Source organism: Streptomyces sp. NPDC055955 (genome assembly GCF_042270245.1).
Taxonomy (GTDB): Bacteria; Actinomycetota; Actinomycetes; order Streptomycetales; family Streptomycetaceae; genus Streptomyces.
On sequence record NZ_JBHJYS010000012.1, the window covers coordinates 170,895 to 227,668 of the forward strand.

Sequence of the window (56,774 nt, forward strand, 5' to 3'; positions counted from 1 at the left end):
GCGACTTCTCCAAGGAGCTGTGCGGCGGCACGCACGTGCACAACACCGCCCAGCTGGGGCTGGTGAAGCTGCTCGGCGAGTCGTCCATCGGCTCGGGCGTGCGCCGTATCGAGGCCCTGGTCGGCGTCGACGCGTACAACTTCCTCGCCCGCGAGCACACGGTCGTCGCCCAGCTCCAGGAGCTGGTCAAGGGCCGCCCCGAGGAGCTGCCGGAGAAGGTCTCGGCGATGCTCGGCAAGCTGAAGGACGCCGAGAAGGAGATCGAGAAGTTCCGCGCGGAGAAGGTCCTCCAGGCCGCCGCCGGTCTTGCCGCGGGCGCCACCGACGTGCGCGGGGTCGCGCTGGTCACCGGTCAGGTCCCGGACGGCACCGGCGCCGACGACCTGCGCAAGCTGGTCCTCGACGTGCGCGGCCGCATCCAGGGCGGACGCGCCGCCGTGGTGGCCCTGTTCACGACGGTCAACGGCAAGCCCCTGACGGTCATCGCCACGAACGAGGCCGCTCGTGAGCGCGGTCTGAAGGCCGGTGACCTGGTCCGCACGGCCGCCAAGACCCTCGGTGGCGGCGGTGGCGGCAAGCCGGACGTCGCCCAGGGCGGCGGCCAGAACCCGGCCGCCATCGGCGACGCCGTGGCCTCCGTCGAGCGACTCGTCGCGGAAACCGCCTGATGCGACGCGGCCGACGGCTCGCGATCGACGTCGGGGACGCCCGGATCGGGGTCGCCTCGTGCGACCCCGACGGGATCCTCGCCACCCCGGTGGAGACCGTGCCGGGACGCGATGTCCCGGCCGCCCACCGGCGGTTGCGGCAACTCGTGGAGGAGTACGAGCCGATCGAGGTCGTCGTCGGACTCCCTCGCTCCCTCAAGGGGGGCGAGGGGCCGGCCGCGGTCAAGGTCCGCGCGTTCGCCCAGGAGCTGGCCGACGGGATCGCTCCCGTCGGTGTGCGGCTCGTGGACGAGAGGATGACCACAGTGACGGCAAGTCAGGGGCTGCGCGCCTCGGGCGTGAAGTCCAAAAAGGGCCGGTCTGTCATCGATCAGGCGGCCGCGGTCATCATTCTCCAGCAGGCCCTGGAGTCCGAACGGGCGTCAGGTAAAGCTCCGGGCGAGGGCGTCGAAGTGGGCATCTGATCGCGATACGGTAACGTTCCGCGCGACCGGCGGCGTTCGAACAGCTGCCGCACAGCATCAAGAGGCGGAACGGTTGCCCTGCCACCCGGACGCGGCCGCCGCCTCGCGGCTTGTAGGGGATCGATGACTGAGTATGGCCGGGGCCCTGGCTCCGAACCGTGGCACCCCGAGGACCCGCTGTACGGGGACCAGGGGTGGGGGCAGCAGGCCGCCGACGGCCAGTCTGCCTACGGCGGCCAGGGGCAGTACCACCCTCAGCAGCCGCAGCATCCTCAGTCCCACCAGCAGCCGCAGCAGTACGGCGGCGAGTGGGGCACCGGTCAGCACGACCAGTACGGCCGGCAGCAGTACGGCGGCGGTCAGCAGTACGGCGGTCAGCCGCAGGGTGGCGGCTGGGACACCGGCCAGCACGGCCATGTCCCGTACAACGCCGATCCGGTGGACCCGTACGGCGGCCAGCAGCAGCCTGTCGCGTACGGCGGTGAGCAGCCGGATCTCTACGGCACCCCCGACGCGTACCCGCCGCCGGAGCCGCCCGGCCGGCGCGGGGCCGCCGCGGAGCCGGAGACGGACTGGGACCCGGGCCCCGACCAGGGCGAGCACGCGTTCTTCGCCGGTGGCGGCGATGACGACGGCGACGACTACGACGACCCGCGCGACCGGGGCAGCCGCCGCGGCCGCGGCGGCAAGAAGCCGAAGAAGCGGCGCAGCGGATGCGCCTGCCTGGTTCTCACCGTGATCTTCGTGGGCGGCGTCGGCGGTGTCGGCTATTTCGGGTATCAGTTCTATCAGAACCGTTTCGGATCGGCGCCGGATTACGCGGGGTCCGGAAATGGCGAATCCGTTTCCGTGGACATTCCCAAGGGCGCGGGCGGCTATGTCATCGGCCAGCGTCTGAAGGAAGCGGGCGTCATCAAGAGCGTGGACGCCTTCGTCTCGGCGCAGGAGCAGAATCCGCGGGGCAAGTCCATTCAGGACGGCGGATATACGCTCGAGAAGGAAATGTCGGCCGCGAGCGCGGTCGAGATGATGCTCAGCCCGAGCAGCCGGAACAACCTGATCATCGCCGAGGGGCGCCGCAACGTCTGGGTCTACGCGCAGATCGACAAGCGGCTCGGCGTCCCCAAGGGGACCACGCAAGAGATCGCGAAGAAGGACTACAAGAAGCTCGGACTGCCCTCCTGGGCCATGAACGAGCCGAATGTGAAGGACCCGCTGGAAGGGTTCCTCTTCCCGTCCAGCTACGGCGTCGCCAAGGGCGGGAAGCCCGAGACGGTCCTGAAGCAGATGGTGTCGCGGGCGACCGAGACGTACGAGTCCTACGGCGTCGAGAAGAAGGCCAGGAGCCTCGGCCTCGACAGCCCGTGGCAGCTGATCACGGTGGCGAGCCTCGCGCAGGCCGAGGGCACGAGCCACGACGACTTCCGCAAGATGGCCGAGGTCGTCTACAACCGCCTCAAGCCCGGCAACGAGCAGACGAACGGAATGCTGGAGTTCGACTCCACATACAACTACGTCAAGAACCAGAGCAAGATCGACCTGAGCCTCACCGCGCTGCGCAAGTACGACAACCGCTACAACACGTACTACTACAAGGGCCTGCCGCCCGGGCCGATCGGAAACCCGGGTGAGGAAGCTCTGAAGGGCGCCATCGACCCGACCAGCGACGGCTGGTACTACTTCATCTCGATGGACGGCAAGACCAGCGAGTTCACCAAGACGAACGAGGACCACCAGAAGCTGGTCGACAAGTGGAACGCGTCGAGGAAGAACTGATGTCAGCAATCAGAAGGGCGGCCGTACTCGGGTCGCCCATCGCCCACTCCCTTTCCCCGGTGCTCCACCGCGCCGCCTACGAGGAATTGGGCCTGGAGGGCTGGTCCTACGACCGCTTCGAGGTCGACGAGGTGGCGCTGCCCGACTTCCTGGCCGGGCTCGGGCCCGAGTGGGCGGGCCTCTCGCTGACCATGCCGCTCAAGCGCGCGGTGATCCCGCTGCTCGACACGATCAGTGACACGGCCGCCTCCGTCGAGGCCGTCAACACCGTCGTCCTCACCGAGGACGGGCACAAGGTCGGCGACAACACCGACATCCCCGGCATGGTCGCCGCCCTCGCCGAGCGCGGCATCGACAAGGTCGAGTCCGCCGCGATCCTCGGCGCGGGAGCCACCGCGTCCTCCGCGTTCGCCGCCCTGTCGCGGATCTGCGCCGGCGAGATCGTCGCGTACGTACGCAGTGACGCCCGCGCCGCCGAGATGCGGGAGTGGGGCGAACGGCTCGACGTGGACGTGAAGATCGGGAAGTGGTCGGACGCGGCGCGTGCCCTGACCGCGCCGCTGGTCGTCGCCACGACGCCCGCCGGGACCACGGACGCCCTCGCAGCCGGCATCCCCGAACGGCCCGGCACCCTCTTCGACGTCCTCTACGACCCCTGGCCGACCCAGCTCGCGGCCCGCTGGTCCGGGTACGGCGGAGCGGTCGTGAGCGGGCTCGACCTGCTCGTGCACCAGGCCGTCCTCCAGGTCGAGCAGATGACGGGACGCGCCCCGGCGCCGCTCGGTGCGATGCGCCGGGCCGGGGAGCGGGCGCTCGCCGGCTGACCCGGGCCGTGCCCGTCTCGGCGTCCGTCTGATGGACCGGGGGCCAGGTCGGGTGCGCGGACGTGGGAGGATCGGGGGTGGCGGGCCAGGGCCGCGCACCCGGCCGCGCCATCGCAGTTCGAGGCGCGAGCAAGAGGAGCACCGTTGAGCAGGTTGCGCTGGCTGACCGCTGGGGAGTCCCACGGACCCGCACTTGTCGCGACGCTGGAGGGACTTCCCGCCGGCGTGCCGATCACCACGGAGATGGTGGCGGACCACCTGGCCCGGCGGCGGCTCGGCTATGGACGCGGCGCGCGGATGAAGTTCGAGCGCGACGAGGTGACCTTCCTCGGTGGTGTGCGCCACGGCCTCACCATGGGCTCGCCGGTCGCGGTCATGGTGGGCAACACCGAGTGGCCCAAGTGGGAGCAGGTCATGTCGGCCGACCCGGTCGACCCCGAGATCCTCGCCGATCTGGCGCGCAACGCGCCGCTGACCCGGCCCCGCCCCGGTCACGCCGACCTCGCCGGTATGCAGAAGTACGGCTTCGACGAGGCCCGGCCGATCCTGGAGCGCGCCTCCGCCCGTGAGACGGCGGCCCGCGTGGCGCTCGGCGCCGTCGCCCGCTCCTACCTCAAGGAGACGGCCGGCATCGAGATCGTCAGCCACGTCACCGAGCTGGCGAGCGCCAAGGCGCCCTACGGCGTCTACCCGACCCCGGCCGACGTCGACAAGCTCGACGCCGACCCGGTGCGCTGCCTGGACGCGGACGCGTCGAAGGCGATGGTCGCGGAGATCGACCAGGCCCACAAGGACGGCGACACCCTCGGCGGCGTCGTCGAGGTCCTCGCCTACGGCGTGCCGGTGGGCCTCGGCTCGCACGTGCACTGGGACCGGCGTCTCGACGCTCGCCTCGCGGGCGCCCTCATGGGCATCCAGGCCATCAAGGGTGTCGAGGTCGGCGACGGCTTCGAGCTCGCGCGCGTGCCCGGTTCGAAGGCGCACGACGAGATCGTGACCACGGACGACGGCATCAAGCGCACGTCGGGCCGTTCCGGCGGCACCGAGGGCGGTCTGACCACCGGTGAACTGCTGCGCGTGCGCGCCGCGATGAAGCCCATCGCGACCGTCCCGCGCGCGCTGGCCACCATCGACGTGGCGACCGGCGAGGCCGCGAAGGCCCACCACCAGCGCTCCGACGTGTGCGCGGTCCCGGCCGCCGGCATCGTCGCCGAGGCCATGGTCGCGCTCGTGCTCGCCGACGCCGTCGCGGAGAAGTTCGGTGGCGACAGCGTCCCCGAGACCCGGCGCAACGTGCAGTCGTACCTCGACAACCTCCAGATCCGGTGAGCGGCCCGCTGGTCGTACTCGTCGGCCCCATGGGCGTCGGCAAGTCCACGGTGGGGGAGCTGCTCGCCGAGTGGCTGGGCTCCCCCTACCGGGACACCGACGCGGACATCGTGGCGGCCCAGGGCCGCTCCATCGCGGACATCTTCGTGGACGAGGGCGAGCCCCACTTCCGCGAACTCGAACGGCAGGCCGTGCGCGAAGCCGTCGCCGAGCACCAGGGTGTGCTCGCGCTCGGCGGCGGAGCGATCCTCGACGAGTCGACGCGCGCGCTGCTGGCTTCACTCCCCGTCGTCTATCTGTCGATGGACGTCGAGGAGGCGGTCAAGCGGACCGGCCTCAACACGGCCCGTCCGCTGCTCGCCGTCAACCCGCGCCGCCAGTGGCGCGAGCTGATGGAAGCCCGCCGTCACCTGTACACCGAAGTCGCCCGCGTCGTCGTACCCACCGACGACCGCACCCCCGAAGAGGTCGCCCGCGCGGTCCTCGACGCTCTGGAGTTGAAGAAGGCATGACCGAGCAGCAGGTGACCCGGATCCAGGTCGGCGGCACGGCGGGCACCGACCCGTACGAGGTCCTCGTCGGACGTCAGCTCCTCGGCGAGCTCGGCGGTCTGATCGGCGAGTCCGCCCAGCGCGTCGCGATCATCCACCCCGAGGCGCTCGCCGAGACCGGTGAGGCGCTGCGCGGCGACCTCGCCGACCAGGGCTTCGAGGTCGTCGCCATCCAGGTGCCCAACGCCGAGGAGGCCAAGACCGCCGAGGTCGCCGCCTACTGCTGGAAGGCGCTCGGCCAGTCCGGCTTCACCCGCACCGACGTCATCGTCGGCGTGGGCGGCGGCGCCACCACGGACCTCGCCGGGTTCGTGGCCGCGACCTGGCTGCGCGGGGTGCGCTGGATCGCCGTGCCGACCACGGTGCTCGGCATGGTGGACGCGGCCGTCGGCGGCAAGACCGGCATCAACACCGCCGAGGGCAAGAACCTCGTGGGGTCGTTCCACCCGCCGGCCGGCGTCCTCTGCGACCTCGCGGCCCTCGACTCGCTGCCGGTCAACGACTTCGTGTCCGGCCTCGCGGAGATCATCAAGGCCGGCTTCATCGCCGACCCGGCGATCCTCGACCTGATCGAGTCCGACCCCGAGGCGGCGCGTTCCCCGCAGGGCCCGCACACCGCCGAGCTCATCGAGCGCTCCATCAAGGTCAAGGCCGAGGTCGTCTCCGGCGACCTCAAGGAGTCGGGTCTGCGCGAGATCCTCAACTACGGGCACACCCTCGCGCACGCCATCGAGAAGAACGAGCGCTACAAGTGGCGGCACGGCGCCGCCGTCTCCGTCGGCATGCACTTCGCCGCCGAACTCGGCCGTCTCGCCGGACGCCTGGACGACGCGACCGCCGACCGGCACCGCACCGTCCTCGAGTCGGTCGGGCTGCCCCTGAGCTACCGCTACGACCAGTGGCCCAAGCTTCTGGAGAACATGAAGGTCGACAAGAAGTCCCGTGGCAACCTGCTGCGGTTCATCGTCCTCGACGGCCTCGCCAAGCCGACGGTCCTCGAAGGACCCGACCCGGCCGTGCTCCTCGCGGCGTACGGCGAAGTGGCCGAATAGCTCCCGCCTTCGGGCACTTCGCGACCTCCCCGGCCGTTCACACAACGGCGGCCGGGGAAGGTACCGTTCGGTAGCGCCTTGTTCGCCGGCGCCAGTTGCCTGTACGAGACGGAGTCGCACCGGATGCAGCACGCAGTGGGTTCGCCGCTGCCGCCGCCCCCTCAGCCGGGGCACGGACCGGCCGCAGGCTGGTCCCAGGCCGCGCATCACCCGGGCGCCCACCCGGGTCCCGGACCGGCGGGTCCGCCACCGCCCGCCCCGGGCTTCGCTGGCCCTCCCGGCCCCTCGGGCCCGGCCCCGCACGCACCCGCGCCGCACGCTCCGGCGCCCGCGCCGCCCCAACCCGCCCCGCATCCGCAGGCCCCGCACAGCCCGCCTCAGGGTCAGCACCCGAATCCCGGCGTCCCTCAGCACGCCCCGCCCCCCTCGCGGGACACCACGGGCCATGTGCAGCTTCCGCCCGGCGGCCCCGTCGCCATGCCGAGCCCGCCGCCCGCGGCCGGCACCGCCGACGCCACGGCCACGACGCTCGCCGTCCTGCTCATCGGCCCCGCCGGCGCGGGCAAGACGAGTGTCGCCAAGTACTGGGCGGACCAGCGCCGCGTCCCCACGGCCCACATCAGCCTCGACGACGTACGCGAGTGGGTGCGCTCCGGCTTCGCCGACCCGCAGTCGGGGTGGAACGACCACTCCGAGGCCCAGTACCGCCTCGCCCGCCGCACCTGCGGCTTCGCCGCGCGCAACTTCCTGGCCAACGGCATCTCGTGCGTCCTCGACGACGCCGTCTTCCCGGACCGTCCGGTCGTGGGCCTCGGCGGCTGGAAGCGGCACGTGGGCCCCGGCCTGCTGCCCGTGGTGCTGCTCCCCGGCCTGGAGATCGTCCTCGAGCGCAACGCGGAGCGCAGCGGGAACCGCCGCCTCACGGATGAGGAGGTCGCCCGCATCCACGGCCGCATGGCCGGCTGGTACGGCTCGGGCCTGCCCATCATCGACAACTCCCAGATGGACGTGCCCACCACGGCCCGGGTCCTGGACGACGTGCTCGCCCGCTCGATCGCGAGCCCGCCCCAGTGGTAGCGGGTCCCCGGCCCGCCGGACCGCCCCCTGCACCGGCCTCCTCGCCGCCCGTCCGGACGCGCTGACCGGGCCGCGTTCCCCCGCCGCTCGTACGCTCGAATCATGTCAGAGGTGTACGCGGCCCGCAGGGACCGGCTGAGGGAGCGCGCTGCGGCGGGCGGCAGTGCGGCCGTCCTCGTCTCGCGCCCCGCCAACGTTCGCTATCTCGCGGGCGCGGCGCCCGACGGCGCCGTCCTCCTGCTGGGGAAGGGCCCCGACGCCCAGGACGACGTCCTGATGTGCCGGCTGCCGCCCGGCGAGCAGCCCGCGGAGGGACACCCCGACGAGTCGCTGCGCGTCCAGGTGCTCGATGCGCCCGGCGGGGATCCCGCCGTCGCGGCCGCCGGCGTCGCGCTCTCCCTGGGGGCGGATTCGCTGGCCGTGGAGGAACACCATCTGACCGTGGCCAGGCACCGGGCGCTCGGCTCCGTGGCACCCCGGCTGCGCCTCGCCGACCTGGGCGGCGCCGTGGAGCAACTGCGGCTCGTCAAGGACGAGGAAGAGATCTCCTGTCTGCGCATCGCCGCCGAGATCGCCGACCAGGCCCTCGGTGAACTGCTCGAATCGATCCTCGTCGGCCGCACCGAACGCCATCTCGCCCTGGAACTGGAGCGCCGTCTGGTCGACCACGGCGCCGATGGCCCCGCCTTCCCGACCTCCGTCGGCACCGGGCCGAACTCGGGCCGCGGCGCCCACCGCCCCACCGATCGCCGCGTCGAGGAGGGCGACTTCCTCTCGGTCTGCCTCGGCGCCGCCTACCGCGGATACCGCTGCGAGATCGGCCGTACGTTCGTCATCGGAACCTCGCCCGCCGACTGGCAGATCGACCTGTACGACCTGGTCTTCGCAGCCCAGAGGGCCGGCCGGGAGAGCCTCGTGCCCGGCGCCGAGTGCCGTGAGGTGGACCGCGCGGCACGCCACGTACTGGACTCCGCGGGGTACGAGGACGGCCTCTCACAGCTCACCGGACACGGTGTGGGACTCGAAATCGACGAGGAGCCGCAGTTGGCCCCCGCGGCCATGGGTAAACTGGACCTTTGTGTGCCGGTCACCGTCGAACCGGGGGTCCACCTCCCGGGCCGGGGCGGTGTCCGGATCGATGACACGCTCGTCGTGCGCCCCGAGGCGGACGGCGGACCCGAGCTACTCACCATTACGACCAAGGAGCTGCTCGCGCTGTAACGGCGCGCGCCCCCGGGGTCGTCCATCGTCAGTCCAGGAGATTCCGCAACCGTGGCTTCCACGAACGACCTCAAGAACGGCCTGGTGCTCAAGCTCGACGGGGGCCAGCTCTGGTCCGTCGTCGAGTTCCAGCACGTCAAGCCCGGCAAGGGCCCTGCCTTTGTGCGCACCAAGCTCAAGAACGTGCTCTCCGGCAAGGTCGTCGACAAGACCTTCAACGCCGGCGTCAAGGTCGAGACGGCCACGATCGACAAGCGCGACATGCAGTTCTCGTACATGGACGGCGAGTACTTCGTCTTCATGGACATGGACACGTACGACCAGCTCATGGTCGACCGCAAGTCCGTCGGTGACGCCGCCAACTTCCTGATCGAGGGCTTCACCGCCACGGTTGCGCAGCACGAGGGCGAGGTGCTCTTCGTCGAGCTGCCGGCCGCCGTCGAGCTCGTCGTCCAGGAGACCGAGCCCGGTGTCCAGGGCGACCGCTCCACCGGTGGCACCAAGCCCGCCACGCTGGAGACCGGCCACCAGATCCAGGTGCCGCTCTTCATCACGACCGGCGAGAAGATCAAGGTCGACACCCGCACGAGCGACTACCTCGGCCGGGTGAACAGCTAACCGTGGCTGCTCGCAACACGGCCCGCAAGCGCGCCTTCCAGATCCTTTTCGAGGCAGACCAGCGCGGAGTCGACGTCCAGACGGTCCTCGCGGACTGGATCCGGCTCTCCCGGTCCGACACCCGGCAGCCGCCGGTCAGCGAGTACACGATGGAGCTGGTCGAGGGATACGCGCGCCAGACCGCGCGTATCGACGAGCTCATCTCGCAGTACGCCGTCGGGTGGACCCTGGACAGGATGCCGGTCGTCGACCGCAACATCCTGCGCCTGGGCGCCTACGAGCTCGTCTGGGTCGACGACACCCCGGACGCCGTGGTGCTCGACGAGGCCGTGCAGCTCGCCAAGGAGTTCTCCACGGACGACTCCCCGGCCTTCGTCAACGGGCTTCTGGGCCGCTTCAAGGACCTGAAGCCGACGCTGCGCCGCGACGAGGCGTAGCAGGCAGGCAGCGACAGCCGTCAGGCCCGGAGCGGAACACTGGTCAAGTGTTCCGCTCCGGGCCTGACGCTTTTCCGGGCCTGACGCTTTTCGGGTCGGGCGCTTTTCCGGGATTCCGGGACCGCCGGACCGCGGGCGGCTGTAGGACACGGGCGACAGGGCACGAGAACGCCGCAGGGGCGGGCCGCGAAAAGCGGCCCGCCCCTGCGGCGTGACGTTTCTGCCGACTTCTGTCTGTCAGAGGTCGTCGTGAGCGACAGCGCGACGCGCGTCGGCGTCCAGGACGCCCCAGCTGATGAGCTGCTCGGTGAGGACCGAGGGCGACTGGTCGTAGATGACGGCGAGAGTGCGCAGGTCGTCCTGGCGGATCGACAGGACCTTGCCGTTGTAGTCGCCGCGCTGGGACTGGATCGTCGCCGCGTAGCGCTGCAGGGGGCCCGCCTTCTCCGGCGGGACGTGGGCCAGGCGCTCCAGATCGAGAACGAGCTTCGGCGGCGGCTCGGCCGCACCGCCCGGCGTGGTGCCCGGCAGGAGTTCCTGCACCGGCACCCCGTAGAAGTCCGCCAGCTCCGCGAGGCGCTGCACGGTCACGGCACGGTCGCCGCGCTCGTACGAACCGACCACGACCGCCTTCCAGCGTCCCTGGGACTTCTCCTCGACACCGTGGAGGGAAAGGCCCTGCTGGGTGCGGATGGCGCGGAGCTTGGCCCCGAGCTGTTTGGCGTATTCGCTGGACATATAGCTCCCGGACGCTGTATCAACGTGCGGCTCCGCCGCGTGGCTGGTAACTCACTGTGAGGTTACGCAGCGTTACTTGGCTGCGTCAAGCCGAGTGGTCCGCTTCCGACCATCCCCCGGAACGGCGTGTCTCGCACCTCCAGGGGGGTGATTGGTGGCGTTGCGGGCCTGGTAGCGTTGACGGCGCAAATCCGACGTCCTTTAAGGTCCGTCCCGTGAGGCGGAGAAGGGGGTCCGTTTTTTATGGACATCAGCAGCTCCGATGAGGCACGCCCCGTACTCGAGGGTCCCGACATCGCGCGGGTACTGACCCGCATCGCTCACGAGATCGTCGAGCGCGCCAAGGGCGCCGAAGACGTCGTGCTCCTGGGCATTCCCACCCGCGGCGTCTTCCTGGCCCGCCGGCTCGCGGACAAGCTCGAAGAGATCACCGGACAGAAGATCCCGGTCGGCTCCCTCGACATCACCATGTACCGCGACGACCTGCGCATGCACCCGCCGCGCGCGCTGGCCCGCACGGAGATCCCCGCCGACGGCATCGACGGCCGCCTCGTCGTCCTCGTCGACGACGTGCTCTTCTCCGGTCGCACCATCCGCGCCGCCCTTGACGCCCTGAACGACATCGGGCGGCCCCGCGCCGTGCAGCTCGCGGTCCTCGTCGACCGCGGCCACCGCGAACTCCCCATTCGCGCCGACTACGTCGGCAAGAACCTCCCCACGTCGCTGCGGGAGACGGTCAAGGTCCAGCTCGCCGAGGAGGACGGACGCGACTCCGTGCTGCTCGGCGCCAAGCGGACCGCTCCGGCCGGCGAGCAGTAGCCACCCTCAGCCCGACCCTGAGGGTGCCGCCGCGCGCCCGTATGCCCGAATACTCCTGAACTTTCCTACGGAGCCTCCCCGATGATGCGACACCTCATCTCGGCCGCCGACCTCACCCGCGACGACGCCGTCCTCATCCTCGACACCGCCGAGGAGATGGCCCGGGTCGCCGACCGGCCGATCAAGAAGCTGCCCGCCCTGCGCGGCCGCACGATCTGCAACCTCTTCTTCGAGGACTCGACCCGCACCCGGATCTCGTTCGAGGCCGCCGAGAAGCGTCTCTCCGCGGACGTCATCAACTTCGCCGCCAAGGGATCCAGCGTCTCCAAGGGCGAGTCCCTCAAGGACACCGCCCAGACCCTGGAGGCGATGGGCGTCGACGCCGTCGTCATCCGGCACGGAGCCTCCGGCGCGCCCTACCGCCTCGCCACCTCGGGCTGGATCGACGCCCCGGTCATCAACGCGGGCGACGGTACCCACCAGCACCCCACGCAGGCGCTCCTCGACGCGTTCACGATGCGCCGCCGCCTCGTCGGCCGCGACGCCGGACTCGGCAAGGACCTCGAGGGCAAGCGCATCACGCTCGTCGGGGACGTCCTGCACAGCCGCGTGGCCCGCTCGAACGTCGACCTGCTGCACACCCTCGGCGCCGAGGTCACCCTCGTCGCCCCGCCCACCCTCGTCCCGGTCGGCGTCGAGACCTGGCCCTGCGAGGTCTCGTACGACCTCGACAGCACCCTGCCGAAGTCCGACGCCGTGATGATGCTGCGCGTCCAGCGCGAGCGGATGAACGCCGCCTTCTTCCCGACCGAGCGCGAGTACTCGCGGCGCTACGGCCTGGACGGCGACCGCATGGCGAAGATGCCCGAGCACGCCATCGTGATGCACCCGGGCCCGATGGTCCGCGGCATGGAGATCACCGCCGAGGTCGCCGACTCCGACCGCTGCACGGTCATCGAGCAGGTCGCCAACGGCGTCTCCATCCGCATGGCCGTCCTGTACCTGCTTCTGGGCGGCAACGAGCCCGCCGTCACCCACACCCGTACCGAGGAGAAGTAAGAACCATGAGCAAGATCCTTATCCGTGGTGCGAAGGTGCTCGGCGGCGAGCAGCAGGACGTCCTGATCGACGGCGCCGTCATCGAGGCGGTCGGCACCGGCCTGTCCGCCGAGGGCGCCGAGGTCGTCGAGGCCGGCGGCAAGGTCCTCCTGCCGGGCCTCGTCGACCTGCACACCCACCTGCGCGAGCCGGGCCGCGAGGACTCCGAGACCGTGCTCACCGGCACCCGGGCCGCCGCCTCCGGTGGCTACACCGCCGTGTTCGCCATGGCCAACACCTTCCCGGTCGCCGACACCGCCGGTGTCGTCGAGCAGGTCTACCGGCTCGGCCAGGAGTCCGGCTACTGCGACGTGCAGCCCATCGGCGCCGTCACCGTCGGCCTGGAGGGCAAGAAGCTCGCCGAGCTCGGCGCCATGCACGACTCCGCCGCCGGCGTCACCGTCTTCTCCGACGACGGCAAGTGCGTCGACGACGCGGTGATCATGCGCCGCGCCCTGGAGTACGTGAAGGCCTTCGGCGGCGTCGTCGCCCAGCACGCGCAGGAGCCCCGCCTCACCGAGGGCGCCCAGATGAACGAGGGCATCGTCTCGGCCGAGCTCGGACTCGGCGGCTGGCCCGCCGTCGCCGAGGAGTCGATCATCGCCCGCGATGTGCTGCTCGCCGAGCACGTCGGCTCCCGCGTGCACATCTGCCACCTGTCCACGGCCGGCAGCGTCGAGATCGTGCGCTGGGCCAAGTCCCGCGGCATCGACGTGACCGCCGAGGTCACCCCGCACCACCTGCTCCTCACCGACGAGATGGTGCGCACGTACAACCCCGTCTACAAGGTCAACCCGCCGCTGCGCACCGAGCGCGACGTCATGGCCCTGCGCGAGGCGCTCGCCGACGGCACGATCGACATCGTCGCCACCGACCACGCCCCGCACCCGCACGAGGACAAGGACTGCGAGTGGGCCGCGGCCGCCATGGGCATGGTCGGGCTCGAGACCGCCCTGTCCGTCGTGCAGCAGACGATGGTCGAGACCGGGCTGCTCGACTGGGCCGGCGTGGCCGACCGCATGTCCGTCAAGCCCGCGCAGATCGGCCGGGCCGACGGCCACGGACGGCCCGTCTCGGCAGGTGAGCCCGCGAACCTCGTCCTGGTCGACGCCGATTACCGTGGAGCCGTGGACCCCGCCGGCTTCGCCTCGCGCAGCCGCAACACGCCCTACGAGGGGCGTGAGCTGCCCGGGCGCGTCACGCACACGTGGCTGCGGGGCAAGGCCACGCTCGTCGACGGGAAGCTCGCGTGACACGACTGACGCAACCACTGGCAGTGCTCGCCGCCGAACGGAAGTCGGCGGACGTGACGGACTGGCCCGACCGGATCGGCTGGATCGTCGGACTGCTCCTCTTCATCGCGCTCGTCTACTGGCTGATGCGCCAGGGGTGGAAGTGGCGCGGCACGCTCCAGGGCGACCTGCCGCCGCTCCTCGCCGCGCCGTCCGCGCCGGGTCCGGCCAGACTTGAGCTGAGCGGCCGGTACCACGGCTCCACGACGGCGGGGCAGTGGCTCGACCGCATCGTGGCGCACGGCCTCGGCACCCGCAGCCGCGTCGAGCTCACGCTCACGGACGCGGGTCTGGACGTCGTACGCCCCGGAGCCACGGACTTCTTCATCCCCGCCGCACAGCTGCGCGAGGCCCGGCTCGACAAGGGCATCGCCGGCAAGGTCCTCACGGAGGGCGGTCTTCTGATCGTCACCTGGGGGCACGGGGACAAGCTGATCGACTCCGGCTTCCGCTCCGACCACGCGGCGGAGCAGGCCGAGTGGGTCGAGACCCTCAACAACATGATCGATACGAACAGCACAAACAGTGCAGACAACAGCAGCAGCATGAACAGCACGACCATCACGACGGAAGGCACCGCACGATGACGACCTCCACCCGGGGAGCCGCCAACGCTCCCGCCGTACTCGTCCTGGAGGACGGCCGCATCTTCCGCGGCCGCGCCTACGGGGCCGTGGGGGAGACCTTCGGCGAGGCGGTGTTCAACACCGGCATGACCGGTTACCAGGAGACGCTGACCGACCCGTCGTACCACCGCCAGGTCGTCGTGATGACCGCCCCGCACGTCGGCAACACCGGCGTGAACGACGAGGACCCCGAGTCGAAGCAGATCTGGGTCGCGGGTTACGTCGTGCGGGACCCCGCGCGCGTCCCCTCCAACTGGCGCTCGCGCCGCTCCCTCGACGAGGAGCTGCGCAAGCAGGGCGTCGTCGGCATCAGCGGCGTCGACACCCGCGCCCTCACCCGCCATCTGCGTGAGCGCGGCGCCATGCGCGTCGGCATCTTCTCCGGCAACGCACTGCCCGACGACGGCACGATGCTCGCCGAGGTGCGCCAGGCGCCCGAGATGAAGGGCGCGAACCTCGCCGCCGAGGTCGCCACCAAGGAGGCGTACGTCGTCCCCGCGATCGGTGAGAAGCGCTTCACCGTCGCCGCCGTCGACCTCGGCATCAAGGGCATGACCCCGCACCGGATGGCCGAGCGCGGCATCGAGGTGCACGTGCTGCCGGCGACGGCCACGGCCGAGGACATCTACGCCGTCCGGCCGGACGGCGTGTTCTTCTCCAACGGCCCGGGCGACCCGGCCACCGCCGACGGCCCCGTCGCGGTCATGCGTGAGGTCCTCTCCCGCAAGACCCCGCTGTTCGGCATCTGCTTCGGCAACCAGATCCTCGGCCGCGCCCTCGGCTTCGGCACCTACAAGCTGAAGTACGGCCACCGCGGCATCAACCAGCCGGTGCAGGACCGCACGACCGGCAAGGTCGAGGTCACCGCGCACAACCACGGATTCGCCGTCGACGCCCCGCTCGACAAGGTCTCCGACACCCCCTTCGGCCGCGCCGAGGTCTCCCACGTCTGCCTGAACGACCAGGTCGTCGAGGGTCTGCACCTCCTCGACCAGCCGGCCTTCAGCGTCCAGTACCACCCCGAGGCAGCGGCGGGCCCGCACGACGCGGCCTACCTGTTCGACCGCTTCGTAGAGCTCATGGAGGGCCAGCGTGCCTAAGCGCACCGATATCCAGTCCGTCCTGGTCATCGGTTCCGGACCGATCGTCATCGGCCAGGCCGCCGAGTTCGACTACTCGGGCACCCAGGCCTGCCGCATCCTGCGCGCCGAGGGCCTGCGGGTCATCCTCGTGAACTCCAACCCGGCGACGATCATGACCGACCCGGAGATCGCCGACGCCACGTACGTCGAGCCGATCACCCCCGAGTTCGTCGAGAAGATCATCGCCAAGGAGCGCCCCGACGCGCTCCTGCCGACCCTCGGTGGCCAGACCGCGCTCAACACCGCGATCTCCATGCACGAGCAGGGCGTCCTCGAGAAGTACGGCGTCGAGCTCATCGGCGCCAACGTCGAGGCGATCAACAAGGGCGAGGACCGCGACCTCTTCAAGGGCGTCGTGGAAGAGGTCCGCAAGAAGATCGGGCACGGCGAGTCCGCCCGCTCGGTCATCTGCCACTCCATGGACGACGTGCTCAAGGGCGTCGACACCCTCGGCGGCTACCCCGTCGTCGTCCGCCCCTCCTTCACCATGGGCGGCGCCGGCTCCGGCTTCGCGCACGACGAGGAGGAGCTGCGCCGCATCGCCGGCCAGGGCCTGACCCTGTCTCCCACCACCGAGGTGCTCCTGGAGGAGTCCATCCTCGGCTGGAAGGAGTACGAGCTGGAGCTGATGCGCGACAAGAACGACAACGTCGTGGTCGTCTGCTCCATCGAGAACTTCGACCCGATGGGCGTCCACACCGGTGACTCGATCACCGTCGCCCCGTCGATGACCCTCACCGACCGCGAGTACCAGCGCCTGCGCGACATCGGCATCGCGATCATCCGCGAAGTCGGCGTCGACACCGGCGGCTGCAACATCCAGTTCGCGATCAACCCCGACGACGGCCGGATCATCGTCATCGAGATGAACCCCCGCGTCTCCCGCTCCTCGGCGCTCGCCTCCAAGGCCACCGGCTTCCCGATCGCGAAGATCGCCGCCAAGCTGGCCGTCGGCTACACGCTCGACGAGATCCCGAACGACATCACCGAGAAGACGCCGGCCTCCTTCGAGCCGACGCTCGACTACGTGGTCGTGAAGGCCCCGCGCTTCGCCTTCGAGAAGTTCCCGTCCGCCGACTCCACCCTCACCACCACCATGAAGTCGGTGGGCGAGGCCATGGCGATCGGCCGCAACTTCACGGAGGCACTCCAGAAGGCGCTGCGCTCCCTGGAGAAGAAGGGCAGCCAGTTCACCTTCGTCGGCGAGCCCGGCGACAAGGCCGAGCTCCTGGCCGAGGCCGTCCGCCCGACCGACGGCCGCATCAATACCGTCATGCAGGCCATCCGCGCCGGCGCCTCCCAGGAAGAGGTCTTCGAGTACACGAAGATCGACCCCTGGTTCGTCGACCAGCTCTTCCTCATCAAGGAGCTCGCCGACGAGCTGGCCGCCGCCGAGCGCCTCGACGTCGACCTGATCGCCGAGGCCAAGCGGCACGGCTTCTCCGACGCCCAGATCGCCGAGATCCGCGGCCTGCGCGAGGACGTCGTCCGCGAGGTCAGGCACGCGCTCGGCGTCCGCCCCGTCTACAAGACGGTCGACACCTGCGCCGCCGAGTTCGCCGCGAAGACCCCGTACTTCTACTCCTCGTACGACGAGGAGACGGAGGTCGCGCCGCGCACCAAGCCCGCGGTGATCATCCTGGGCTCCGGTCCGAACCGCATCGGCCAGGGCATCGAGTTCGACTACTCCTGCGTCCACGCCTCCTTCGCCCTGAGCGAGGCCGGCTACGAGACCGTGATGGTCAACTGCAACCCGGAGACCGTGTCCACGGACTACGACACCTCCGACCGCCTGTACTTCGAGCCGCTGACGCTCGAGGACGTCCTGGAGATCGTCCACGCGGAGTCCCTCGCGGGCCCGATCGCGGGCGTCGTCGTCCAGCTCGGCGGCCAGACCCCGCTGGGCCTGTCGCAGGCGCTCAAGGACAACGGCGTACCGGTCGTGGGCACCTCGCCCGAGGCCATCCACGCCGCCGAGGACCGCGGCGCCTTCGGCCGCGTCCTCGCCGAGGCCGGACTGCCCGCGCCCAAGCACGGCACGGCGACCACCTTCTCCGAGGCCAAGGCCATCGCCGACGAGATCGGCTACCCGGTCCTCGTCCGCCCGTCGTACGTCCTCGGCGGCCGCGGCATGGAGATCGTGTACGACGAGACCCGCCTCGCCTCGTACATCGAGGAGTCCACGGAGATCTCCCCGTCCCGCCCCGTCCTCGTCGACCGCTTCCTCGACGACGCGATCGAGATCGACGTGGACGCGCTCTACGACGGTCACGAGCTCTACCTCGGCGGGGTCATGGAGCACATCGAGGAGGCCGGTATCCACTCCGGCGACTCGGCGTGCGCCCTGCCCCCGATCACCCTGGGCGGCTTCGACATCAAGCGCCTGCGCGCTTCGACCGAGGCCATCGCCAAGGGCGTCGGCGTCCGCGGCCTGATCAACATCCAGTTCGCCATGGCCGGCGACATCCTGTACGTCCTCGAGGCGAACCCGCGTGCCTCGCGCACCGTCCCCTTCACCTCGAAGGCGACCGCGGTGCCGCTCGCCAAGGCCGCCGCGCGCATCTCGCTCGGCGCGACCGTGGCCGAGCTGCGCGCGGAGGGCCTGCTCCCGAAGACCGGCGACGGCGGCACCCTGCCGCTGGACGCGCCGATCTCCGTCAAGGAGGCCGTGATGCCGTGGAGCCGCTTCCGCGACATCCAGGGCCGCGGCGTGGACACCGTCCTCGGCCCGGAGATGCGCTCCACGGGCGAGGTCATGGGCATCGACTCGGTCTTCGGCACGGCGTACGCCAAGTCGCAGGCCGGTGCGTACGGCCCGCTGCCGACGAAGGGCCGCGCGTTCATCTCGGTCGCCAACCGGGACAAGCGCACGATGATCTTCCCGGCGCGCGAGCTCGTCGCACACGGCTTCGAGCTGCTCGCCACGTCCGGCACCGCCGAGGTGCTGCGCCGCAACGGCATCAACGCCACGGTCGTGCGCAAGCTCAGCGAGGGCGAGGGCCCGAACGGCGAGAAGACGATCGTCCAGCTCATCCACGACGGCCTGGTCGACCTCATCGTCAACACCCCGTACGGCACGGGCGGCCGTCTCGACGGCTACGAGATCCGTACGGCGGCGGTGGCGCGCAGCGTCCCGTGCCTGACCACGGTGCAGGCCCTCGCGGCCGCCGTGCAGGGCATCGACGCCCTCAACCACGGTGACGTGGGCGTCCGTTCACTCCAGGAACACGCGGAACACCTGACCGCGGCCCGCGACTAGCAGCCCACTGAGGGGGACATCGGAAACGGTGTCCCCCTCTGTGTGAGGACACCCACGATGTACAAACTGTTCTTCAACCTCGTCTTCAAGCGCATGGACCCGGAGAAGGCCCACTACCTGGCCTTCCGCTGGATCCGCCTGGCGGCCCGCGTCCCCGTGCTCCGCACGTTCGTCGCGGCCGTGCTCGCGCCCCGTCACAAGGAGCTGCGCACGGAGGCCCTCGGCCTGCGCATGCACGGCCCCTTCGGGCTCGCCGCCGGCTTCGACAAGAACGCCGTCGCGATCGACGGCATGACGATGCTCGGCTTCGACCACATCGAGATCGGCACCGTCACGGGCGAGCCGCAGCCCGGCAACCCCAAGAAGCGCCTGTTCCGCCTCGTGCCGGACCGCGCGCTGATCAACCGCATGGGCTTCAACAACGAGGGCTCCGCGGCCGTGGCGGAGCGCCTGGCGGCCCGCAAGCCCGCTTTCAGGGCTACCGTCGGCGTGAACATCGGCAAGACCAAGGTCGTCCCCGAGGAGGAGGCGGCCGGCGACTACGTGAAGTCGACCGAGCGGCTCGCCGCCCACGCCGACTATCTCGTCGTGAACGTCTCCTCGCCGAACACGCCCGGCCTGCGCAACCTCCAGGCCACCGAGGCGCTGCGCCCGCTCCTGACCGCCGTGCGCGAGGCCGCCGACCGCACCGTCACCTCGCGCCGCGTCCCCCTCCTGGTGAAGATCGCGCCCGACCTGGCCGACGAGGACGTGGACGCCGTCGCCGACCTGGCGGTGGAGCTCGGCCTCGACGGGATCATCGCCACGAACACCACCATCGCGCGCGACGGCCTCGGCCTGACCTCCGACCCGTCCCTCGTGAAGGAGACTGGCGGCCTGTCCGGCGCGCCCCTCAAGGCACGCTCCCTGGAGGTCCTCAGGCGCCTCTACGCGCGCGTGGGCGACCGGATCACCCTGGTGGGCGTCGGCGGCATCGAGAACGCCGAGGACGCCTGGCAGCGCATCCTCGCCGGTGCCACCCTCGTCCAGGGCTACAGCGCCTTCATCTACGAAGGGCCGTTCTACGCCCGCGCCGTCCACAAGGGCCTCGCCGCCCGCCTGAACACCTCGCCGTACGCCACCCTCGCCGACGCCGTCGGCGCCGACGTGAAGAAGGCCCACGCATGACGGTTCTCGAACCCTTCGGTGCCCGCCTGCGCCGCGCCATGGACGAGCGCGGCCCCCTGTGCGTCGGCATCGACCCGCACGCGGCGCTGCTGTCGGCGTGGGGTCTGAACGACGACATCGACGGCCTGGAGCGCTTCACGCGGATCTCCGTCGAGGCGCTCGCCGACACCGTCGCCGTCGTCAAGCCGCAGTCGGCGTTCTTCGAGCGCTTCGGCTCGCGCGGCGTCGCCGTCCTGGAGCGCGCCGTCGCGGATCTGCGCGCCGCCGGCACGCTCGTCGTCATGGACGCCAAGCGCGGCGACATCGGCTCCACCATGGCCGCGTACGCGGAGACCTTCCTGCACAAGGACTCCCCGCTCTTCTCGGACGCCCTGACCGTCTCGCCGTACCTCGGCTACGGGTCCCTGAAGCCGGCCGTCGACCTGGCCCGCGAGTCCGGCGCCGGGCTCTTCGTCCTCGCCCTCACCTCGAACCCAGAGGGCGGCGAGGTCCAGCACGCCGTCCGCGCCGACGGGCGCAACGTGGGCGCGACGATGCTCGCCCACCTCGCCGAGGAGAACGCCGGTGAGACGCCCATGGGCTCCTTCGGCGCCGTCGTCGGGGCGACGCTCGGGGACCTGTCCTCGTACGACCTGGACATCAACGGTCCGCTCCTCGCCCCGGGCATCGGTGCCCAGGGCGCGACCCCGGCGGATCTGCCCGGCGTCTTCGGCGCGGCCGCGCGCAACGTCGTCCCGAACGTCAGCCGGGCCGTGCTGAAGGCGGGCCCCTCGGTCGCCGCCCTGCGCGAGGCGTCGGTCCGCTTCGCCGACGAGGTCCGTGCGGCGGTCGTCGCCGCCTGACCCGGTCCGAACGCCCGAAGGCCCCCGCACGCGCGTGCGGGGGCCTTCGGCATGCCCGTGAGGGATCCGGAATGCGGGCACCAGGTCACGGATTCGCAGCTGTTCTTGGTGCTGAGAGGTACTGCCGAGGTGCTGCCGAGGTGCGAAAACGGTCTTCGCGGGGGCCTTCGAGAGCCTCCTTGACCATTCCGTGATGTTTCAGCGGGGCCTCGGGGAGGGGCTCGCGTCCGGATCCGGGCAGAAATCCGGGGTCATATGTCTGTAATGTCTGGCTCGACGGAGGCTGACCAGGACTTTTCGTCTGTTCTCGCTGACTCAGGCGGTCCTGGCCGCTAGTCTCCGTCGAGTGGGGGCACCTCCCACGCTCTCAAGGCAGTGGGGGAGAAACGGGCGAGCGTTTTGCTCGTTGCTCCCCAGGTGAGGGGCGACTAGGTTCCTCACCGGTCCGTATCCGACAGTTCGACATCCGAGGTGACGTAGGCGTGGCTCTTCCGCCCCTTACCCCTGAACAGCGCGCAGCCGCGCTCGAAAAGGCCGCCGCGGCTCGCCGGGAGCGGGCCGAGGTCAAGAATCGACTCAAGCACTCCGGCGCCTCCTTGCACGAGGTCATCAAGCAGGGTCAGGAGAACGACGTCATCGGCAAGATGAAGGTCTCCGCCCTCCTCGAGTCCCTCCCGGGCGTGGGCAAGGTCCGCGCCAAGCAGATCATGGAGCGGCTCGGCATTTCCGAGAGCCGCCGCGTGCGCGGGCTCGGTTCCAACCAGATCGCGTCCCTGGAGCGCGAGTTCGGCAGCACCGGCGCCTAGTCCTCCTTGTCCGGACCGACTGGTCCGGGCATGCGGGGATAGCTGGAATAATCGCTGCATGAGTGAACGTCCGCGGCTGACCGTGCTCTCCGGCCCCTCCGGGGTCGGCAAGAGCACGGTCGTCGCTCATATGCGCAAGGAACACCCCGAGGTCTGGCTGTCGGTTTCGGCCACCACCCGCAAGCCGCGCCCCGGCGAGAAGCACGGTGTCCACTACTTCTTCGTCACCGACGAGGAAATGGACAAGCTGGTCGCCAACGGCGAACTGCTGGAGTGGGCCGAGTTCGCGGGCAACCGGTACGGGACCCCCCGCCGGGCCGTCCTGGACCGTCTCGAGTCGGGCGAACCCGTCCTCCTCGAGATCGATCTCCAGGGCGCCAGGCTCGTCCGCGAGTCGATGCCCGAGGCCCAGCTGGTCTTCCTCGCCCCGCCGAGCTGGGAGGAGCTGGTCCGCCGGCTCACCGGCCGCGGGACCGAGGCTCCCGAGGTGATCGAGCGCAGACTCGCGGCCGCCAAGATCGAGCTCGCCGCCGAGGCCGAGTTCGACACGACCCTGGTCAACACCTCCGTCGAGGACGTGGCCCGCGAGCTGCTAGCCTTGATGAGAGTTGTTTGATCTTCGATCTATTTGTGATCTCGAATTCCGCCGGAGCAATCCCGCGTTCTTCTGATCGCAGGTGATCTTCAATCCCATCGGAAGGCAGAGAGTGTCCTCTTCCATTACCGCGCCCGAGGGCATCATCAACCCGCCGATTGATGAGCTGCTCGAGGCGACCGACTCGAAGTACAGCCTCGTGATCTACGCCGCCAAGCGCGCGCGCCAGATCAACGCGTACTACTCGCAGCTCGGTGAGGGCCTGCTCGAGTACGTCGGCCCGCTGGTGGACACCCACGTCCACGAGAAGCCGCTCTCGATCGCGCTCCGCGAGATCAACGCGGGGCTGCTGACGTCCGAGGCCATCGAGGGCCCGGCTCAGTAATCAGTCAGTTTTCCTCACCACAGGCCCGACAGCGCGACTGTCGGGCCTGTGGTGTGTCATGGAGTCGTACGTCTCCGAGGGGAGTCGTAGGTTCCCGAGTGCGGGAATCCGAGTGCGGGGAGGCACGGACGGTGGACAAGCCCAAGGTCGTTCTGGGGGTCAGCGGAGGAATCGCCGCCTACAAGGCGTGCGAGCTCCTGCGCCGGCTGACCGAGTCGGGACATGACGTACGCGTCGTGCCGACCGAGTCCGCCCTGCACTTCGTGGGCGAGGCGACCTGGTCGGCGCTGTCCGGAAACCCGGTCTCGACCGAGGTGTGGGAGTCCGTCCACGAGGTCCCGCACGTCCGCATCGGGCAGCACGCCGACCTCGTGATCGTCGCGCCCGCCACCGCCGACATGCTCGCCAAGGCCGCGCACGGCCTGGCCGACGACCTCCTCACGAACACGCTCCTGACCGCCCGCTGTCCGGTCGTCTTCGCCCCCGCCATGCACACGGAGATGTGGGAGCACCCGGCGACGCGGGAGAACGTGGCCACGCTCCGCCGCCGCGGCGCCCTCGTCATCGAGCCCGCCGTCGGCCGCCTCACCGGCGTCGACACGGGCAAGGGCCGGTTCCCCGATCCGGTGGAGATCTTCGAATTCGTACGCAGGGTTCTCGCGCGCGGCGATCGGGCGACCGTCCAGGACCTCGCCGGACGCCACGTCGTGATCAGCGCCGGCGGCACCCGCGAGCCCCTCGACCCGGTCCGCTTCCTCGGCAACCGCTCCTCGGGAAAGCAGGGGTACGCCCTCGCGCGTACGGCGGTCGCCCGCGGCGCCCGCGTCACCCTCCTCGCGGCCAACGCGACGCTGCCCGATCCGGCCGGTGTCGACGTCGTCCACGTCGGGACGGCCGTGCAACTGCGCGAGGCCGTCCTCGAGGCGGCGCCGGAGGCGGACGTGGTGGTCATGGCGGCCGCGGTGGCCGACTTCCGCCCCGAGACGTACGCCACAGGAAAGATCAAGAAGAAGGACGGTCAGGAGCCGGAGCCCATCGTCCTGGTCCGCAATCCCGACATCCTCGCCGAGCTCTCGGCGGACCGGCCCCGCCCCGGGCAGATCGTCGTCGGATTCGCCGCCGAGACGGACGACGTCCTCGCCAACGGCCGCAAGAAACTGGCCCGAAAGGGCTGTGACCTGCTCGTCGTCAACGAGGTGGGGGAGCGCAAGACCTTCGGCGCCGAGGAGAGCGAGGCCGTCCTGCTCGGCGCGGACGGCAGTGAGGCCCCGGTGCCTCACGGCCCGAAGGAAGTGCTCTCCGACACGATCTGGGACGAGGTCGTCCGGCTCCTGCCCATCGGGGACGCGCGGGCCCAGGAGCGGATCTACGACGGCGAGTGAATGCCACTTTCGCTCCAGCGGAGGCACCGAACCACATAGATCTATTACAATTCGGACAGCTTCGCCTCTTCCTAAGAGCGATCGTCGTACCGCAGAATGCAGTGCCGCTGGTCACAGCGCTCCCAAGTGGCGAGACGCGTGGTCCGACGGCCGAGAGTGACCGATAAACTGGTCACGGACGACGCCGGGCGCAGCCCCCGGCCGTCCGCAAATGATCAGCCAGCAGCCGCTGCAACCACAGGGAGCGTTGTGTCCCGTCGCCTGTTCACCTCGGAGTCCGTGACCGAGGGTCACCCCGACAAGATCGCTGACCAGATCAGCGACACCATTCTCGACGCGCTTCTGCGGGAGGACCCGACCTCCCGGGTCGCCGTGGAGACGCTCATCACCACGGGCCTCGTGCACGTCGCCGGTGAGGTCACGACCAAGGCGTACGCGCCGATCGCGCAGCTCGTGCGCGAGAAGATCCTCGAGATCGGTTACGACTCCTCGAAGAAGGGCTTCGACGGCGCCTCCTGCGGCGTGTCGGTGTCCATCGGCTCACAGTCCCCCGACATCGCCCAGGGCGTCGACACGGCCTACGAGTCGCGTGTCGAGGGTGACGAGGACGAGCTCGACAAGCAGGGCGCGGGCGACCAGGGCCTGATGTTCGGCTACGCGTGCGACGAGACGCCCGAGCTGATGCCGCTCCCCATCCACCTCGCGCACCGCCTCTCGCGGCGCCTGTCCGAGGTCCGCAAGAACGGGACGATCCCGTACCTGCGCCCCGACGGCAAGACCCAGGTCACCATCGAGTACGACGGCGACAAGGCCGTCCGCCTCGACACGGTCGTGGTCTCCTCCCAGCACGCGTCGGACATCGACCTCGAGTCGCTGCTCGCCCCCGACATCCGCGAGTTCGTCGTGGAGCACGTCCTGGGCCAGCTCATCGAGGACGGCATCAAGCTGGACACCGAGGGCTACCGCCTGCTGGTGAACCCCACCGGCCGCTTCGAGATCGGCGGCCCGATGGGAGACGCCGGCCTGACCGGTCGCAAGATCATCATCGACACGTACGGCGGCATGGCCCGCCACGGTGGCGGCGCCTTCTCGGGCAAGGACCCGTCCAAGGTCGACCGCTCGGCCGCCTACGCGATGCGCTGGGTCGCCAAGAACGTCGTCGCGGCCGGCCTGGCCACCCGCTGCGAGGTCCAGGTCGCGTACGCGATCGGCAAGGCCGAGCCGGTGGGCCTCTTCGTCGAGACGTTCGGCACGGCCGCGGTGGACACGGACAAGATCGAGCAGGCGATCACCGAGGTCTTCGACCTCCGCCCCGCCGCGATCATCCGCGACCTCGACCTGCTCCGCCCGATCTACGCGCAGACCGCCGCGTACGGTCACTTCGGCCGTGAGCTCCCCGACTTCACCTGGGAGCGCACGGACCGCGTGGACGCGCTGCGCAAGGCCGCCGGTATCTGAGCGACCGCACGGCGGACGACGCCTGTACGTGAACGGCCCCGGACCGGTTCGGTCCGGGGCCGTCGCGCGTCTCCGCCCCCCATCGCGGCGACCGCTGTCAGTGCGGTCTGGTAGGAATTTGGCTGTGAGCAGCGAGAACGGGCAGGGCGACGGCGGCGGTGAGGGTGCGCCGCCCGAGCAGCTTGCGCTGATTCGGGAGACGGTCCGGCAGGCCAAGGTGCCCCGGGCCAAGCCGCGCACGTGGCGGGGGGCCGCTCTCGCCAAGGAGCTGCCCGTGGCGCGGGTGCTCGTGGACAAGGGCGTGCTGCATCTCGACCGGTACTTCGACTACGCGGTGCCCGAGGAGCTCGACGCCGACGCGCAGCCGGGGGTGCGGGTGCGCGTGCGGTTCGGCGCCGGGAAGCACTCGGTGCGGGACGGGCGCCGCGAGGGGGGCGGCCTGATCGACGGGTTCGTCGTCGCGCGGGTCGCCGTGTCCGAGTACCAGGGACCGCTCGCCGCCCTCGCGCAGGTCGTGTCTCCCGAGCCCGTGCTCGGGGAGGAGCTGCTCGGTCTCGCCCGCGCGGTCGCCGACCGGTACGCGGGAAGCCTCGCCGACGTGCTCCAGCTGGCCGTCCCGCCGCGGAACGCACGCGCCGAGAAGAAGTCGTCGCCCGAGCCGCTCCCGCCTCCGCCGGCGCCGGACGCGGGCAGCTGGCGGCGGTACGAGCGCGGGGCCGGATTCCTGGAGGCTCTCGCGTCGGGCGGCGCGCCACGGGCCGTGTGGACCGCGTTGCCCGGACCCGAATGGGCCGACGAAGTGGCACGCGCCGTCGCCGCGACGCTCTCCTCCGGGCGCGGGGCCCTGGTCGTCGTGCCCGACGGGCGGGCGGTCGCCCGGGTCGACGCCGCGCTGGGAGCCGTACTCGGCGAGGGGCGGCATGCCGTGCTGACCGCCGACGCGGGTCCCGAGAAGCGGTACCGAGAGTGGCTCGGGGTGCGGCGCGGGTCGGTACGGGCGGTCGTGGGCACCCGGGCCGCGATGTTCGCCCCCGTGCGGGATCTGGGTCTCGTGGTCATCTGGGACGACGGGGACTCCAGTCACGCGGAGCCGCATGCTCCGCAGCCGCATGCGCGCGATGTGCTGCTGTTGCGGGCCGCGCACGACAAGTGCGCTTTTCTGCTCGGGAGTTGGAGCTGCACGGTCGAGGCCGCGCAGCTCGTCGAGAGCGGTTGGGCCGCGCCCCTCATCGCGGGGCGTGAGCAGGTGCGGGGCGCCGCACCCCTCGTACGGACAGTGGGGGACGGGGATCTCGCGCGCGACGAGGCGGCGCGGGCCGCGCGGCTGCCCTCGCTCGCGTGGCAGGTGGTGCGGGAAGGGCTGAAGAGCGGGCCGGTCCTGGTGCAGGTGCCGCGGCGCGGCTATGTACCGAGGCTCGCGTGCGAGCGGTGCCGCGAGCCCGCGCGCTGCCGCCACTGCGCAGGGCCGCTGGAGGCGAGTGAGGGGACGTCCAGCCTGAAGTGCGGCTGGTGCGGCCAGGAGGAGGGTGCCTGGCACTGCCAGGAGTGCGGGGGGTTTCGGCTGCGGGCACAGATCGTGGGGGCGCGCAGGACCGCGGAGGAGCTGGGGCGGGCGTTTCCGGCGGTGCCGGTGCGCACGTCCGGGCGGGAGCAGGTCCTCGACACGGTGCCGGGCGCGCCGGCCCTGGTGGTGAGCACGCCGGGCGCGGAGCCGGTGGCCGAAGGCGGGTACGCGGCCGCGCTGTTGCTCGACGGCTGGGCGATGCTGGGCCGCCCCGATCTGCGCGCGGGGGAGGACGCGTTGCGGCGCTGGATCGCGGCGGCCTCGCTGGTGAGACCGCAGGGGGCGGGCGGCACGGTGGTGGTCGTGGCCGAGCCGACACTGCGTCCCGTGCAGGCGTTGGTGCGGTGGGACCCGGTGGGGCACGCGGTGCGGGAGCTCTCCGAGCGGGCCGAGCTGGGCTTCCCGCCGGTGTCGCGGATGGCGGCGGTCTCGGGGGCGCCCGAGGCGCTCGCCGGCTTCCTGGCGGCGGTGGAACTGCCGGGTGACGCCGAGGTGTTGGGCCCTGTCCCGGTGCCGGACGCGCCGCCCGGACCGTCCCGCCGCCCCGGGGCCCCGCCGCCGGGGGAGCACTGGGAGCGCGTCCTGGTCAGGGTCCCGCCCGGCAGCGGCGCGGCCCTCGCGTCGGCGCTGAAGCACGCGCAGGCGGCCCGGATGGCCCGCGGCGGCACGGAGCCGGTGCGGGTGCGGGTGGATCCGCCGGACATCGGCTGAGGTGGTGTGCGTGGTGCGGGGTGCTCGCCCGGAGATCCGGTGACGATCGGCCCGGCCCGCGGCACCGGTGCCCGGCTTCAGGAGGCGTCGCCGCTGCCCGCCGAGTTCGGCGCGGCGGCCGATGGCGCCGCTGTCGGATCCCTGGTCCACGTTCCGCTCGCCACCGGTCTGCCGCCCGTCACGGCCACGGTGTCGATTGCGGCGCCCCGGAGCAACGCCGTGCGCACCCTCAACACGCCTCCGCCTCCCCGCACTTGACACGCGGGGAGGCGGTGAGTGAGGTCAGCCGTTGCGCGGACCGGGGAAGGCGGTGGGGCGAGGGTCCTCGCGGAGTGCCTGGCTGGCGGCCGTCGGCTGCGTGGGCATGGAGCGGGCGGCGGGGACGGACGGGATCGTCGCCGTGCCGATGGGGACGGGGGGCCGTGTCCCCATCGTCTCCGTGGCGCGCTCGGCGTCGGCCGCCGCCTGCGCCGCGGCCCTGCGGGCCCCGTAACGGCGGTGCACGGCCTGCTTCGTCACGCCGAGCGCGGAGCCCACGGCGTCCCACGAGAAGCCCAGCGAGCGGTCGAAGTCGACGGCGGCGGTCACCAGGGTCTCGACGCTGTCGCGCAGTTCCTGGGCCAGGCGGACGGTCGGGGCGGGAGCGCGCCCGTAGACGACGAAGCCCGCGGAGGGGCCGGAGCGGCGCGGGCGGTAGACGTTGCCGAGCTGGGCGGTGAGGGTGCGCAGTGCGTCCACCTGCCGGCGGACCCGCTCGATGTCCCGTACCAGGAGGTGCAGGCTGGCCCGTGCCTGGGCGTCGTGGGTTGCGTGGTCGGCCATGAACAAGCCTCTCGAACCGGCGTTGAAACGGATCGGGCCGCATCTGTGGCCCTTGGTTGGTCAACTCTTCCTTGACCAACGCGCCAGTTGATGAGGGGTCACGCTGGAGGGGCGTATGCGCATATGCGCAGGGCGCGCGTCGATGCGTACGCCCCCAGGGGCGGGCGGCCCCGAACGAGGGAGAGAACGGCCGCTCGGAACGGCCATAGACTGGTGTGCTGCCCGTCAAGTCCCTGCCCCGAGAGGCCGAAAGACACCTATGAAGCTCGTCTTCGCAGGCACCCCCGAGGTCGCCGTTCCCGCTCTGGACGCCCTGATCGCCTCCGACCGCCACGAGGTCGCCGCGGTCGTCACCCGGCCGGACGCTCCCGCGGGCCGCGGCCGCAGGCTCGTCGCCAGCCCGGTCGCCGAGCGCGCGGAGGAGGCGGGGATCGAGGTCCTCAAGCCCGCGAAGCCGCGTGACGAGGCGTTCCTGGCCCGGCTGCGCGAGATCGCGCCCGACTGCTGCCCGGTCGTCGCCTACGGCGCGCTGCTGCCGAAGGTCGCACTCGACGTTCCCGCGCGCGGCTGGGTCAACCTGCACTTCTCGCTGCTGCCCGCCTGGCGCGGCGCCGCCCCCGTGCAGCACGCGATCATGTCCGGCGACGAGATCACCGGTGCGTCGACGTTCCTGATCGAGGAGGGGCTCGACTCCGGGCCGCTCTACGGGACGGTGACGGAGACGGTGCGTCCCACCGACACGAGCGGTGACCTGCTCACCCGGCTGGCGTTCGCGGGCGCCGGACTGCTCTCCGCGACCATGGACGGCATCGAGGACGGCTCCCTGGAGGCCCTGCCGCAGCCCGCCGACGGCATCACGGTCGCGCCGAAGATCACCGTCGAGGACGCGCACGTCGACTGGGCGGCGCCCGCCCTGCGCGTCGACCGCGTCGTCCGCGGCTGCACGCCCGCGCCCGGCGCCTGGACCGTCTTCCGGGGCGAGCGGCTCAAGCTCATCCAGGCCGTCCCGATCCCGGAACGCACCGATCTCACGCCCGGCGAGCTCGCCGTCGGCAAGAAGAACCTGTACGTGGGCACCGGCTCGTACGCGGTGGAGCTGCTGTGGGTGCAGGCCCAGGGCAAGAAGCCGATGGCCGCGGCCGACTGGGCGCGCGGGGTGCGGATCGCCCCGGGCGAGCGCCTGGGCGGGACCGACGTAGGCTGAACGGGTTCGAGCCGATACCAGCAGCGGAGCACCTTTGAACGACCAGCCCGGCCGGCGTCCCCGGAAGTCAGGCAAGCCCGGCACCCCCGGGAAGCAGGGAAAGCCGTACCGCCGCCCTCAGAAGGACCCGGTCCGCCAGCTCGCCTTCGAGGCGCTGCGGGCCGTGGACGAGCGCGATGCGTATGCGAACCTCGTGCTCCCGCCGCTGCTGCGCAAGGCCCGCGAGAAAGGCGACTTCGACGCCCGTGACGCGGCGCTCGCCACGGAGCTGGTGTACGGGACGCTGCGCCGGCAGGGCACGTACGACGCGATCGTCGCCGCCTGTGTCGACCGGCCGCTGCGGGAGGTCGACCCGCCCGTTCTCGATGTGCTGAACATGGGCGTCCACCAGCTGCTCGGCACGCGGATCCCCACGCACGCCGCGGTGTCGGCCTCCGTGGAGCTGGCGCGGGTCGTGCTGGGTGACGGGCGCGCCAAGTTCGTGAACGCCGTGCTCCGCAAGGTGGCGCAGGACGACCTCGACGGGTGGGTGGAGAAGGTCGCGCCCCCGTACGACGAGGACGCCGAGGACCATCTCGCCGTGGTGCATTCGCATCCGCGATGGATCGTGTCGGCGCTGTGGGACTCGCTCGGCGGTGGCCGGGCGGGCATCGAGGACCTCCTGGAGGCCGACAACGAGCGGCCCGAGGTGACGCTCGTGGCGCGGCCGGGCCGGACGACCGCGGATGTCGTCCTGGACGAGGTCGGCGAGGAGTCGGCGCTGCCGGGGCGCTGGTCGCCGTATGCCGTACGGCTCACCGAGGGCGGTGAGCCCGGCTCGCTCGAGCCCGTGCGGACCGGCCGGGCCGGCGTCCAGGACGAGGGCAGCCAGCTCGTGGCGATCGCCCTCGCGAACGCGCCCCTGGAGGGCCGGGACGAGAAGTGGCTCGACGGTTGCGCCGGCCCGGGCGGCAAGGCGGCCATGCTCGCCGGACTCGCCTCCGAGCGGGGCGCGGCCCTGCTCGCCGCCGAGAAGCAGCCCCACCGTGCCCGCCTCGTGGCGAACGCGCTCGCGGGGAACCCGGGCCCGTACCAGGTCATCGCGGCCGACGGCACCCGCCCGCCGTGGGGTCCCGGTACGTTCGACCGCGTCCTGATGGATGTGCCGTGCACCGGTCTCGGTGCGCTGCGCCGTCGGCCCGAGGCGCGCTGGCGGCGGCGCCCCGAGGACCTGGAGGGCTTCGCGCCGCTCCAGCGCTCGCTCCTGACCACCGCCCTGGACTCCGTCCGGGTGGGGGGCGTCGTCGGCTACGCGACCTGCTCGCCGCACCTCGCCGAGACCCGCGCCGTCGTGGACGACGTCATGAAGCACCACCCCGGCGCCGAACTCATCGACGCGCGTCCTCTGCTGCCCGGCGTGCCGGCGCTCGGGGACGGCCCCGACATCCAGCTCTGGCCGCATCTGCACGGCACGGACGCGATGTATCTGGCGCTGATCCGGCGCACCGCCTGACACCCGTGCACGGCTGACCGCCGGTCCCGCGCGCCGTCAGGTGCCGGGGCCGGCGGTCTGTGTAGTGGTGGGAGCCGGCGGCGGGGTCAGCGTGGCCCGCGCCGCCGCCGGGACCGGCCGTCGAAGACCGGCAGCGAGCCCCGGGCCCGCGGATCTCAGGGGAGTGCGGGGCCTTGCCCTGCCGTCCGCCGTCGGTGGTCCGCGCGCGGTGAGCCCCGGCCGCGAGCCCGCTCCCGTGCGCGCGGATCGCGTAGATCATGACCACGGGGACGGTCTCGGCGCTGAAGTCCTCGGAGATGCCGAGGACTTGCATGGACGCGGCGGAGCCGGGAGACCACGACACGGCGTTGTCGTCCTGCGGGCCCGGGAGCTCCTGCGCGAGGGGCGCGGCCACCGCGAGCGCGAGGGGACGGGGCGCGACCATCGGCCGTCCGGAGCGTCGTCCGCAGACCGGCCGGGTCAACGCGCGACCTCAGACCCGGTGCGTCCTTCCCCTGCGTCCGCCCCGGCGGACCTCCGGCGGCCCGCGAGGTGCCCTCGCCGGGGCGCTCAGCATGGCACGGGGGCCAGGGCGCGGCATCCGGGGAGCGAGACAGGTCTGGACCGGGGGGAGCAACCGGCGCCGGGCATGGCAGTCTTGGGTCATGGCCGTGCAGATCAACCCCAGCATCCTGTCCGCGGACTTCGCCCGCCTTGCCGAGGAGGCAAAGGCCGTCGAGGGCGCCGACTGGCTCCATGTCGACGTCATGGACAACCACTTCGTCCCGAACCTGACCCTCGGGGTGCCGATTGTGGAGTCCCTGGCGCGGGCCACGGACATCCCGCTGGACTGCCATCTGATGATCGAGGACGCCGACCGCTGGGCGCCGCAGTACGTCGAGGCGGGCGCCGGGTCCGTCACGTTCCACGCGGAGGCCGCGGCCGCCCCCGTCCGGCTGGCCCGCGAGATCCGCGCCAAGGGCGCCCGCGCCTCCATGGCGCTCAAGCCGGCGACCCCCATCGAGCCGTACGAGGACCTGCTCCCCGAGCTCGACATGCTGCTGATCATGACGGTCGAGCCGGGCTTCGGCGGGCAGGCCTTCCTGGACATCATGCTGCCGAAGATCCGCCGCACCCGCGAGCTGATCAGCAAGCACGGCCTCGAACTCTGGCTCCAGGTCGACGGCGGCGTCTCGGCCTCCACCATCGAGCGCTGCGCGGAGGCGGGCGCCGACGTCTTCGTCGCCGGTTCCGCCGTCTACGGCGCCGCCGACCCCGCCCAGGCGGTGCGTGCACTGCGCACGCAGGCGGAGACGGTGTCGGCCGCCGCGGCCTGGGCATGCGGCCACTGAGCCACGGGAACGTGAACGCCGCCCATCAGGGCAGATCAAGTCCGCCGCATCTGCAAGGATGAACGGTGAGTCCAGGTTGTGAACAGCAGTGAGGAGATCGCCGTGTCGGCACTGTCGCCGGGTCGCTCAGCGATGCGGATGGGCCCCGCGGAGCTGGTGCAGGCGGCGGCCATGGCCCGCCGCTTCTATCTCGAGGGCAAATCCAAGATCCAGATCGCCGAGGAGTTCGGCGTGAGCCGCTTCAAGGTGGCCAGGGTCCTGGAGACCGCGCTCGAACGGGATCTCGTACGCATCGAGATCCGCGTACCGGCCGAGCTCGACGCGGAGCGCTCCGACGCGCTGCGTGCCCGCTACGGCCTGCGGCACGCCGTGGTGGTCGAGTCCCCGGCCGAGGCCGAGGAGTCGCCCGACCCCGAGAACCTCGGCGAGGTCGCGGCCGACCTCCTGGGCGAGCTGGTCTCCGAGGGCGATGTGCTCGGCCTGGCGTGGGGCCGCTCGACGATCCACATGGCGGCCGCGCTCGACCGGCTGCCGCCCTGCACGGTCGTGCAGCTCACGGGCGTGTACGACGCCGGGACCGCCGAGCGCGGCTCCGTCGAGGCCGTGCGGCGCGCCGCCCAGGTCTCCGGCGGCGAGGCCCACCCGATCTACGCCCCGATGCTCCTGCCCGACCCGGCCACCGCGGCCGCGCTGCGTAGCCAGACAGGTATCGCCCGCGCCTTCGAGTACTTCGACAAGGTCACGGTCGCCTGCGTCTCCATCGGCTCCTGGGAGCCGGGCATCTCCACCGTCCACGACATGCTCAGCGACGAAGAGCGGGCCCACTACGCCTCGCTCGGCGTCGCCGCCGAGATGTCCGCGCACCTCTTCGACGCCGAGGGCCGCCGCGTCGGCCGAGACCTGGGCGAGCGGTGCATCACGGTCGAGGCGGACCGCCTGCGGCGGATACCGGAGGTCGTCGCCATCGCGGGCGGTCAGCGCAAGGCCGCCGCGATCGACGCGGTGCTCAGGTCGGGGCTCGTCACCAGTCTCGTCACTGACACGGCCGCCGCGGACTTCCTCCTCACCGCGGGCCCCACGCCGAAGCCGGCGCTGAACCGCGCGGACCCCGACGGGGCGTAAGCCCTTCAGGGCGCGGTACTCGCCTCGCGTACCGCGCTCACCGGGGGAGGCTGTGGCAGCATCGGCGGCATGCTGCCGCGGTTTGCCACCCGCCTCCCCACCCGCCTCCTGGGGGCGCTGCTCGTCGCCCTCGCCCTGCTGGTCACCGGGTGCTCCGCCCAGGACACGCAACAGGACACGACGGCGGCCCCGGGCCGCGCCACGCCGGCCTGGGCGCGGGGCATGCCCGCGGTCCCCGAGTCCGGGCTCCCCGCCGAGGCCCGTAGGACCCTGACCCTCATCGACAAGGGCGGGCCGTTCCCGTACGCCAAGGACGGTGCCGTCTTCGGGAACTTCGAGCGGGAGCTGCCCCGGCAGAGCCGCGGCTACTACCACGAGTACACCGTCCCCACCCCCGGCGAGCGGGACCGCGGCGCCCGGCGCATTGTCATGGGGCAGGGCCACGAGACGTACTACACCGATGACCATTACGAGTCGTTCAAGGCGGTGCTGAGATGACCGGAGGTCCCGACAGGATCCGCGTCCTCGACCTCGAAGGTGTCAAGGACAAGGCCGGGTTCATGGACCGGTGTGTGCGCGACCTGGAGCTGCCGGACTGGTTCGGCCGCAACTGGGACGCGCTGTTCGACGTCCTGACCGACGTCTCCTTCTGGCCCGACGGCAGTGAGCAGGCGCTGCTCCTGTCCGTCGTGGGCTGGCGGCCCTACGCCAGTGCCAGGCCCGAGGACTGGGAGACCGCGCTCGACGTGTTCACCGACGCGGTCGACCGCAGGCGTGGCCGGGACCCGAGGCTCGTGATCGCACTGACCCTTGGACGATCCGACCACACCCCCTCCCAACCGCCTGTGTAATCGTCCGTGGGCATGTGGTAGCGGCGGCATGGGACACTGAAGTACGTGCTTTTCCCCCACGGGCTGACCTGCCCGGGGGCCACCTCTGATCGACTGGGATGAGCAGCACGTGCGTTTCCTCAACGACATCCAGCCTGCGTACGACCTGACCTACGACGACGTCTTCATGGTGCCGAGCCGCAGCGCCGTGGGCTCCCGTCAGGCGGTCGACCTGGCGTCCCCCGACGGCACCGGCACCACGATTCCGCTGGTCGTCGCCAACATGACCGCGATCGCCGGGCGCCGCATGGCCGAGACCGTCGCCCGCCGCGGGGGCCTCGTCGTCATCCCGCAGGACATCCCGATCGAGGTGGTCACCGAGGTCATCTCCTGGGTGAAGACCCGCCACCTGGTCCTCGACACCCCCATCGTCCTGGTCCCGCACCAGACCGTCGCCGACGCGCTCGCCCTGCTGAACAAGCGCGCGCACAACGCCGGTGTCGTGGTGGACGAGGACCAGCGGCCCGTCGGCGTCGTCACGGACGCCGACCTGACCGGCGTCGACCGGTTCACCCAGCTGTCCGAGGTCATGTCCAAGGACCTGCTCCTGCTCGACGCGGACATCGACCCGCGCGACGCCTTCAACAAGCTGGACCACGCCAACCGCCGCTACGCCCCGGCCGTGGGCGCCGACGGCCGCCTCGCGGGCATCCTGACCCGCACGGGGGCCCTGCGCGCGACCCTCTACACCCCGGCCACCGACGCGAACGGCAAGCTGCGCATCGCGGCCGCCGTCGGCATCAACGGCGACGTGGCGGGCAAGGCCAAGCAGCTCCTCGACGCCGGCGCGGACACCATCGTCGTCGACACCGCGCACGGCCACCAGGAGTCGATGATCTCCGCGATCAAGGCCGTCCGCGGCCTCGACCCGCAGGTGCCCATCGTCGCGGGCAACATCGTCGCCGCCGAGGGCGTCAAGGACCTCATCGAGGCCGGTGCCGACATCATCAAGGTCGGCGTGGGCCCCGGCGCCATGTGCACCACGCGCATGATGACCGGCGTCGGCCGGCCGCAGTTCTCCGCCGTCCTGGAGTGCGCCGCCGAGGCGAAGAAGTACGGCAAGCACGTCTGGGCCGACGGCGGCGTCCGGCACCCGCGCGACGTCGCCATGGCGCTCGCCGCCGGCGCGTCGAACGTCATGATCGGCTCCTGGTTCGCGGGCACGTACGAGTCCCCGGGTGACCTCCAGCACGACGCCCAGGGGCGCGCGTACAAGGAGTCGTTCGGCATGGCGTCGGCGCGTGCCGTGAAGAACCGTACGAGTGAGGAGTCCGCCTACGACCGCGCCCGCAAGGCGCTGTTCGAGGAGGGCATCTCCACCTCGCGCATGTTCCTCGACCCGCAGCGTCCGGGCGTCGAGGACCTGATCGACTCGGTCATCGCGGGCGTCCGCTCCTCCTGCACCTACGCGGGTGCCAGCTCCCTCGCGGAGTTCGAGGAGAAGGCCGTCGTCGGCATCCAGTCCGCCGCCGGTTACGCGGAGGGCAAGCCGCTGCACGCCAGCTGGAGCTAGGGCCTTTCGTTCGGATCAGGCCGGACCAGGGAACGGGTGCCGGTCGCGCTCGCGTGGCGGAGCCGCAGATCGACACTGCCCCGCGCCCCCTTTTGGGGGCGCGGGGCTTCGCTTTTTCCGGAAGTTTCGCGGGGGCCGGAACGCAACGGACGAAACGGACCGCGCAACGTTCGTCCGCACCCGTACGCACCACGCAACGTTCATGCGCGCATACGCAAGGTTGCTGCATTACAGCTGGGAAGAGAAACCCTTTAGAGTCAAGCGCTGTACGTGGCGTGGCGGGGACGGCCTGCACGGCGGTTCCCCGGTCTGGAGTGGGCTGTCGATGCTTGCTGTTCTCGGCACGCACCCACCTGACCGGCAGCGATGAAGGAGCCAGCCCGTGCTCGACCACGGCGCACCACCGCGCACCCGAACAACCGAGACCCTCACCCCGGGCCTCGGCGCCAGGCTGATGCGGCGCAAGCCGGTGGAAGCCCTGGTCGCGGAGGGTGGGCAGGGCGAAGGCGGCAGTCTGCGCCGCTCGCTCGGCATGTGGCAGCTGACCATGATCAGCATCGGCGCCACGCTCGGCACCGGCATTTTCGTGGTACTCGGCGAGGCCGTCCCGAAGGCGGGCCCCGCGGTCACCCTGTCGTTCGTGATCGCCGGCCTCACGGCTCTCTTCTCGGCGCTCTCGTACGCCGAACTGGCCGGGACCATACCGGTCGCGGGCTCCTCCTACTCGTATGCGTACGCAACGATGGGTGAGCTGATCGCCTGGATCTGCGGCTGGTGTCTGGTCCTCGAGTACGGCGTCTCGGTCGCGGCGGTCGCCGTCGGCTGGGGCGAGTATCTGAACGAGCTCCTGGACGGCACGATCGGCGTCACGATCCCCGACGCCCTGTCCGCGCCCCCCGGCGACGGCGGCATCTTCAACCTGCCGGCGCTGATCGTCGTACTCCTCGCGATGGCGTTCCTGCTCGGTGGCGCCCGTGAGTCCGCCCGGGCCAACACGATCATGGTCGTCGTCAAGATCGTGGCGCTGCTGCTGTTCTGCGCCATCGGCATCAAGGGCTTCCAGTCCGGCAACTACGAGCACTTCATGCCGCTCGGCATGGCCGGAGTGAGTGCGGCCGGCGCGACGCTCTTCTTCTCGTACATCGGCTTCGACGCCGCCTCCACCGCCGGCGAGGAGGCCAAGAACGCGCAGCGCGACCTGCCGCGCGCCATCATGCTCTCCCTCGTCATCGTCACCGCGCTGTACGTGCTCGTCGCGGCCGTCGCCGTGGGAGCCAAGCCGTGGAAGCAGTTCAACGACTCCGAGGCCGCGCTCGCCGGGATCATGAAGGACGTCACCGGGCAGTCGTTCTGGGCGACACTGCTCGCCGCCGGTGCCGTCATCGCCATCGCGTCCGTCGTCCTGACCGTGCTCTACGGCCAGACCCGCATCCTGTTCGCGATGTCCCGCGACGGCCTCGTGCCCAAGGTGTTCTCCAAGGTCCACCCCAAGACCGGGGCGCCGCGCGCCAACACCGTGATCGTCTCGCTGTTCTGCGGCATCCTCGCCGCCGCGATCCCGCTCGGCCAGCTCGCCGACGCGACCAGCATCGGCACACTCTTCGCGTTCGCCCTGGTCAACGTCGCGGTCGTGGTCCTGCGCCGCACACGCCCCGACATGCCGCGCACCTTCCGGGTGCCGCTCTCGCCGATCCTGCCGGCGCTCGGCTTCGGGTTCTGCGTGTGGATGATGGGCAGCCTGTCCACCGTCACCTGGGTGGTCTTCGGCGTGTGGATGGCCGTCGGCCTCGTGTTCTACTTCCTCTACGGGGCCCGTCGCTCCCGACTCGCCTCCGCGCCTGCCCAAGAGAAGTGAACCACCTGCCTTGCTGAACGATCTCGACGAACGCATCGTGCACGCCCTCGCCGAGGACGCCCGCCGCTCCTACGCCGACATCGGCCAGCTCGTGGGCCTGTCCGCGCCCGCCGTCAAGCGGCGCGTGGACCGGCTGAGGGCCACGGGAGCCATCACGGGCTTCACGGTCAGGGTCGACCCGGCCGCGCTCGGCTGGGAGACCGAGGGGTTCATCGAGATGTACTGCCGCCGCAACACCTCGCCCGAGGCCATCAAGCGTGGCCTCGAGCGCTATCCCGAGGTCGCGTCCGCCTCCACCGTCACCGGAGACGCGGACGCGATCGTCCAGGTCTTCGCCTCGGACATGCGGCACTTCGAGCGGGTCCTGGAACGGATCGCGGGGGAGCCGTTCGTGGAGCGGACCAAGTCGGTGCTCGTCCTGTCGCCGCTGATGCGCCGCTACACATCGGGCTCGCCCGCGTAACCCCTCACCCCGGGGACACGCCGGGCGCCGCGACGGCACCGTGAAGTCGCCGGCGCCCTGCTCGACCGTCCGGAAGGTGCCGCTGAGCCCATGCTCAGCGGCACCTTCGTCGTTTCCGTGCAAGGGCTCCGTCAGGTGCAGCCGAGGATCCCCACCAGGCGCTTCGGGCCACGGTCGGCTTCCCCCCGCCGCCCGCGGGGGCCGCCCCGTACGGGCTGCGACCGAGGGCTCACCCGAGTGCGCAACGAATCGCCGCGGAGAGGCGATCAGGCGCAACAGATCGTACGAGAAGACGCAACAGTCCCGTCTTGTCCCGCCGGTCCGCGGAACCGTACCGTCATATCCGATCCCCCTCCCCCTTTCGCACGCTCCCTAGGACGCCCATGCCGCCGCTGCGCACCGCCCTGCTCCAGAGCTCCGGCCGCCCCGGGTCCGTCGCCGAGAACCTGAAGGTGCTCGACGAGGCCGCGGGCCGCGCCGCCGCGACCGGAGCCCGGCTCCTGGCAGCCCCCGAGATGTTCCTAACCGGGTACGCGATCGGCGACGACGTGGCCCGCCTCGCCGAGCCCGCCGACGGCCCCTCCGCTCAGGCCGTCGCCGAGATCGCGGCCCGGCACGGCGTCGCCGTGGCCTACGGCTACCCGGAGCGCGACGGGGAGCCGGTGTTCAACTCGGCCCAGCTGATCGCCCCCGACGGCACCCGCCTCGCGAACTACCGCAAGACCCACCTCTTCGGCTGCTTCGAGCGCGACGCGTTCACCCCCGGCGACCAGGCCGTCGTCCAGGCCGAGCTCGACGGTGTCCGCATCGGCCTCATGATCTGCTACGACGTCGAGTTCCCGGAGAACGTGCGCGCGCACGCTCTCGCCGGCACCGACCTGCTGCTCGTACCGACGGCCCAGATGCACCCGTACCAGTTCGTCCCCGAGTCCCTCGTGCCCGTGCGGGCCTTCGAGAACCAGATGTACGTCGCGTACGTCAACCGGGTCGGCCAGGAAGGGGAGTTCGAGTTCGTCGGGCTCTCCACGCTCGCCGGGCCCGACGGGGTGGCCAGGGCGCGTGCCGGCCGTGGTGACGAGCTGATCTGCGCCGATGTGGACCCCGCCTTCCTGGCCGCGTCCCGCGACGCCAACACGTACCTCAGCGACCGTCGCCCGGGCCTGTACACGCCGCTGATCTGAGCCTCGCGCCGCCGCCCCGAACCCTCAGTACCTCAGTTCCCGCAAGGAGTCCGTACCCCATGACGTCCACGGTGCCCAACGCCGTCCAGCACACCGACGCGCAGCCCCCCATCACGATGTTCGGGCCGGACTTCCCGTACGCGTACGACGACTTCCTCGCGCACCCCGCGGGCCTCGGCCAGATACCGGCGACCGAGCACGGCACCGAGGTCGCGGTCATCGGCGGTGGCCTCTCCGGGATCGTCGCCGCGTACGAGCTGATGAAGATGGGCCTCAAGCCCGTCGTGTACGAGGCGGACGAGATCGGCGGCCGGCTGCGCACGGTCGGCTTCGAGGGCACCCCCGCCGAGGCCGCCGGGCTGACCGCCGAGATGGGCGCGATGCGCTTCCCGCCGTCGTCGACCGCGCTCCAGCACTACATCGACCTGGTCGGCCTCGAGACGCGGCCCTTCCCCAACCCGCTCGCCCCCGAGACCCCGTCGACCGTCGTCGACCTCAAGGGCGAGTCCCACTACGCCAACACCGTCGACGACCTGCCGCAGGTCTACCGCGACGTCATGAACGCGTGGAACGCCTGCCTCGAAGAGGGCGCCGACTTCTCCGACATGAACCGCGCGATGCGCGAGCGCGACGTGCCGCGCATCCGCGAGATCTGGTCGAAGCTCGTCGACAAGCTCGACAACCAGACGTTCTACGGGTTCCTCTGCGAATCCGAGTCCTTCAAGTCCTTCCGGCACCGCGAGATCTTCGGCCAGGTCGGCTTCGGCACCGGCGGCTGGGACACCGACTTCCCGAACTCCATCCTGGAGATCCTGCGCGTCGTCTACACCGAGGCCGACGACCACCACCGCGGCATCGTCGGCGGCTCCCAGCAGCTGCCGCTGCGCCTGTGGGAGCGCGAGCCGGAGAAGATCGTCCACTGGGCGTACGGCACCTCGCTCGCCGAACTGCACGACAGCCGGAAGCCGCGCCCGGCCGTGACCCGGCTGCACCGCACCGCGGGCAACCACATCACGGTCACCGACGCGTCGGGTGACATCCGCACCTACCAGGCGGCGATCTTCACCGCGCAGTCCTGGATGCTGCTGTCCAAGGTGGCGTGCGACGACTCGCTCTTCCCGATCGACCACTGGACGGCGATCGAGCGCACCCACTACATGGAGAGCTCGAAGCTCTTCGTCCCGGTCGACCGGCCGTTCTGGCTGGACAAGGACGAGGAGACCGGGCGGGACACCATGTCCATGACGCTCACCGACCGCATGACGCGCGGCACCTACCTGCTCGACGACGGTCCGGACAAGCCGGCCACCATCTGTCTGTCGTACACCTGGTGCGACGACAGCCTGAAGTGGCTGCCCCTGTCGGCGAACGAGCGCATGGAGGTCATGCTCAAGTCGCTCGGCGAGATCTATCCCAAGGTCGACATCCGCAAGCACATCATCGGCAACCCGGTGACCGTGTCCTGGGAGAACGAGCCCTACTTCATGGGCGCGTTCAAGGCGAACCTGCCGGGTCACTACCGCTACCAGCGCCGCCTGTTCACGCACTTCATGCAGGACCGTCTCCCCGAGGACAAGCGGGGCATCTTCCTCGCGGGTGACGACATCTCCTGGACGGCCGGCTGGGCCGAGGGCGCCGTGCAGACCGCTCTCAACGCGGTCTGGGGCGTCATGCACCAGCTCGGCGGCGCGACGGACGGCACCAACCCGGGCCCCGGCGACGTGTACGACGAGATCGCACCGGTCGAGCTGCCCGAGGACTGACGGGCGTGCGGGCCCCGGCAGTCGCCCGGGCCCGCACCGCTCAGATACCGGCCTCGCGCGCGGCCGTGAACACCTCGGCCGCGACGTCCGTCAGCTCGTGCGCGTCGCGGGCGAGTCCCTGGAGGTCGATCAGGATCTCCTCGAGGCCCACCGCGTCGTGCGCGACCAGATCCTCGACGATCTGCGCGACGCTGCCCTGGAACGGGCGGCGGTCGTCGCCCTTGTACGCGTCGCGCGTGTAGATCGTGTTGACCCGCAGCACGCTCTGGATCGGCTCCTTGCGGCCACGCTCCTCGGCCAGTTCCCGCAGACCGCGCCACTGCTCGGCGAGCTGCTCCGCGCCCGCGGCTCCGGGCATCCAGCCGTCCGCGCGGTCCACGAGCCGGCGCGCGGCCTTCGGGCTGTTCGCCGGCAGCAGCACCGGGATCGGCCCGGCGGGCTTGGGCCCCACCACCGACGGCGCGATGGTCGTCAACTCACCCTCGTAACTCACCGGGTCGGGACCCCACACGGCCCGGAACACGTCGAGCAGCTCGTCCAGGACCTGGCCGCGCTTCTCGAACGGGGCCACGGAGGCGGCCGCGTACTCGTCGTGGGACCATCCCGTGCCGATGCCCGCGACGACGCGGCCCCCGCTGGCGGCGTCCAACGAGGCCAGCGCGCGCGCCAGTTGGAACGGTACGTGCAGCGGGCCGACGAGGACGCTCGTGCCGAGCCGGGCCCGCTCGGTGACGCCGGCGGCCAGGGTGAGGGAGACCAGCGGGTCGGCGACCGAGCGGTACTGGTCCGGCCAGGGGAGGCCGGGGACCCCGTACAGGCCCTGGCGGGCGGGCTCGGGGAACAGGATCCGCTCGAAGACCCACAGGCTCTCGTAACCGATCTCCTCGGCGGCGCGGGCCACCGCCGGGATGTCACGCCCGATGTCGTACTGCTTCATCTGGGGGAGGCTGAGGCCGAGTCGGGTCGCCATGCCGGTGCTCCTTCGCGTTCGCATCAGGGATCGCTCGCGTAACTCCTCGTCAACGTACAGCGATCACCGGGGAGTTCCGTGGCAAAGGCGGGCGCGTGGCCGGATCAGTCCGGCAGGGGTGTGAGCAGCATGCGGCCGACCAGCCCGACCGAGGTGTCGAGGCGCCGGACGAAATCCTCGGTGACGTCCGGGAATTCACGCAGTGCCCACAGGGCGCGGGCCGCCGCCCAGGCGCCGTCCCTGGCGCGCTCCAGGGTCCAGGAGCCGAGCAGATGGGTCAGCGGGTCGGCGATCTGGAGCAGATCGGGGCCCGGCATCAGATCTTCGCGGATGCGCTCCTCCAGCGAGACGAGGAGATCGCCCACGCGGTCGAACTCATCCTCCACGTCGGCCGGTTCGCAGCCGAGCGTACGACAGGTGTCCACGACGGCGAGCGCCAGATCGTGGCCGATGTGCGCGTTGATGCCCGAGAGGGCGAACTGCAGCGGGCGTACGCCTGGATGGCGGCGGTACTGGAGCAGCGGACGCCAGCAGGCCGGCGGACGGTGGTCGGGGGAGCGGGTCTCGACGGCCGCCAGATACCGCCCGGCGAACCGAACGTCCAGCGTGGTCGCGGCTTCGGCGTCGGCGAAGCGGCCGCCGTCGATGTGCCGGTCGACCTCTTCCGTGACGGACAGATAGACCCGGTTGAAGACGGCCACCCCGTCGAAGGCGGGCCAGGACGCGGCCAGCTTTCGCATCCGGGCCACCACGGAGTCGACCCCGCGCGTGGCGGGCGTGCACTTCGCGAACCGTTCCAACTGCGCCATGGGGGCAGGCTCTCAAGCCTAGGCTGGCGCGCGTGCCGCCTGGCCGGGGGCTTCCCCAGAACGGGGGAACGGGCCGGGCGCCGTGCGTAGGGGGAAAGGGAGAACAGCGTGTCAGGCTTACGGGCGCAGCGACTGGCCGAGCGTCGCGCCGGGCGCAGGGGCGCGGCCCGCCGGGGGATCATGGCGGCGGTCGCGTCGCTGGTCGCGGTGGTCGGCACGGTCGCCGGGACGATGTCGGCGCTCGACGGGTCCGAGGGCGACGATGTGGCGCGGCCGCAGGTGACGCGCTCGCCCGACCTGCTTCCGCTGCCCGCCGTACCCACCGCGACATCCGCCTCGGCCTCGGCCGGCCCTTCGCCGTCCCCGTCGCATGCGAAGACGGCCAAGAAGAAGCCGGAGCCCACGGCGAGGGCGTCCACCGGTCGGCCCGTGGCGCCCGCCTCCACACGCCTGTACCGGCACGCCGACTCCCAGGTGCTCGACTGGGTCAGGGCCAACCCCTCGGACCCGCGGCGCCCCCTCATCGAGTCGCGGATCGCCGACCGGCCCGCCGCGGTCTGGTTCGCCGACTTCACGCCCGACACCATCACGTCCCGGGTGCGTGCGGTGACGTCCACGGCGGCGCGCCAGGGCCGGGTGCCGGTGCTCGTGCCGTACGCGATACCCGAGCGTGACTGCGGGGGTGCCTCGGAGGGCGGGGCGCCGGACATCGCCCCGTACGACAGCTGGGCGCGGAAGTTCGCAGCGGGACTCGGCTCCGGCGAGGTCGTCGTGATCCTCGAACCCGACGCGCTCTCCCAGACCGAGTGCCTCTCCGGCGGGCAGCTCGCCGACCGGTACGGGGCGCTGGCCCGCGCGGGCCGCGCCTTCAAGTCGGCGAACCCCAGGGCCCGGGTGTACTACGACGCAGGGCACTCCGTCTGGAACCCGGCCGCCACCCAGGCGGCCCGGCTGCGAGCCGCGGGCGCCGCGTCGCCGGCCTCCTCCGACGGCGTCTTCACGAACGTCTCCAACTTCAACCGCACCTCCGCCGAGGTGGCCTACGCGCGCAGGGTCCTGGCGGCGATGGGCGGTCCGCCGTCCCTGGGCGCCGTGATCGACACCAGCCGCAACGGCAACGGTGCCCCGGCGAACGGCGCGTGGTGCGACCCCGCGGGCCGCAAACTGGGGCAGGCGCCGACCCTGAACACCGAAGAGCGCGGGATCGACGCCTACTTGTGGGTGAAGCTGCCGGGGGAGTCGGACGGCTGCAGGGGCGAGCCGGGATCGTTCACCCCCGACTACGCCTACGACTTGGCGGACTGACCGTCGGAGGTGTCGCCGGCCGCGTCGTCGTACGAAGAGGTCCCCTCGTCGAGCAGGGGCTCCTGCGTCTTGAGATGCGCGGGAGCCATGGCGCGCAGCGCGTGGTAGCCGGTGATGACGACGAGCGTGCCGAGGGCGATGCCGCTCAGCGAGAAGTGCTCGGTGAACTTCAGGGAGACGTTGCCGATGCCGATGATGATGCCCGCCGCGGCCGGCACCAGATTCAGCGGATTGCGCAGGTCCACCCCGGCGTTCATCCAGATCTGCGCGCCGAGCAGGCCGATCATGCCGTAGAGGATCACGGTGATGCCGCCGAGGACGCCGCCCGGGACTGCGGCCACGACCGCGCCGAACTTCGGGCACACGCCGAAGAGCAGGGCGAAACCGGCGGCCGCCCAGTACGCGGCGGTCGAGTAGACGCGGGTCGCGGCCATCACGCCGATGTTCTCGGAATACGTGGTGTTGGGCGGGCCGCCGACCGCGGTGGAGAGCATGGAGCCGACGCCGTCGGCGGAGATCGCGGTGCCGAGCTTGTCGTCGAGGTTGGTGCCGGTCATCTCGCCGACGGCCTTGACGTGTCCGGCGTTCTCGGCGATCAGCGCGATCACGACGGGCAGCGCGACGAGGATCGCCGACCACTGGAACGAGGGGGCGTGGAAGGAGGGCAGGCCGATCCATTCGGCCTTGCCGACGCCGGACAGGTTCAGGCGCCAGTGGTCGACGGCCTCGGTGCCGCCGGTCACGGAGTGGATGCGGCCGAAGATCCGGTCGAACACCCAGGAGATGCCGTAGCCGAAGAGCAGTCCGAGGAAGATCGCGATGCGGGACCAGAAACCGCGCAGGCACACCACGGCCAAACCGGTGAACAGCATCACGAGGAGCGCGGTCCACTGGTCCTGCGGCCAGTACGTCGACGCCGTCACCGGCGCGAGGTTGAAGCCGATCAGCATGACGACCGCACCGGTGACGACCGGCGGCATGACGGCGTGGATGATCCGCGCGCCGAACTTCTGCACCGCGAGCCCCACCAGGAACAGCGCGGCGCCGACCACGAAGACCGCTCCGGTCACCGTGGCGCTGGTCCCGCCCTGTGCCCGGATCACCGCGGCGACGCCCACGAAGGAGAGCGAACAGCCCAGATAGCTGGGCACGCGGCCACGGGTGGCGAGCAGGAAGATCACCGTGGAGACGCCGGACATCATGATCGCGAGGTTCGGGTCTAGACCCATCAGGACGGGCGCCACGAAGGACGCGCCGAACATCGCGACGACGTGCTGGGCGCCGAGTCCGAGCGTGCGCGGCCAGGAGAGCCGCTCGTCCGGGCGCACGACGGCGCCTGGAGCCGGGGTGCGCCCGTCGCCGTGAAGTTTCCAGCGCACACCGAGGTCCATATGAGTTCTGCTTTCTGTGGTGCTTCCGTGGCTCGAAATGATCGCCGCCATGTTAATGCGCCGTAAGGCCCTTTTCGCGCCATGGCCGACGGTCTCGATCTCATGCGTGAATCATTGTCAGGAGCATTGTCACGCTCACCTCGGCGCCCTACGCTCGCACGGCTCGATCCATGAACATCGTTCAGATATGTGATGGGAGTTGTGATGCGTGCCAGATTCCGTGTGCGTCTCGGTGCCCTGCTCACCGCGGCGGCGGCCCTCACCGCCGTCCTGGTCCCGGCCCAGTCCGCGACGGCCGGCGTGGGCGCCCCGCGTACCGCAGTCCTCGACGGCGAGCGCCTGCTGCGGACCAAGCAGCGCCTGGCCCACGGCGACCCGCAGCTCCGGCGCGCGGTACGGGACTTGACGGCCCGCGCCGACACCTGGCTCGACCAGGGACCCTGGACCGTCGTCGACAAACCGAAGCCCGCGCCCGGCGGCGACGTCCACGACTACCTGAGCCAGGCCCCCTACTGGTGGCCCTCGCAGACACCCACCGCCGACAACCCCTGGGGCTGCCCGTACGTCCAGCGCGACGGGCAGCGCAATCCCGAAGTCGACACCGGGACCGACCGCCAGGACGTGGAGAAGGTCTTCGACTCGACGTACGACCTCGCCCTCGCCTGGTACTACACGGGCCGCAAGGAGTACGCGGAGAAGGCCGCCACGGTCCTGCGCACCTGGTTCCTCGACCCGGACACGCGCATGAACCCGAACCTGGACCACGCCCAGTTCATCCCCTGCAAGTACGACGGCCGGGCCATCGGCATCATCGACTTCTCGCAGTCGTACACGAGCGTCGGCGACGCCGTCGCCCTCCTCGGCACGGGCGCCCCCGGCTGGTCGAAGGGCGACCGTACGGCGATGGAGGAGTGGAACAAGGACTTCCTCGGCTGGCTCGTGCACAGCGACTTCGGCGCGCAGGAGGGCGCCGCCGAGAACAACCACGGCACCTTCTACGACCTCCAGGTCGCGGCCCTCGCCTACGCCACCGGCGACACCGCCCTCGCCCGCCGCACCGTCCTCGACGCCCGCGCCAAGCGCATCGCCCCGCAGATCGCGGGCGACGGCAGCCAGCCGCAGGAGCTCGCCAGGACCCGCAGCTGGCACTACTCGACCTTCGACCTGGTCGCCTACACCCGGCTCGCCGCGATCGGGCGGCATGTCGGCGTGGACCTGTGGTCGTACCGGGGCCCGGACGGGCAGAGCCTGTTCAAGGCGGTCGACTATCTGCTGCCCGCGGCCACCGGGGCGACGGCGTGGCCGCACCCCGAGCTGGAGTTCCACCGGTTCGCCGCGAGCGACATCGTGCACGCTGCCGCCGACGCCGGGAGCGCCGCCGCGAAGCGGGCGGTTCCGCGGCTGGAGGCGCCGCCCGGCGGGGATCTGTGGACCCTGCGCCCGGCCGCCGAACAGCTCGACTCGATCGCGGGCTGAACCGGTGGCGTCACGCCCCGACCTGGCCTGCTGAGCGTTTGCTTAGCTCGAGGCCGTACGATGGGGCTCTTGTACGTACCGCATCAGGAGCCCCACCCGTGACCGCCGAAGCCCTCGCCCGCCCCGCCCAGTCCCACGGACAGCTCGTCCCCGTCACGGTCCACTTCGACGACCTCGACGCGCTCGGCCTGCTCCACAACGCCCGCTACCCGGTGATGGTCGAGCGCGCCTGGGCCGCGCTGTGGGCGGAGCGCGGCCTCGTCTTCGAGGGCGACTGGGCGGCGGCCGGCGACTTCTGCAACGCGGTCAAGGAGCTGCGCATCACCTACGACGCGCCGGTCGACCGCCCCGGCGCGTACGCCGTGCACCTCTGGCTCGACCGGCTCGGCACCACCGGCCTGACGTACGGCTTCCGTTTCTGCTCGGCGGACGGTGGGACGACCTACGCCCACGGCACCCGCGTACTCGTCCGCCTCGATCCGGCCACCCTGCGTCCCGCCCCCTGGAGCGAGACGTTCAGGACCCTTGGCCGTGAGCTCCTGCGGACGCAGGACTGACCTCGGCCTGCGTCGTGCGCGTACGGTCCCCCGTGCGCAGCACCCCGGCGAACACCGCGAGCCCGCACGCCAGGAACGTCACCAGGCCGAAGGAGACCACCAGGCTCGTGGCGTCGGCGACCGTCCCGATCGCGGAGGGGGCGATGAGCCCCGAGGTGTACGTGATGGTGGCGACGCCCGCGATGGCCTGGCTCGGATTCGGTCCGCTGCGCCCCGCCGCCGCGAAGGCGAGCGGCACGACCACCGCGATCCCCAGTCCCATCAGGCCGAAACCGGCCATCGCGACCGCCGGGTTCGGCGCCACCACCACGAGCAGTCCGCCGAGCGCGGCGCCGACCCCGCCGACCCGCACGGTGCGCACCGCGCCGAACCGGTCCACGATCCTGTCGCCGGCGAGCCGCGCCACGGCCATCGTGAGCGTGAACGCGGTGGTGCACGCGGCCGCGAGTCCGGCGGACGTGTCGAGGACGTCCCGCAGATAGACCGCCGACCAGTCCAGGCTCGCCCCCTCGGCGAAGACGGCGCAGAAGCCGACCGCGCCGATCAGCAGCGCCGACCTGGGCGGCAGCGCGAAGCGCGGCGGCGGCTCCTCGTCCTCCGTGGGGCGCAGGTCGAGCACGCCGCCGCACGCGATGAAGCCCACGACCGTCAGGGTCGCCGCGGCGAGCACATGGTGCAGCCGGGCGTCGGAGCCGAGGTGGGCGGCCAGCGTGCCGGCCGCCGAACCGATGAGGGCTCCCACGCTCCACATGCCGTGCAGGCTCGACATGATCGACCGGTCGAGGCGGTTCTCGACCTCGACCCCCAGCGCGTTCATCGCCACGTCCGACATGCCCGCCGACGCGCCGTACGCGAACAGCGCCACGCACAGCACGGCCAGGTTCGGCGCGAGCGAGGGCAGGACCAGCGCGAGCGTCCACAGGGCGAGCAGGCCGCGCAGCGCCGTGCGCGCGCCGAACCGGTGGCTCACCCAGCCCGCGAGCGGCATCGCCACCGAGGCGCCGAGCGCGGGGAAGGCGAGGGCGATACCGAGCTGGCCCGCGCTGACCCCCGCGTGGTCCTGGATCCAGGGCACCCGGGTCGCGAAGGACCCGGTGACCGCTCCATGGACGCAGAAGACCGTCGCGACCGCATAGCGCGCGCGCTTCAACTCCCTTGTCCCGTAACCGACTTCGCTCATCCGGCGTGACCCTCCCGATACCGTCCCCAGGCTGCTGGCGTAAACTATCAGGAACCCTGCCTGATAAATAGTCGGTTTCCCACCGGTCTCCCTGTACGGCCCCGGTCCCGGCAGCGAAGGCGATCTGGAAGGATCCGCGCCATGCCCGCATCACCGAGTACCGCCAGGGCCATCAACGACCGGCTCGCGCTGCGCCTCCTCCAGAGCGAAGGGCCCCTGACGGCCGGGCAGTTGAAGGAGCTCACCGGCCTGTCCCGGCCCTCTGTCGCCGACCTCGTCGAGCGGCTCACGGCCCAGGGCCTGATCGAGGTCGTCGGGGAAGCGGGCGCCCGGCGCCGCGGCCCCAACGCCAAACTCCACGGGATCGTCTCCGGGCTCGCCCATCTCGCCGCGCTCGACGTCCGCACCGAGGGCGTCACCCTCACCGTCGCCGACCTCCTGGGCACCGTCCTCGCCGAGGCGTCCGCGCCCATCGACGACGAAGGAGGCACCGGCCCCGCCGTCGAGCGGGCCGTCGCCCTGATCGAGCGCACCGCGAAGGAGGCGGGCGCCGAGCCCCTGCACACCGTGGGGATCGGCGCCCCCGGCCTCATCGACCCCGTCACCGGTGAACTCCGTGACTCGTCGGGCCTGCCCGAGTGGCACCGTCGCCTCGTCGCCGCCCTCCACGAACGCCTGCCGGCCCGCGTCCTGGTGGAGAACGAGACCAACCTCGCCGCCCTCGCCGAACAGCGCGACGGCGCCGCCCGCGACCGCGACACATTCGCCCTGCTCTGGCTCGGCCACGGAATCGGCGCCGCGGTCGTCCTCGACGGCGTCCTGCGCCGCGGGGCCTCCGGCGGCACCGGCGAGATCGGCTTCCTGCCCGTGCCGGGCACAGCCGGACTCCCGTCGGCTACCGGCTGCGACGGAGGCTTCCACTCGCTGGCCGGATCCGCCGCCATCGCCGAACTCGCCCGCGCCCACGACATGGTGGGCCCGACGGCCGCGCCGGGGGAGCCGGTCGCCGCGGCGCTCGTCCGCGAAGCGGTACGGGCGGAGCCCGGGACGCCCGCCGCCCGCTTCCTCGACGCACTCGCCGACCGTCTCGTCCTCGGGGCCGCCTCCGTCGTCGCCGTCCTCGACCCGGGCTGCCTCGTCCTGGGCGGCGAGGTCGGCCGCGCGGGCGGCGACCGCCTCGCGGCCCTGGTCGCCACCCGCCTCGCCGCCATGTCCCCCCTGCCCACCGAGGTGCGGGCCGGCGCCCTCGGCGGCTCGGCGGTGCTGCGGGGAGCGCTGCTGATGGCGCGGGACGGGGCGCAGGACGACCTCTTCACGCCGACGGACCGCTGACCCCCGGCGCGGTCCGGGTCGGCTCGCCGGGAGGCGCCGCGCGAGGAACTCCTCGAACGTCTTCCCTTGCCCACCGCCCGTTCGGGCCGTCAGGTGTCCGCCGTCCCGCATGCCCCGGCCTTCGCGGCCGGGCGGACCTCGAGGAGCCGCCGGCGGCGACCGTTCGCCCGCAGGTGGGCGCGGGCCGGATCGGACGCCGTCGCGCCGTGGGACCACCCATGTCCGGCGGTTGCGAACGTCACGCTCTTACCCTGGCAGGCGCGACCGCCCGGAACGCTGCGCGAGTCCACGCACACGGCCTGTGAGGCAGCCCACAGTCGATCACCCGTTTGGCTCACGCGCGGACGTGGCACACTGGCCCTGTACCAGAAGCAGCGCACTCCGGGGTCGGTGAAAGTCCGAACCGGCGGTTATAGTCCGCGACCCGGTCGCTTCCAGCGGCCGGTTGACCAGGTGAAATTCCTGGACCGACGGTTAAAGTCCGGATGGGAGGCAGTGCGCGGCGGGCGGGCATTCGTGCGCGCCGCCGTCTGTTTCGACTTGTCCTCAGGGACAGGTCTCATTCGGCGTCGGCCTCGGTGTCCTCGCCCGTACGTTCTGTCGCCCTATCGCGACAGTGCCCCGGAGTCCGTGCCCGAAGAGGCAGGAGGACCCGGTGGCCACCACTTCCGCAGTGCCCGCCCGGCGAGCAGCCGTGCGCCCGCACGCGTCCTTCGCTCCTTCAGGAATCCCCGCCGGCCCTGAGGCGTTGCGCCTCACCGCCGCCCTTGTCGGCCCCGCGGCCCCTGCAACGAAGGAGCACTGAAGTGTTCACCGGAATCGTCGAAGAGCTGGGCGAGATCACTGCCGTCGAGGAACTCGGCGACGCCTCCCGCTTCAGGCTGCGCGGCCCCGTCGTCACCGAAGGAGCCCGCCACGGCGACTCCATCGCCGTCAACGGCGTCTGTCTGACGGTCGTGGAGCACGAGGGCGACGAGTTCACCGCCGATGTCATGGCGGAGACCCTCGACCGGTCCAGCCTCGGTGCCCTCGCGGTCGGCTCCCGGGTCAACCTGGAGCGCCCCACCGCTGTCGGCGCGCGCCTCGGCGGGCACATCGTGCAGGGACACGTCGACGGTACGGGCAGCATCGTCGAGCGCAAGCCGTCGGAGAACTGGGAGATCGTCAAGGTCTCGCTCCCGGCGCACCTCGCGCGCTACGTCGTCGAGAAGGGCTCCATCACCGTCGACGGAGTGAGCCTCACGGTCGTCGACGCGGGCCCCGACTACTTCACCATCAGCCTGATCCCCACCACCCTCGCCCTGACCACGCTCGGCCTGAAGCAGGCCGGCGACCCGGTCAACCTCGAGGTCGACGTCATCGCCAAGTACGTCGAGCGGCTGCTCGGCGACCGTGCCCAGGAGGCCACCAAGTGAGCCTGAACTGGCTGAACTCCGAGGCGTTCACGCTCTTCGGCCAGCACATCATGTGGTCCGACATGATCGGCAACACCGTCGGTCTGGTAGCCCTCGCGCTCGGCTGGCGCCGCTCGATCTGGACCTGGCCCGCACAGCTCGTCTCCGGCCTCATCCTGCTCACGGCGTTCGCGACCGCCCACCTCTCGGGCAGCGCGGGCAAGCAGCTCGTGGTCATCGTCGTCGCCGCGTGGGGCTGGTGGCAGTGGAACCGCGGCAAGGGTCAGGCCCAGGACGGCTCCCTCGCCGTCCGGTTCGCCACCTGGCGCGAGCGCGGCTACCTGCTGGGCGCCGCCGTACTCGGCACCCTGGCGGTCGGCGGCCTGTTCACCGCTTTCCCCACGCTTTCGTGGGACCCCTGGCCGGACGCGTACATCTTCGTCGGCACGATCGTCGCCATGTACGCCCAGGCGCGCGGCATGGTCGAGTTCTGGTTCGCCTGGCTGCTCGTCGACCTGGTCGGCGTACCGCTGAACTTCGCCAACGGATTCGCGTTCTCCGGTTTCGTCTACGTGATCTACGGCGCGCTCGTCCTGTGGGGCATGCGCGACTGGTGGCTGCGGTCCCGCTCGGCCTCGCAGCCCGCCCTGGAAGGAGCACCGGCATGACCACGGCACCCGTCTGGTACAGCACCTCGCACGACGAGGACACCTCGGACCTGTCGCTCGACCCCGTCGAGCAGGCGATCCGCGACATCGCGAGCGGCCGGCCCGTCGTGGTCGTCGACGACGAGAACCGCGAGAACGAGGGCGATCTCGTCATCGCGGCCGAGAAGGCCACCCCCGAGATCGTCGCCTTCATGATGAGCGAGTGCCGCGGCCTGATCTGCGCTCCCATGGAGAACGACGAGCTGGAGCGCCTCCAGCTGCCGCAGATGGTCGAGAACAACACCGAGTCGATGCGCACCGCCTTCACGGTGTCCGTCGACGCGGGCCCCGCGCACGGCGTGACCACCGGCATCTCCGCCGCCGACCGCGCCACCACGCTCCAGCTCCTGGCCGGCGGCACCGCCGAGGCGGGCGACTTCGTGCGGCCGGGCCACATCTTCCCGCTGCGCGCCAAGTCCGGCGGCGTCCTGGTCAGGAACGGCCACACCGAGGCCGCCGTCGACCTCGCCCGGCTCGCGGGCCTGCGCCCCGCCGGCGCGATCGTCGAGATCGCGGGCGAGGACGGCACGATGCTGCGCCTGCCCGAGCTCATCCCGTTCGCCCGCAAGCACGGCCTGACGATCATCTCCATCGAGGACCTGATCGCCTACCGCCGCTCCTCCGAGCCGACGGTCCGCCGCGAGGCCGAGGTCAATCTGCCCACCGCCTTCGGCGACTTCACCGCGTACGGCTACCGCTCCACGGTCGACGGTGTCGAGCATGTCGCCCTCGTCCACGGCGAGATCGGCGACGGCGACGACGTCCTCGTGCGGGTCCACTCCGAATGCCTCACCGGCGACGTCTTCCACTCGCTGCGCTGCGACTGCGGCCCCCAGCTGGAGGAGTCGATGCGGCGCATCACCGAGGAGGGGCGGGGCATCGTCGTCTACCTGCGCGGCCACGAGGGGCGCGGCATCGGCCTGCTCTCCAAGCTGCGCGCCTACGAGCTCCAGGAGCGCGGCCGCGACACGCTGGACGCCAACTTGGAACTGGGCCTTCCGGCCGACTCGCGGGACTACGCGGCGGGCGCCCAGATCCTCGAGGACCTCGGCGTGCGCGGCCTGCGCCTGCTGACCAACAACCCCGACAAGACCGACGCGCTCCTGCGGCACGGCCTCAAGGTCGTCGCCCGCGAGTCCATGCCGGTCCAGGCGGGCGAGCACAACCTCCGTTACCTGCGCACCAAGCGGGACCGGATGGGCCACGACCTGCCCTGGCTGGACGCCCCCGCGTCCACGACCTGCGCGAACCAGTAGCCCGTACCTCTTTCAGACGACACACCGCACACCGAACACAGCACCACACAAGCACTGAGGAGCAACGTGAGTGGCAAGGGCGCACCCGAACTGTCCGTACGCAACTGCGGTGACCTGCGCGTCGCCGTCATCGCGGCGCAGTGGCACGAGAAGGTGATGGACGGCCTCGTGGACGGCGCCCTGCGCGCGCTGCACGAGCTCGGCATCGACGAGCCGACCCTCCTGCGGGTCCCGGGCAGCTTCGAGCTCCCCGTCGTCGCCAAGGTCCTCGCGGGCCGCGGCTACGACGCGATCGTCGCCCTCGGCGTCGTCATCCGCGGCGGCACCCCGCACTTCGAGTACGTCTGCCAGGGCGTCACCATGGGGCTCACCCAGGTCACCATCGACACCGGCGTCCCCGTCGGCTTCGGCGTGCTGACCTGTGACACCGAGGAGCAGGCTCTCGACCGCGCCGGAATCGAGGGCTCGAACGAGGACAAGGGCCACGAGGCCGTCACGGCGGCCGTCGCCACGGCGGCCACGCTGCGCTCGGTCAGCGAACCCTGGCGCTGAGTGGCCGGGGGGAACCCGTAGTCTTAGGACCATCATGGCGAACAAAACCTTCGAAGAGCTCTTCGCCGAGCTTCAGCTCAAGGCCAAGAACGGCGACCCCGCGACGTCCCGCACCGCCGAACTGGTGGACAAGGGCGTCCATGCCATCGGCAAGAAGGTCGTCGAGGAGGCCGCCGAAGTCTGGATGGCCGCCGAGCACGAGGGCAAGGAGGCGGCTGCCGAGGAGATCTCGCAGCTGCTGTACCACGTCCAGGTGATGATGGTCGCCCGGGGAATCTCCCTCGACGACGTCTACGCCCACCTCTAGACCCGGCGTCAAGTTCCCCCCTCACACGTCACATCCCTCCTGAACGCAAAGGAATCCGACCTCATGCTGCGCATCGCCGTCCCCAACAAGGGTTCACTGTCCGGACCTGCGTCGGCGATGCTCCATGAGGCCGGATACCAGCAGCGCAAGGAGTCCAAGGAGCTCGTCCTCGTCGACCCGGTCAACGAGGTGGAGTTCTTCTACCTGCGGCCCAAGGACATCGCGATCTACGTGTCGTCCGGCAAGCTCGACATCGGCATCACCGGCGAGGACCTGCTGATCGACTCCGGCGTCAACGCCGAGGTCATCCTGCCGCTCGGCTTCGCCCGCTCCACGTTCCGCTTCGCGGCCAAGCCCGGCACCGTCTCCGGCCTCGAGGACCTCGCGGGCAAGACGATCGCCACCTCCTACGAGGGCATCGTCGGCAAGCACCTCGCCGAGTCCGGCGTCGATGCGTCCGTCGTCCACCTCGACGGCGCCGTCGAGACGGCCATCGAGCTGGGCGTCGCCCAGGTCATCGCGGACGTCGTCGAGACCGGCACCTCCCTGCGCAACGCGGGCCTCGACGTCTTCGGCGACCCCATCATGAAGTCCGAGGCCGTCGTGATCCGCCGCTCCGGCGCGGGTGCCGAAGAGCCCAAGGTCCAGCAGTTCCTGCGCCGCCTCCAGGGCGTCCTGGTCGCCCGGACCTACGTGATGATGGACTACGACTGCCGTGCCGAGCACCTGGAGCAGGCCGTCGCCCTCACCCCGGGTCTCGAGTCGCCGACGGTCTCGCCCCTGCACAACGAGGGCTGGGTCGCCGTCCGCGCGATGGTCCCCGCCAAGGGCGCCCAGCGCATCATGGACGACCTGTACGAACTCGGCGCGCGGGCCATCCTGACCACGGCCATCCACGCCTGCCGCCTCTGAGGACCGCACTCATGTCCGAAGTCCCCACGCTGCCCGTCACCTTCCGGCCGACCCGCACCCGGGCCGTCCTGCTGGGCCTCGGCGGCGCGATGTTCGTCACTCTCACCGTCATCGCCCTGATGCTGGGCGGCCTCAACCCGGGCGACCGACTCAGCTTCATCTTCACCGGGGCGCTCCTCGTCGGCGCTCTCGTCCTGCTCGCCCGGCCCAAGGTCGTGGCGGACGACGAGGGCGTCACCGTGGTGAACATCGCCCGCAGCCGCCGCCTGGCCTGGGCGGAGATCGTCCAGGTCACCCTGAGGCCCGGTGATCCCTGGGTGTTCCTCAACCTCAGCGACGGCACGAGCCTGGCCGCCATGGGCATCCAGCCCGCCATGGCCAAGGAGCGTGCCCTCGCCGACGCGCGCGCCCTGCGCGCCCTCACCGAGGTCCGTTCCACGGCCTCCGGGGAACTTCAGGGCTGACTCAGGGCCGCACGCCCTGACGCTTCCACCCCCGACTTGATTAATCTGGTGGCGGGGCGCGCGCACATCGCCGCCCCGCTCCCGACCACGGGTCCGCCAGGACCCCGGGGGTTTCCTGCTACCCGAGGAGTGACTCCCTCCGGCGATGGACGGTTCGTCCTGCAGTACATGCGCCGCCCCCTCCCGACATAGCGCGACCGAATTGCGCGTTGTGTGCACGGAGGCGGCGGCATGACCATCCCCTTGTTGCTCCTCGGAGCGGCATTCCTGCTGATCCTGGCCAACGGCTTCTTCGTGGCGGCCGAGTTCGGCCTCGTCACGGTGGAGCGCGCCGACGCCGAGAAGGCCGCGGCCGACGGCGACCGACGGGCCCGTACCGTCGTGAACGCCCTCAAGGAGCTGTCCTTCCAGCTCTCCGGCACCCAACTCGGCATCACCATCACCTCACTGGTCGTCGGCATGCTCGCCGAGCCGGCGCTCGCGACGCTGCTCGCGGGGCCCTTCACCGCCGTCGGTGTACCGGAAGGCGCCGTCGGCGGCGTCTCCGTCGTCCTCGGCATGCTCCTGGCCTCCGCCGTGCAGATGGTGATCGGCGAGCTCGTGCCGAAGAACTGGGCGGTCTCCA

56 protein-coding genes and 1 riboswitch (2 of these 57 cut by a window edge) are annotated in these 56,774 nt (G+C 71.3%); of the genes, 49 read left to right on the forward strand and 7 right to left on the reverse strand.

Features of this window, described 5'->3' with window-relative positions:
- The 11 genes from alaS to nusB all read left to right on the forward strand — a co-directional run.
- Positions 1-668: the final stretch of an alanine--tRNA ligase gene (gene alaS / locus ACFC96_RS24530; RefSeq protein WP_376257440.1), read on the forward strand. It extends 2,002 nt beyond the left edge of the window; 668 of the gene's 2,670 nt are visible here — the last part of the coding sequence; the start codon falls outside the window, past its left edge; it ends in the stop codon at positions 666-668.
- Positions 668-1,132 (forward strand): Holliday junction resolvase RuvX, encoded by a 465-nt coding sequence (gene ruvX / locus ACFC96_RS24535; protein ID WP_376257442.1) that lies wholly within the window; start codon positions 668-670, stop codon positions 1,130-1,132. The genes alaS and ruvX overlap by 1 nt, the downstream gene beginning before the upstream one ends.
- 123 nt (positions 1,133-1,255) lie before the next feature.
- Entirely contained in the window at positions 1,256-2,908 is a 1,653-nt protein-coding gene (mltG, locus tag ACFC96_RS24540) for an endolytic transglycosylase MltG (protein ID WP_376257444.1), read from the forward strand.
- Positions 2,908-3,732, forward strand: coding sequence for a shikimate dehydrogenase (locus ACFC96_RS24545; RefSeq protein ID WP_376614098.1), 825 nt, complete (start codon positions 2,908-2,910; stop codon positions 3,730-3,732). Before mltG ends, ACFC96_RS24545 begins: the two co-directional genes overlap by 1 nt.
- A 144-nt stretch (positions 3,733-3,876) precedes the next feature.
- A complete protein-coding gene (aroC, locus tag ACFC96_RS24550) occupies positions 3,877-5,061 on the forward strand; it encodes a chorismate synthase (RefSeq protein WP_376257447.1) in 1,185 nt (394 codons plus the stop codon).
- A 29-nt stretch (positions 5,062-5,090) separates the two neighbouring features.
- Positions 5,091-5,573, forward strand: a complete 483-nt coding sequence (locus ACFC96_RS24555) for a shikimate kinase (RefSeq protein ID WP_376257611.1) — start codon at positions 5,091-5,093, stop codon at positions 5,571-5,573.
- Positions 5,570-6,664: a 3-dehydroquinate synthase gene (aroB, locus tag ACFC96_RS24560; protein ID WP_266668377.1), complete on the forward strand. Its 1,095-nt coding sequence runs from the start codon at positions 5,570-5,572 to the stop codon at positions 6,662-6,664. Before ACFC96_RS24555 ends, aroB begins: the two co-directional genes overlap by 4 nt.
- 123 nt (positions 6,665-6,787) lie before the next feature.
- Positions 6,788-7,741, forward strand: a complete 954-nt coding sequence (locus tag ACFC96_RS24565; protein WP_376614100.1) for a Pro-rich N-terminal domain-containing protein — start codon at positions 6,788-6,790, stop codon at positions 7,739-7,741.
- Between the two features lie 102 nt (positions 7,742-7,843).
- Entirely contained in the window at positions 7,844-8,962 is a 1,119-nt protein-coding gene (locus ACFC96_RS24570; protein ID WP_376614102.1) for an aminopeptidase P family protein, read from the forward strand.
- Between the two features lie 51 nt (positions 8,963-9,013).
- Positions 9,014-9,580, forward strand: coding sequence for an elongation factor P (efp, locus tag ACFC96_RS24575; protein ID WP_376257453.1), 567 nt, complete (start codon positions 9,014-9,016; stop codon positions 9,578-9,580).
- 2 nt (positions 9,581-9,582) lie between these two features.
- Complete coding sequence (gene nusB, locus ACFC96_RS24580) at positions 9,583-10,017, forward strand: transcription antitermination factor NusB (RefSeq protein WP_376257455.1); 435 nt, start codon at positions 9,583-9,585, stop codon at positions 10,015-10,017.
- Positions 10,018-10,254: 237 nt separating this feature from the next.
- On the opposite strand, the gene bldD is transcribed toward nusB, so the two are convergent.
- Positions 10,255-10,755, reverse strand: coding sequence for a transcriptional regulator BldD (gene bldD, locus ACFC96_RS24585; RefSeq protein WP_100597417.1), 501 nt, complete (start codon positions 10,753-10,755; stop codon positions 10,255-10,257).
- A gap of 243 nt (positions 10,756-10,998) precedes the next feature.
- Here bldD and pyrR point away from each other — a divergent pair, with 243 nt between their 5' ends.
- From pyrR to ACFC96_RS24660, 15 genes are all read left to right on the forward strand, one after another.
- Positions 10,999-11,574, forward strand: coding sequence for a bifunctional pyr operon transcriptional regulator/uracil phosphoribosyltransferase PyrR (pyrR, locus tag ACFC96_RS24590; protein WP_116503417.1), 576 nt, complete (start codon positions 10,999-11,001; stop codon positions 11,572-11,574).
- An 81-nt stretch (positions 11,575-11,655) separates the two neighbouring features.
- Positions 11,656-12,633 carry an aspartate carbamoyltransferase catalytic subunit gene (locus tag ACFC96_RS24595; protein ID WP_100597419.1) on the forward strand — a complete coding sequence of 326 codons (978 nt, stop codon included), beginning with the start codon at positions 11,656-11,658 and terminating at the stop codon, positions 12,631-12,633.
- Between the two features lie 5 nt (positions 12,634-12,638).
- On the forward strand, positions 12,639-13,925 hold the full coding sequence (locus tag ACFC96_RS24600) for a dihydroorotase (protein ID WP_376257457.1): 1,287 nt from the start codon (positions 12,639-12,641) through the stop codon (positions 13,923-13,925).
- 5 nt (positions 13,926-13,930) lie between these two features.
- Positions 13,931-14,551, forward strand: a complete 621-nt coding sequence (locus ACFC96_RS24605) for a hypothetical protein (protein ID WP_376614185.1) — start codon at positions 13,931-13,933, stop codon at positions 14,549-14,551.
- Positions 14,548-15,690, forward strand: a complete 1,143-nt coding sequence (gene carA, locus ACFC96_RS24610) for a glutamine-hydrolyzing carbamoyl-phosphate synthase small subunit (protein WP_376257459.1) — start codon at positions 14,548-14,550, stop codon at positions 15,688-15,690. The genes ACFC96_RS24605 and carA overlap by 4 nt, the downstream gene beginning before the upstream one ends.
- Positions 15,683-18,991, forward strand: coding sequence for a carbamoyl-phosphate synthase large subunit (gene carB / locus ACFC96_RS24615; protein WP_376257461.1), 3,309 nt, complete (start codon positions 15,683-15,685; stop codon positions 18,989-18,991). Before carA ends, carB begins: the two co-directional genes overlap by 8 nt.
- 57 nt (positions 18,992-19,048) lie before the next feature.
- Positions 19,049-20,158: a quinone-dependent dihydroorotate dehydrogenase gene (locus ACFC96_RS24620; RefSeq protein WP_376257463.1), complete on the forward strand. Its 1,110-nt coding sequence runs from the start codon at positions 19,049-19,051 to the stop codon at positions 20,156-20,158.
- A complete protein-coding gene (pyrF, locus tag ACFC96_RS24625) occupies positions 20,155-21,000 on the forward strand; it encodes an orotidine-5'-phosphate decarboxylase (RefSeq protein WP_266668356.1) in 846 nt (281 codons plus the stop codon). The genes ACFC96_RS24620 and pyrF overlap by 4 nt, the downstream gene beginning before the upstream one ends.
- Before the next feature lie 482 nt (positions 21,001-21,482).
- Complete coding sequence (locus ACFC96_RS24630) at positions 21,483-21,806, forward strand: integration host factor (RefSeq protein ID WP_026246651.1); 324 nt, start codon at positions 21,483-21,485, stop codon at positions 21,804-21,806.
- A 58-nt stretch (positions 21,807-21,864) separates the two neighbouring features.
- A complete protein-coding gene (gene gmk / locus ACFC96_RS24635) occupies positions 21,865-22,422 on the forward strand; it encodes a guanylate kinase (RefSeq protein ID WP_376614104.1) in 558 nt (185 codons plus the stop codon).
- 91 nt (positions 22,423-22,513) lie between these two features.
- Positions 22,514-22,786, forward strand: a complete 273-nt coding sequence (rpoZ, locus tag ACFC96_RS24640; protein ID WP_005319902.1) for a DNA-directed RNA polymerase subunit omega — start codon at positions 22,514-22,516, stop codon at positions 22,784-22,786.
- Between the two features lie 131 nt (positions 22,787-22,917).
- Positions 22,918-24,168 (forward strand): bifunctional phosphopantothenoylcysteine decarboxylase/phosphopantothenate--cysteine ligase CoaBC, encoded by a 1,251-nt coding sequence (gene coaBC, locus ACFC96_RS24645; RefSeq protein ID WP_376614105.1) that lies wholly within the window; start codon positions 22,918-22,920, stop codon positions 24,166-24,168.
- Between the two features lie 249 nt (positions 24,169-24,417).
- Positions 24,418-25,626, forward strand: a complete 1,209-nt coding sequence (gene metK / locus ACFC96_RS24650; RefSeq protein WP_376257467.1) for a methionine adenosyltransferase — start codon at positions 24,418-24,420, stop codon at positions 25,624-25,626.
- 124 nt (positions 25,627-25,750) lie between these two features.
- Positions 25,751-27,901: a primosomal protein N' gene (locus tag ACFC96_RS24655; protein ID WP_376614107.1), complete on the forward strand. Its 2,151-nt coding sequence runs from the start codon at positions 25,751-25,753 to the stop codon at positions 27,899-27,901.
- 39 nt (positions 27,902-27,940) lie between these two features.
- Entirely contained in the window at positions 27,941-28,159 is a 219-nt protein-coding gene (locus tag ACFC96_RS24660; protein ID WP_376614109.1) for a hypothetical protein, read from the forward strand.
- Between the two features lie 24 nt (positions 28,160-28,183).
- On the opposite strand, the gene ACFC96_RS24665 is transcribed toward ACFC96_RS24660, so the two are convergent.
- Positions 28,184-28,723, reverse strand: coding sequence for a hypothetical protein (locus tag ACFC96_RS24665; RefSeq protein WP_376257472.1), 540 nt, complete (start codon positions 28,721-28,723; stop codon positions 28,184-28,186).
- A gap of 259 nt (positions 28,724-28,982) precedes the next feature.
- On the opposite strand from ACFC96_RS24665, the gene fmt reads away from it, so the two are divergent.
- The 11 genes from fmt to ACFC96_RS24720 all read left to right on the forward strand — a co-directional run bounded on the left by fmt (position 28,983) and on the right by ACFC96_RS24720 (position 41,537).
- Entirely contained in the window at positions 28,983-29,927 is a 945-nt protein-coding gene (gene fmt / locus ACFC96_RS24670; RefSeq protein ID WP_376614110.1) for a methionyl-tRNA formyltransferase, read from the forward strand.
- Between the two features lie 34 nt (positions 29,928-29,961).
- Positions 29,962-31,419 carry an RsmB/NOP family class I SAM-dependent RNA methyltransferase gene (locus tag ACFC96_RS24675; protein ID WP_376614112.1) on the forward strand — a complete coding sequence of 486 codons (1,458 nt, stop codon included), beginning with the start codon at positions 29,962-29,964 and terminating at the stop codon, positions 31,417-31,419.
- 644 nt (positions 31,420-32,063) lie between these two features.
- Complete coding sequence (gene rpe, locus ACFC96_RS24680) at positions 32,064-32,750, forward strand: ribulose-phosphate 3-epimerase (protein ID WP_376614114.1); 687 nt, start codon at positions 32,064-32,066, stop codon at positions 32,748-32,750.
- Positions 32,751-32,828: 78 nt separating this feature from the next.
- A complete protein-coding gene (locus tag ACFC96_RS24685; protein WP_227293623.1) occupies positions 32,829-33,872 on the forward strand; it encodes a sugar-binding transcriptional regulator in 1,044 nt (347 codons plus the stop codon).
- Positions 33,873-33,941: 69 nt separating this feature from the next.
- Positions 33,942-34,370 carry a ribonuclease domain-containing protein gene (locus ACFC96_RS24690; protein ID WP_376257480.1) on the forward strand — a complete coding sequence of 143 codons (429 nt, stop codon included), beginning with the start codon at positions 33,942-33,944 and terminating at the stop codon, positions 34,368-34,370.
- Positions 34,367-34,723, forward strand: a complete 357-nt coding sequence (locus ACFC96_RS24695; protein ID WP_340461096.1) for a barstar family protein — start codon at positions 34,367-34,369, stop codon at positions 34,721-34,723. Before ACFC96_RS24690 ends, ACFC96_RS24695 begins: the two co-directional genes overlap by 4 nt.
- A gap of 109 nt (positions 34,724-34,832) precedes the next feature.
- Positions 34,833-36,275, forward strand: a complete 1,443-nt coding sequence (locus ACFC96_RS24700; RefSeq protein ID WP_376257482.1) for a GuaB1 family IMP dehydrogenase-related protein — start codon at positions 34,833-34,835, stop codon at positions 36,273-36,275.
- A gap of 382 nt (positions 36,276-36,657) precedes the next feature.
- The gene (locus tag ACFC96_RS24705) at positions 36,658-38,130 is read left to right on the forward strand and encodes an amino acid permease (protein ID WP_376257484.1); all 1,473 of its coding nucleotides are present in this window, start codon (positions 36,658-36,660) and stop codon (positions 38,128-38,130) included.
- 10 nt (positions 38,131-38,140) lie between these two features.
- A complete protein-coding gene (locus ACFC96_RS24710; RefSeq protein ID WP_100597439.1) occupies positions 38,141-38,593 on the forward strand; it encodes an Lrp/AsnC family transcriptional regulator in 453 nt (150 codons plus the stop codon).
- Between the two features lie 392 nt (positions 38,594-38,985).
- Positions 38,986-39,774, forward strand: coding sequence for a carbon-nitrogen hydrolase family protein (locus ACFC96_RS24715; RefSeq protein ID WP_376257615.1), 789 nt, complete (start codon positions 38,986-38,988; stop codon positions 39,772-39,774).
- A gap of 59 nt (positions 39,775-39,833) precedes the next feature.
- Positions 39,834-41,537: a flavin monoamine oxidase family protein gene (locus tag ACFC96_RS24720; RefSeq protein ID WP_376614116.1), complete on the forward strand. Its 1,704-nt coding sequence runs from the start codon at positions 39,834-39,836 to the stop codon at positions 41,535-41,537.
- A 40-nt stretch (positions 41,538-41,577) separates the two neighbouring features.
- On the opposite strand, the gene ACFC96_RS24725 is transcribed toward ACFC96_RS24720, so the two are convergent.
- A complete protein-coding gene (locus ACFC96_RS24725; protein ID WP_376257486.1) occupies positions 41,578-42,507 on the reverse strand; it encodes an LLM class F420-dependent oxidoreductase in 930 nt (309 codons plus the stop codon).
- A 104-nt stretch (positions 42,508-42,611) separates the two neighbouring features.
- Positions 42,612-43,316, reverse strand: a complete 705-nt coding sequence (locus ACFC96_RS24730) for a DUF5995 family protein (protein ID WP_376614118.1) — start codon at positions 43,314-43,316, stop codon at positions 42,612-42,614.
- 180 nt (positions 43,317-43,496) lie between these two features.
- On the opposite strand from ACFC96_RS24730, the gene ACFC96_RS24735 reads away from it, so the two are divergent.
- On the forward strand, positions 43,497-44,621 hold the full coding sequence (locus ACFC96_RS24735) for a glycoside hydrolase family 6 protein (RefSeq protein WP_376614187.1): 1,125 nt from the start codon (positions 43,497-43,499) through the stop codon (positions 44,619-44,621).
- Here the strand turns inward: ACFC96_RS24735 and ACFC96_RS24740 are convergent.
- Positions 44,603-46,012 carry a uracil-xanthine permease family protein gene (locus ACFC96_RS24740; RefSeq protein ID WP_376257490.1) on the reverse strand — a complete coding sequence of 470 codons (1,410 nt, stop codon included), beginning with the start codon at positions 46,010-46,012 and terminating at the stop codon, positions 44,603-44,605. The two genes, ACFC96_RS24735 and ACFC96_RS24740, sit on opposite strands and share 19 nt — an antisense overlap.
- 204 nt (positions 46,013-46,216) lie before the next feature.
- Between ACFC96_RS24740 and ACFC96_RS24745 the strand changes: the two genes are divergently transcribed.
- Together ACFC96_RS24745 and ACFC96_RS24750 are read left to right on the forward strand one after the other, a co-directional pair.
- Positions 46,217-47,488 (forward strand): alginate lyase family protein, encoded by a 1,272-nt coding sequence (locus ACFC96_RS24745; RefSeq protein WP_376614120.1) that lies wholly within the window; start codon positions 46,217-46,219, stop codon positions 47,486-47,488.
- A 98-nt stretch (positions 47,489-47,586) separates the two neighbouring features.
- Positions 47,587-48,045 (forward strand): acyl-CoA thioesterase, encoded by a 459-nt coding sequence (locus ACFC96_RS24750; RefSeq protein WP_376614122.1) that lies wholly within the window; start codon positions 47,587-47,589, stop codon positions 48,043-48,045.
- Here the strand turns inward: ACFC96_RS24750 and ACFC96_RS24755 are convergent.
- The gene (locus ACFC96_RS24755; RefSeq protein ID WP_376614124.1) at positions 48,005-49,225 is read right to left on the reverse strand and encodes an MFS transporter; all 1,221 of its coding nucleotides are present in this window, start codon (positions 49,223-49,225) and stop codon (positions 48,005-48,007) included. The two genes, ACFC96_RS24750 and ACFC96_RS24755, sit on opposite strands and share 41 nt — an antisense overlap.
- 141 nt (positions 49,226-49,366) lie before the next feature.
- On the opposite strand from ACFC96_RS24755, the gene ACFC96_RS24760 reads away from it, so the two are divergent.
- Positions 49,367-50,557 carry an ROK family transcriptional regulator gene (locus ACFC96_RS24760; protein WP_376614126.1) on the forward strand — a complete coding sequence of 397 codons (1,191 nt, stop codon included), beginning with the start codon at positions 49,367-49,369 and terminating at the stop codon, positions 50,555-50,557.
- Positions 50,558-50,646: 89 nt separating this feature from the next.
- Here the strand turns inward: ACFC96_RS24760 and ACFC96_RS24765 are convergent, their stop codons facing one another.
- Complete coding sequence (locus tag ACFC96_RS24765) at positions 50,647-50,799, reverse strand: hypothetical protein (RefSeq protein WP_376614128.1); 153 nt, start codon at positions 50,797-50,799, stop codon at positions 50,647-50,649.
- 130 nt (positions 50,800-50,929) lie between these two features.
- A riboswitch (FMN riboswitch) is annotated at positions 50,930-51,060 on the forward strand.
- Between the two features lie 303 nt (positions 51,061-51,363).
- Between ACFC96_RS24765 and ACFC96_RS24770 the strand changes: the two genes are divergently transcribed.
- The 8 genes from ACFC96_RS24770 to ACFC96_RS24805 all read left to right on the forward strand — a co-directional run.
- On the forward strand, positions 51,364-51,972 hold the full coding sequence (locus tag ACFC96_RS24770) for a riboflavin synthase (protein WP_100597450.1): 609 nt from the start codon (positions 51,364-51,366) through the stop codon (positions 51,970-51,972).
- 2 nt (positions 51,973-51,974) lie between these two features.
- The gene (locus tag ACFC96_RS24775; protein ID WP_340460421.1) at positions 51,975-52,619 is read left to right on the forward strand and encodes a nicotinamide mononucleotide transporter family protein; all 645 of its coding nucleotides are present in this window, start codon (positions 51,975-51,977) and stop codon (positions 52,617-52,619) included.
- Entirely contained in the window at positions 52,616-53,914 is a 1,299-nt protein-coding gene (locus tag ACFC96_RS24780) for a bifunctional 3,4-dihydroxy-2-butanone-4-phosphate synthase/GTP cyclohydrolase II (protein ID WP_376257500.1), read from the forward strand. Before ACFC96_RS24775 ends, ACFC96_RS24780 begins: the two co-directional genes overlap by 4 nt.
- A gap of 66 nt (positions 53,915-53,980) precedes the next feature.
- On the forward strand, positions 53,981-54,466 hold the full coding sequence (ribH, locus tag ACFC96_RS24785; RefSeq protein WP_100597452.1) for a 6,7-dimethyl-8-ribityllumazine synthase: 486 nt from the start codon (positions 53,981-53,983) through the stop codon (positions 54,464-54,466).
- A 34-nt stretch (positions 54,467-54,500) separates the two neighbouring features.
- A complete protein-coding gene (locus ACFC96_RS24790; protein ID WP_100597453.1) occupies positions 54,501-54,773 on the forward strand; it encodes a phosphoribosyl-ATP diphosphatase in 273 nt (90 codons plus the stop codon).
- A 63-nt stretch (positions 54,774-54,836) separates the two neighbouring features.
- Positions 54,837-55,685: an ATP phosphoribosyltransferase gene (hisG, locus tag ACFC96_RS24795; RefSeq protein ID WP_376614130.1), complete on the forward strand. Its 849-nt coding sequence runs from the start codon at positions 54,837-54,839 to the stop codon at positions 55,683-55,685.
- An 11-nt stretch (positions 55,686-55,696) separates the two neighbouring features.
- Positions 55,697-56,149 carry a PH domain-containing protein gene (locus ACFC96_RS24800; RefSeq protein ID WP_376257504.1) on the forward strand — a complete coding sequence of 151 codons (453 nt, stop codon included), beginning with the start codon at positions 55,697-55,699 and terminating at the stop codon, positions 56,147-56,149.
- Between the two features lie 231 nt (positions 56,150-56,380).
- Positions 56,381-56,774, forward strand: partial view of a hemolysin family protein gene (locus ACFC96_RS24805; protein WP_376257506.1) — the 5' portion only. 941 nt of this gene lie beyond the right edge of the window; only the first 394 of its 1,335 coding nucleotides appear in the window; its start codon is at positions 56,381-56,383; its stop codon lies off the right edge, out of view.

Excerpts from the sequence above, each read along its gene's own strand:
- mltG (WP_376257444.1), top strand. The coding sequence starts at position 1,256 with ATGACTGAGTATGGCCGGGGCCCTGGCTCCGAACCGTGGCACCCCGAG.
- ACFC96_RS24620 (WP_376257463.1), top strand. The coding sequence starts at position 19,049 with ATGTACAAACTGTTCTTCAACCTCGTCTTCAAGCGCATGGACCCGGAG.
- ACFC96_RS24760 (WP_376614126.1), top strand. The coding sequence starts at position 49,367 with ATGCCCGCATCACCGAGTACCGCCAGGGCCATCAACGACCGGCTCGCG.
- hisG (WP_376614130.1), top strand. The coding sequence starts at position 54,837 with ATGCTGCGCATCGCCGTCCCCAACAAGGGTTCACTGTCCGGACCTGCG.
- pyrR (WP_116503417.1), top strand. The coding sequence starts at position 10,999 with ATGGACATCAGCAGCTCCGATGAGGCACGCCCCGTACTCGAGGGTCCC.
- ACFC96_RS24720 (WP_376614116.1), top strand. The coding sequence starts at position 39,834 with ATGACGTCCACGGTGCCCAACGCCGTCCAGCACACCGACGCGCAGCCC.
- ACFC96_RS24570 (WP_376614102.1), top strand. The coding sequence starts at position 7,844 with ATGTCAGAGGTGTACGCGGCCCGCAGGGACCGGCTGAGGGAGCGCGCT.
- ruvX (WP_376257442.1), top strand. The coding sequence starts at position 668 with ATGCGACGCGGCCGACGGCTCGCGATCGACGTCGGGGACGCCCGGATC.
- ACFC96_RS24600 (WP_376257457.1), top strand. The coding sequence starts at position 12,639 with ATGAGCAAGATCCTTATCCGTGGTGCGAAGGTGCTCGGCGGCGAGCAG.
- ACFC96_RS24780 (WP_376257500.1), top strand. The coding sequence starts at position 52,616 with ATGACCACGGCACCCGTCTGGTACAGCACCTCGCACGACGAGGACACC.
- pyrF (WP_266668356.1), top strand. The coding sequence starts at position 20,155 with ATGACGGTTCTCGAACCCTTCGGTGCCCGCCTGCGCCGCGCCATGGAC.
- ACFC96_RS24690 (WP_376257480.1), top strand. The coding sequence starts at position 33,942 with ATGCTGCCGCGGTTTGCCACCCGCCTCCCCACCCGCCTCCTGGGGGCG.
- ACFC96_RS24725 (WP_376257486.1), bottom strand. The coding sequence starts at position 42,507 with ATGGCGACCCGACTCGGCCTCAGCCTCCCCCAGATGAAGCAGTACGAC.
- ACFC96_RS24790 (WP_100597453.1), top strand. The coding sequence starts at position 54,501 with ATGGCGAACAAAACCTTCGAAGAGCTCTTCGCCGAGCTTCAGCTCAAG.
- ACFC96_RS24565 (WP_376614100.1), top strand. The coding sequence starts at position 6,788 with ATGCAGCACGCAGTGGGTTCGCCGCTGCCGCCGCCCCCTCAGCCGGGG.
- ACFC96_RS24730 (WP_376614118.1), bottom strand. The coding sequence starts at position 43,316 with ATGGCGCAGTTGGAACGGTTCGCGAAGTGCACGCCCGCCACGCGCGGG.
- ACFC96_RS24695 (WP_340461096.1), top strand. The coding sequence starts at position 34,367 with ATGACCGGAGGTCCCGACAGGATCCGCGTCCTCGACCTCGAAGGTGTC.
- aroB (WP_266668377.1), top strand. The coding sequence starts at position 5,570 with ATGACCGAGCAGCAGGTGACCCGGATCCAGGTCGGCGGCACGGCGGGC.
- ACFC96_RS24745 (WP_376614120.1), top strand. The coding sequence starts at position 46,217 with ATGCGTGCCAGATTCCGTGTGCGTCTCGGTGCCCTGCTCACCGCGGCG.
- ACFC96_RS24740 (WP_376257490.1), bottom strand. The coding sequence starts at position 46,012 with ATGGACCTCGGTGTGCGCTGGAAACTTCACGGCGACGGGCGCACCCCG.
- ACFC96_RS24735 (WP_376614187.1), top strand. The coding sequence starts at position 43,497 with ATGGCGGCGGTCGCGTCGCTGGTCGCGGTGGTCGGCACGGTCGCCGGG.
- gmk (WP_376614104.1), top strand. The coding sequence starts at position 21,865 with ATGAGTGAACGTCCGCGGCTGACCGTGCTCTCCGGCCCCTCCGGGGTC.
- ACFC96_RS24555 (WP_376257611.1), top strand. The coding sequence starts at position 5,091 with ATGGGCGTCGGCAAGTCCACGGTGGGGGAGCTGCTCGCCGAGTGGCTG.
- bldD (WP_100597417.1), bottom strand. The coding sequence starts at position 10,755 with ATGTCCAGCGAATACGCCAAACAGCTCGGGGCCAAGCTCCGCGCCATC.
- ACFC96_RS24595 (WP_100597419.1), top strand. The coding sequence starts at position 11,656 with ATGATGCGACACCTCATCTCGGCCGCCGACCTCACCCGCGACGACGCC.
- fmt (WP_376614110.1), top strand. The coding sequence starts at position 28,983 with ATGAAGCTCGTCTTCGCAGGCACCCCCGAGGTCGCCGTTCCCGCTCTG.
- ACFC96_RS24545 (WP_376614098.1), top strand. The coding sequence starts at position 2,908 with ATGTCAGCAATCAGAAGGGCGGCCGTACTCGGGTCGCCCATCGCCCAC.
- rpe (WP_376614114.1), top strand. The coding sequence starts at position 32,064 with ATGGCCGTGCAGATCAACCCCAGCATCCTGTCCGCGGACTTCGCCCGC.
- ACFC96_RS24800 (WP_376257504.1), top strand. The coding sequence starts at position 55,697 with ATGTCCGAAGTCCCCACGCTGCCCGTCACCTTCCGGCCGACCCGCACC.
- carA (WP_376257459.1), top strand. The coding sequence starts at position 14,548 with ATGACGACCTCCACCCGGGGAGCCGCCAACGCTCCCGCCGTACTCGTC.
- ACFC96_RS24665 (WP_376257472.1), bottom strand. The coding sequence starts at position 28,723 with ATGGCCGACCACGCAACCCACGACGCCCAGGCACGGGCCAGCCTGCAC.
- ACFC96_RS24755 (WP_376614124.1), bottom strand. The coding sequence starts at position 49,225 with ATGAGCGAAGTCGGTTACGGGACAAGGGAGTTGAAGCGCGCGCGCTAT.